Consider the following 56,783-nt stretch of genomic DNA (forward strand, 5'->3'; position numbering starts at 1 on the left):
GCGAATACAACGAATACCAAAGCGACACAAACACTTGCTGAACAAAAATGATTGAAGAAAGCTGATATTGCATGAGCAGCTTTGAATGACAAATAAGACCTCGCACTTGTGAGGTCTTATTCTATGTCGAAGAAGTGAAGTTATTTAAATAACCAACTTACTAAGCAATCAACTAACCATACACGCAAGTAACTGGCTCTCAAGATCATCGTCTATTTCTAGACCGATCATTTCTATTCTGATTTCGATACACTCATCGAGTTCTGATTCCGTCAAGCCATCCTCTGTTAAGTTGTAACCGAAAACCTCAAAAGAACATAGGCTTTTATAAGTGAATTCGAATTAAATTCTGAAATGATACAAATCTTATATTTAATAACGCTTATTTAGTAACCTCTGTTGAGTCCCATATCAAATCAAGTGGCTGATTTTATTGGGTATCGGAGAAAAGTCTCAAAAATTATTATTTAGTTCGCTAAAGTTTTAAATTCTATTAATGGTTGTTTGTATGGAATATAACGCCATTTCGTTACTGTTGAGTAGATGGTTTTTAGCTATATATGTGAAATTTGAAGCGAGTTATCTTTCTGATTTGAAAGAATAATTAAATAGTTAAGATAAAAAAGTTGGCGAAAATCAGAAGCTTGGCATACACTTTCCTTGTAAATGACCTTATCTCATTGATTGAATAGGGTAAATGCTTTGGCGCTACTGGCGATGGTAGCAATGTTTAACATAGCTTTGAGGAAAGTTTTATGGCACTCACGAAGGCCGATTTGGCTGAGAACCTGTTTGAGACACTCGGATACAGCAAGCGGGATGCCAAGGAAACGGTGGAAGTGTTTTTCGAAGAAGTTCGTAAAGCGCTCGAAAATGGCGAACAGGTAAAACTGTCTGGTTTTGGTAATTTTGATCTTCGCGAGAAAAACGAGCGACCTGGTCGTAACCCGAAAACTGGTGAAGACATTCCAATTTCTGCTCGACGTGTTGTTACTTTTAGACCGGGACAAAAACTAAAGGCCCGTGTCGAAAATATTAAAATCGAGAAGTAGCCAAGCAATAGACCACGCCTAGCGTGGTCTTTTTGTATCTGCATAGAGTTTAAGCTAAACGCATTTCTTTAATTTTTAGTAACCTTTCTCAAACTCCATCTATTTACTGTCCGGTAAGAACTTGCTTTAGATGCGAAAACAGAGGCTAGGCCTCTGACTTTGAATCTTCACTCTAAAGGGCTTGTTGAACCTTACTTGCGATGTCTTCAGACACCCAAGGCTTCCATACCTGTGGTGAGCTTTCTAGAAAGTAATACATGGCTTCTTCGGCGTCGGCTTGGTTGTCTTCCATCCAGGCCAGCAACTCACTCATTTGTTTATTGGTAAAACCACGCTTTTCAAAGTATTGGTAGGCAAGAGGTTCGTTATTAGCAAAGGCTTCTGTGGTGATTGTGTGAACCGGTGCTGGTGGATACATGGTCACTTTAGGAGATTCACAATCAGGTTGTGTCGTACAGTTACGGAATTCCTCAATGTCAGTACCACTTCCGAAATCAACCTTCACCATTTCATACTTACCTAGCACAGGCGTAGGCGACCAGTAATATCCAAACCATGCTTTTTTGCGTTCGTAAGCTTTCGCTATCGTACCTGCTAAAGCGGCGCCTGAGCCGGGATCAACCATTTCAAAATTGTGATCTTCTAACTTAAGCGCATCGAACAGGTGACCGGAGGTAATCTGACAAGTCCAACCCGCAGGGCAGCTATAAAACGCAAACTTCTCATCATCTTCTGGGTGTTCAAACAGCTTTGCGTTTTTAATCACACCTTCAATGGTTGTAAGCTCTGGGTACTGTTCAACAAGGTAGTTTGGTACCCAGAAACCTTCTTCACCGCCGTTGACCAAAGACTTGCCCGCGTAACGTAGACGCTTATCCGCAACACCCTTATCCAACGCTTCTTTGATGCCATTAGTCCAAAGCTCTGGCGCAACATCAGGTTGACCTTTTTCAATCATTGACGTGCCCGTAGGGACGCTATCACCGGGGATTAAGTCCGCTTCACAGCCGTAGCCGTTATTCAAAATGAATTGGTCGACATGAGCAATAAGGCTCGCCGAGTTCCAGTTCATGTCTGCAATGGTGATCTTTCCGCATTCGTCAGCACTAGCGTGTACAGAAAACGCAGCAAGTAGCGCGATGGAAAGCATGGATTTGTTATTCTGCATTGACGTAATTCCTTTTCTTGTCAGAAGCTTATTCGCTATAGAAACAGAAATGTTCGACGGAGAAAAGAGACTGAGATCTAAATTTAAACGATCTGATTATTTGGGATAGGAAGTGGAGAGGCTACTCAACAAGTACTAAAAAGGGCTGCGAGTGCAGCCCTTGTGATGTTTATTGGAATAGCCTATCTATGTGTTAAGCCGCTTTAATGTGCGTTGTAATGTACGGTTGCCATGCTTGTTGGTAAAGCTCTAAAGATTGGCGTCGTAGGCTATTGATTTGTGCCGCTTCGATATCGTTGATTGGGCGATGTTCTGCAATTGCGTGACGCTCAATACCTTGGATAATTTCGTACAGCTCGTGCTCAGGACCACTTTTCACATCAGCAATCGCTTTTAAGTGAAGTTGAACCTCTGCAATGATGTTGGTTTTAGGCAAACGAACCAACAAGTTAAGGTCACGGTAACCAGAGTCAGCCGGCGATTTAAACTTATTTTTCAGCTTAACAACGTCTGCTTCACGGCTTAGCGCTTCGTAAACTTCAACCAAGCTCTCTACATCGTTCGCGATGATAGTTGCACGGGCTAAGTCGGTAATTTTTGTCACATCACCATCAAGCTCAAGGGCGATTTTTTCTTCTGCGCGAGCTTGAGATTTAACGCCAGCAAATAGCGCTTCAGAATTGGTGAGTAGGGCAGTACTTTTACAGATAGTTTCTAGTTCAGCTTGGCCTTGATGCGCTTTGCTGTACAAAATATCGAAGTCGGTGTAAGGCTGAGTCGGGCGTGAGTCGAAGGCTTTGATGCCGTAAAGGCCGCTCAAACTATGACGGAATACGTTTGAAGATACTTGGTTTTGCGCAGGAGTGCGCGTTTGATCTGTTGAACTTGTTGAAACAGGTGCTGCTGCGAATGCAGGCGCTCGGCTCAATACCAAAAGCATTAGGGCCGTCGTACGGAGAAATACACTCATTCAAACTCCAAAATACAAGGTTACAAAAAACGGGTAGTCAAAAGGGGTAACCAGTAACGCACAAGAGTAAAAACAGCTTAACTAAACTCACTACATATTAAATGGGGCTAGCTAAGACAGAAACCAACTCTAACGTTTAATATTGCTTTAAAATGTGAAGATATAGACAAATAATCCAACCGTTAGTTCCGCAATTATCAGAACTTTGAACTTAGCCAGTTTCTGACTTTATCGAAACCAATTTGGTACTTTAAACCAAGCTAAGGTTGCTCTTACCTCTCTATACTGTACCCTTGCATTATGACTGTTTAACATGAACGAAAGATGAATAATCCTGAATTTTGGCACAATAAATGGGCAGCCAACCAAATTGGTTTCCACCTCGAAGATGTAAACCCACTTCTGATTAAATTTTGGGAAAAGACTGAGCCTAGCTACGAGAAGAGTGTGTTTGTACCACTTTGTGGCAAAAGCGAAGATCTGATTTGGTTAGCGTCTAAGCATGAAGAGGTTCAAGGGGTTGAGCTTAGCCAAATCGCGGTACGCGCATTTTTCTCAGAGCATTTTTACACGCCGACGGTGACTCAAATCAGTGGTCAGCATGAGCTTTACCAATTCGATGAATTGAGTGTTTACACGGGAGACTACTTCACAGCGCCTATTCAGCCTGTTGACATTATTTATGACCGAGCTTCTTTAGTGGCATTGCCTGAAGAGATGCGAGTGCAGTATGTCGAGCGTTTGAAACAGCTACTGAAACCGGGTGGTAAGATTCTTTTGGTAACACTGGATTACGACCAAAACGAAATGGCTGGGCCTCCGTTTAGCGTGCCTAAGCTAGAAATCGATCAGTTGTTCGCAGGTTATAAGATCACATTGTTGAATCAGGACATCGCAGACGATGAACATCCGAAGATTGCTAAGAAAGGTTTGTCTCGCTTCTGTGAAGAAGTGTATTTGATTGAGTCAGACGCTTAAGTTCAGTCTGCTTAGTTAAGCCAACAGATAACACCAACAAAAAGACGGGCTCGATAGCCCGTCTTTTTTATTGTTCAGATTTGAACTCGTGATTGTTCAGAATTGAATAGCAGGTTAGTAAATCACTTTTACTTTTGACGCGCTCTCAATTGCATCTTCAATCGCTGTCTCAGTGCTGTTGCGACGAGTAAGCGCCACACCTAAACGACGGCGACCATCGATATCAGGCTTACCAAACAGGCGAACTTGTGTTTGTGGTGCGTCTAGCGCCTCTGTAAGACCTTCAAAACGAATGTTAGTTGAAGTGCCTTGGCCTAGAATAACCGCTGATGCACAAGGGCCGTATTGCGTGATGGATTTGATCGGCATACCCGTAAAGGCTCGTACGTGCAGTGCGAATTCCGATGAGTCTTGAGACATCAATGTTACTAGGCCTGTATCGTGTGGGCGAGGGGATACTTCGTTGAAGATAACGTGATCGCCTTTAACAAACAGCTCGACACCAAAGATACCGTGGCCACCTAGTGCATTAACCACTTGTTCAGCCGTGTATTGCGCCGCTTTAAGTGCGTTGTCTGACATCACTTGTGGCTGCCATGATTCGCGGTAATCACCGTCTTCTTGGCGGTGACCGATAGGCGCACAGAAGTGAACACCATCGACTGCGCGAACGGTAAGTAGCGTAATTTCGTAATCGAAGTCGATGAAGCCTTCAACGATTACACGACCCGCGCCAGTACGACCGCCTTCTTGTGCGTAGTCCCAAGACTTCTGAATGTCTTCCTCTGTTTTGATAACGCTTTGGCCTTTACCTGAAGAGCTCATTACTGGCTTAACAACGCAAGGCATGCCCACGAATTCAACAGCGGCTGAGAAATCTTCAAAGGTGTCTGCGAAGCGGTAAGGAGAAGTGCTCAGTTTTAGTTCTTCTGCCGCTAGACGACGGATACCTTCGCGGTTCATCGTTAGCTTGGTCGCATTCGCAGTTGGAACGACATTTAAGCCTTGCGCTTCTAGCTCTACCAACTTGCTGGTGGCAATAGCTTCAATTTCAGGAACCACATAATCTGGCTTTTCTAGTTCAATGATCGCTTGAAGTGCATCGCCGTCTAACATGTCTAATACATGGCTACGATGCGCAACTTGCATCGCTGGTGCGTCTGCATAACGGTCACAAGCAATAACTTCCAAACCTAAACGTTGGCACTCGATAGCAACTTCTTTGCCGAGTTCACCTGAACCTAATAGAAGTACACGAGTAGCATTTTCACGAGTAGCAGTACCAAACATAGAAATTCCTTCCGATCTTTTGAACGATTGATTGAAAACGGGGTGATCATACTTATTTCAATGATAAAAGCAAACGTTTGCGCAAGTTGTTGCGTTAATTACAGGCATAAAAAAATCAGCCCTGTTAAATAGGGCTGATTATTTGAATTTATGTTAATCAGATGTACTTAGATTGCTAAGTAAGTCACTGGAATGTCGGGATTAATCGCTTCTAATGTAGATTGCGTATCCGCTAGGTGACTGATGCTACCTTCTGCGATTTCAACCAAAGCAGCACTTTCAATTTGTTCGAAATCGAAGCCAGCCAGTTTAAGTTGAATTAACGCGACTTGCAGAGGAGGTAGGCTCGGGTTGAACGCTGCATTTTCTGCGTAAGCACCCGTGAAAATCTCACCTGACGTCAGTTGTAATGAAACACCACTTAGGTTTTTGGTGTAAGGAGCATGGCTGCGGTTTAGTGCTGCTAGCGCCTCTACAACAATAGGTGTTGTTTCTTCGGTCGTGTACTTATGATCAAGCTTTGTCATTAGGCCAGTTGTTACCCCTAAATCAGCAGGGCCGAACGAGTCTGGTAGGTACTCTTGCAGAGACATTTCATCACGTTGTGGAAGCTGAACTTTAAGTTCTTTTGCTGTTGTCAGTTCGTTCATGAATTGACGACAGTGACCACAAGGACTGAAGTTGATGGTGATATCTGAGATACCTTGCTCGCCTTTCATCCAAGCGTGGCTGATTGCAGATTGCTCAGCGTGTACTGTTTGGCCAAGTTGAGCACCAGCAATTTCAAGGTTTGCACCAAAATACAGAGTACCAGACAAACCACGCACGATAGCACCAACATAAAAGTCAGATAACGGAGCGTAAGAATACGCTGCGGCAAAAGGAAGTAGCGCAATACGTAGCTCGTCATCCGCTAGACCACTTGCTTGCAGTAGGCTAGCAAATTGTTCTGGAGACAATGTCGCGTCAAAGTTGTCTGCTAATACGATGTCACTCAAAAGTGCTTTGATTGCTGTTGGAGCACTTTCCAGCGCCAGGGTAATACGACTGTTCATGTTGAATCCTTAATTGACCTTAGGCTTTAATTCTATGCAATGCTCAGGAATTTTCTGTGACCTTTATCACTACTGCGTTGTTGTTGTTACATTGGTTTGCATAATTAGAGTGAGGTCACACTTGAAATCGATTACAAGAGCCATTTATACAGCTGATATCGCACTTATTGCTCGTAAAAGACCGTGACTTGACTGCTATTGCTAAATAAATGCGAATAAAAAGCCCAAACAGACACTGTAATAAACAGCATTCTGGTTGGGCTGAATCGCGTAGTGATCGTTTAGGTTAAGAGTAGAACCAAACCACGAGCGAAAATATACTCGGTGCGATGATTGAGGTAATGACGCCACAAAGCACAAGAGCCAAAGAACTGAATGCTGCATCTTCCTGATTCTTTTCCGCACAAGTCGCGGTGCCTAAAGCGTGAGACACGGTACCCATGGTTAAACCACGGGCGATCGGGCTCTTAATACCAATGAGGTTGTAGATTGGGTAAGCAAAAATTGCCCCAAATAGACCCACAATCAATACCAGTATTGCCGCAATCGCTGCTTCACCACCTAAATGGCTCGATACTTCCATTGCAATTGGCGTGGTGACTGATTTGCCTAACAAGCTCGCAATCAAAGTTAAGTCCGCTTTAAATGCTACTGCGATCACTGCCGTTGTTGTCATCGACATCACACTGCCTAGCGTGCACGCAAAGGTAATGATGCGCCAGTTGGCTCTGATTTGAGGTAGCTGCTCATAAAGTGGGTAAGCAAGTGCAACAACCGCAGGCTGCAGCATGTAGGTAATCCAAGTGTTGTCAGCATAGTAAGTCTCAAACGGTACTCTAAAGAACGTGAGAATCGGAATGATGATACCAATGCTGATAAGCAGGGGGTTACACAGCGGCGAGTTTACTTTTTGACTTACCCAGCGAGCAAATAGGAATACCACGATGGTGAGTAGAATCCACATGATCAGTTACCTCTCGAAAGCAAGCGGTCTAAGAACCATGATAAGGATACTAACACCAATAATGTGCCACCAACGGCGCTCGCCATAATTGGCAATGCGTTCGCGATGAGCATGTCGAAGTGATCCATCAACCCAACACTGATCGGAACAAACAGTAAGATCATTAGGCGGATAATTAAGCTTGCGCCGGGTTGTACCCAGTGCGAAGGAACAATACCAATCACCATGGCGGCAAACAGAATCAACATGCCAAAAATACTGCCAGGGATTGAGGTATCCAAAAAGTGCTGTAACGCGTTACCTGCTGTAAGTGCACCTATGATTAAGGTGAAGGAGATTAAGCAGTAAACCAGTTGGATCAATCTTTCTTTCAAAGTGTTACGTCTCTTGATAATGGAATTAGCTAGCTAACTTTTCTACGTACTGATAAACCGCCTTCAAGATAGCCATTTTCTTCTCGTCGCTTTCATGTTCGTGCGCGAGGTTTTCAAGGTTGAGCATGTACTCTTCTAAACGGCACTCATAAAACTCACGACAATGGTTCGCCCATTTCAATTGCTCAGCTTCGTCGAGCGTCCATGGGAAGTTACGCGCACGGTAACGGAACAGTAACGGTTTAATTCGTTCGTCACTGAAGGTGATATCCAAAGCCGCCAAGTTGTTCGGGTCAGTTTCGCGAATGATGTTCATCGCTGTTTTATCAGCAGGTGAAAAGAAACCGTCGTAAAGGTGTGTATCAACATCATCACTCTTTTCGTACTCGCGCTCTTGTGAATACAGGCCGATCAGTTTTTCGCGGATCTCTGGGTGTTCGCGCAGCAGTGCCAAGTTTTTCAGGCATTGTTGGCGATCGATACCGATGGTTTCAGCATTTTCAGCCGTTAGCGTTTTGGCTGGAGCAAGAATAGGGCACTTGTTTAGCTGAACCAATTTGATGGGTACGGGTAGTTCGTCTTCACCCAGTTCACTGCGTTTGGTATAGAGCCTTTCTCTGAGTTCATCAGCGTCCAGTTCTAACAGTGGGCTTGGATCTTTGGCTAAATCAACCACGATAACCGCATTTTGATTGGTTGGGTGCCAAGCCATAGGCACAATCCAGCTGGTGTAGTTGCAGTCACGGCCAAACATGCCTGAAACGTGCATTAATGGTGTCATGTTTACGATATCAACCAGATCATTCAGCTTACGCTTATGACGCATGTTGTAAAGGTAATCGAACATCTTAGGTTGCGCAGCTTTCAGCTTCTTCGCTAACTCGATGGTCGCAATAACATCGGCCATCGCATCGTGCGCGTTCTCATGTTCAATGCCGTTTGCCACAGATAGGTGTTCCAGTTTGAAGCTTGGATAACCTTCTTCGTTCTCTGGCCAAACAATGCCTTCAGGGCGCAGTGCGTGAACAGCGCGCATTACATCTAATAAATCCCAACGCGAGTTGCCGTTCTGCCAGCTCCACGCATATGGGTCGATGAAGTTTCGGTAGCAGGTGTAACGCGTTACCTCGTCATCGAATCGAATACTGTTGTAGCCAAGGCTTGTGGTGTTTGGTTTGGCTAACTCAGCATGGATCTTAGCGATAAACTCTGGTTCAGGAAGACCTTGTGAAGCCGCTTTTTGTGGTGTGATACGGGTGATCAGTGCAGCTTCAGGCGCAGGGAGGTAATCAGCGGGAGGTTGGCAATAGATAACCAGAGGCTCTCCAATAACATTGAAATCTTGGTCGGTACGAACACCCGCAAACTGACTCGGACGGTCTTTTGCTGGGCTAACGCCCCATGTTTCGTAATCGAAAAAGAAGTAGGTTGGCTGATTATCTGAACTCATTGAATTTCCTGAACAGCAAGCGCGGAACGTTTACTGTGGCTGAAGGTTAGTTTTGTTCAGTATCTGATAGTATGCGGTACGCGTGCAACCCAGATCACAAATAAATTGCCGGAAAACGGTGCTTTACTATTCAATCGAGTCAGTGGGGAAGGTTTTGAAACCAATTGAGGCGGTTTCTTAGTTAATACAATCTGTCTATCGTCCGTTTAATCCGATGGAGGCGAGAGTATCAACTGGACTTTCTGCTTCATGGTTAACTCTCGGTTCTTCAAATCTTTGAATATGGCCTTCCATTCTTGAAAGGTGACCACTATCGGATTAAAACTGTTCACGGGTTTGGTGACGCCGTAACGCACGGTTTCAACTTCAGGTTCGAACGTACCAAACAACTTATCCCAAATGATCAAAACACCGGCGTAGTTCTTATCGATGTATTGCGGGTTTTTGCCGTGATGTACTCGATGATGCGAAGGGGTGTTAAAGATGTATTCAAGTGGTCCCAAGCTTCGTATCCATTGTGTATGGACAAAGAACTGCAAACCTAGATTCAGAAGCACCACAAAGATGACCCATTTAGGGTCAAAACCTATGATGACCAACGGTACCCAGAATAGCCACATCCCAGCAAGTGGGTACATTAAGCTTTGACGGAAAGCCGTACTGAAGTTCATCTGTTCTGAGCTGTGGTGCGCGACGTGTGCTGCCCACATCCAGCGAACACGATGGCTTGCTCTGTGGAACCAGTAATAGCAAAAGTCTTGCAACACCATCAATACAATGAAACTCAGCACGCCCATTTCAATGTCCATTAAGCGCCAGCCGAATAGCCAAAGATACAGCTGCACGACCAATAACCCGGTGAGCAAATCGGAGAGTTGATGCATTCCCGCCAGCGTGAAATTACACATCACTTCTGAAAGCTTATAGCTGGAGTTATCAGGCAGTCGACCTTGCTTCTGACCGATAAAATACTCAGCCAACATGCACACCACGAACAAGGGCGCTAATACCAGCAGTAGCCATTCTGGGTAATTGATTAATGCGTCGATATTCATGTTTTATCCTTGTTGAGACGCCATACGCGTTCTTAGTATCAAGTTTACTTAGACTTGCTCGCCTGAAATTCAGTTAGCAAAATTTCGCTACCAGCGAGCAAAGTGATCTTCTGTTAGGCCAAGAACACCATCGAGTTGATGTGTCACTCCATTGTTGTCTTCAATCGAGCCAGAAAAGTGACCAATGAACTGACGAAAGTTACTTTTTAACAGCCATAAATTGAGCTTTTCGCTGCGATTATTTAAGGGCGTAAAGGTCAGGTTTATACGTCCATCTTGTGATGTTATCTGCCAAGGTAAATTGGTGTCTTGGCGACTAAACGCAAACTGTACCGGGTTAAGTAAGTGCCGAGTTCCATTGATCCATAAAACGTTCTCGCAGCCTCCGGTTTCATTGACGCCTGCTGCGAGGTTCAAGCCAATATCTGTCCCATTGGATTGCGTGTTGATGCTTGCCCAGCGCCAACTGGTTTCACGTCTCATGTAACCCGCTGAAAAGTCATAACCGGCACGAGCTTGTTCAAGAACGAGTGATTCTCCCTTGATTTGGATTTCACCGCTGATGCGCAAAGCATTGTGCTTTTGGGTGTAAGTCCAACCTGAATAACCCGTTGGGCTGCACATCGCCAAGGGCAAGCTGTCGGCTTTAGGCTCTAAAGCGATATCGGCCTTGATGAGTTTGGTATTCAATCGAACTTGCCATTGCCCGCCTTCGATATCGAAAGCAATGCTTTGGCCTGCAATGCTTGTCTTGCCTTCAAATGGCGAAGCGGTAACTTGTTTATCAAACCCTAATGGCCTCAACCAAGATGACTCTTCTAGATGGTTGTTTTCAATATCGTACAGATAACAAAATGCCGAGCCCAAGTAGCGAATATCCGCGATAGCGACACCAATAATGTGCGTGTCGGTGACGATGCTGACAAATTGAAATTGTTTGTAGTGGAAGTGCTTCTGCCAAAGATTTGCTTTTGCATCCATCGAGTTTCGGTAGTCAAAGCTCTCGATGTTCAGGTGTTTGGGGATGCCATCGAAATGTCCAATGATCGGCTGACCATTAGAATCAATCAAACTGTGTGGGGCTGGGTTCGTTTTTATCATTGCGATGGTTCACATTAATTTAACAACTAAAGCCATTGTGCGATGAGTAGCGTAGAATTGGGAGGTCATATTCGGACAAGAGCGCGTTACCAATCACGATTTTGTTAGTAGTGTTGTTGAAGCTGAGTAGTCATGTTTATGGGAATGGGCTCGATATAAGGAGAGACGATTGGAGATTATTGCGGAGTATAAGCCGACCGGACATCGGCATCAGTTGGGTACATTAGATATCGCGCTGCTGTTGAATACGTTAGAGCAACGAGGTATCGATATTGAAAGGCTACTCAATGATGTGGGTTTGCCGAACATGGATTGGCGAGACCCGAATGGAAAGCTGACTTACGCTGATAAACTTGCGTTATTTAGCGCGGCGAATCAGAGCTTTCCTCACGATGGCTTAGGGCTTTGGCTGGGGGAACACGCTAGCTTGAGCCACTTTGGTGTGTTGGGTTATGCGCTATCGACCAGTCAAAATGTCGGGGAGGCCATCAAGTCGGGCTTTAAATATCTGCGCCTGAATGGTCCTATTTTCTCGGTTAAATTATTTCTAGATTCCGAGCAAGCAGTGATTCAGATTGAGAACACCTTGGAAGTGGGCGATCTGCTACCTTTCTGCAGTGAGTATTTCTTGAGTTCAATCGTCTCTTTGTTCAAAGAACTGACTGGTCATGAGTTGGATATTCATACTTTGGCTTTGCCTTATGCTCGCCCTAATTACACCAAGCTTTATGACGAGCGTTTCCAGTGCCCGGTGATTTTTGAACAAAACCATTGTGAACTGCGTTTTGATGCCTCGGTTTTATCACAAACCTTATTGACTCATGATGCCGCAACACTGAAGCGCTATCTTGCGTCTTGCCAGTCGATAGTGGAAACGCTGGACTCTGAGCATCTGCTGACTAACCAAATCAAAACGATCTTTTATCAAACCGCAGGCAGTTTCCCGAATATTGAACAACTCGCGGATGAGTTTGGTTGTAGCTCTCGTACACTCAGGCGAGAGCTAGTGACCCATGATTCCAGTTATCAAATATTGCTTACCGAAGTTCGAGTGGAACTGGCCAAAGAGCTGTTACTCGGCACAACCATGAGTATCGATGATATCGGTGAAAGGCTCGGTTATAGCGACCCCGCAAATTTCAGAAGGGCGTTTAAAGGTTGGCTTAATAAAACGCCCGCGCAGTTTCGTGACGGTTTAAGTTAAAGCGTTACTTGCTAAAAAACTGTTCTCTGAAATCGGTGACTTGCTGCTGATAGTAACTGTCCCAATCTTGTTGAGTCCAAGTGGCATAACTTGATGAACGCTGAGAGCCTAAGGTCGCTTTGAGCTGATCCAGTTGCACGTGATAACTCATCACGGTTTGTTGCTGTTGTGCGACTTGTTGTTCTCGCGCGGCAATGTTGCTGGCCTGCGCTTCATCTAAGTAGGCATCTTGAAGGTCGGCTTTGACTGATGCTACTTCAGCAGGGCTATAGCTGCTGGGTATCAAAGATACTGCCAGTTCATATTTTTGAAGCTGTGTTTCGGCGTTTAACGTGCCCGTATTGTTTTGCCATTCACTAAGCAAATCTTGATAGTTGGCCAAAAACTGGCTCGCTTCGTTCTCTTCAAGGGTGTTGGCGTCAAGCGTAAAATCCAGATGAGCAAACTGGTCAGCGAATAGCTGGTGGGCCAACTCTCCCCATACTTGCTGTGCAGATTGCTTGAATAAGGCAACACGATCTTCAAGAGTCTCTATGGATTCAAGTGGGATAGTGCTTTGTGTTAATTGCCAGTCAGCCGATAGCTGCGGATAGTCGCTCAGTAACTCAAACCATATGCCCGGCAATTCTGATTTCAATCGTGCGAGTTGCTTTGCGCAGTCATCGCGTTGTTGGCAAAGCTTCCAGAACCCATCGAGTTCATCGAACAAAGCCTTGCCTTCAAGCTCACTCAAGTTTTCAGCAAGAATTTTACCGTCCAGTGCTCCAGCTTGGGCTTGATTGCTGTGCGATGCGGAGTTTTCCGAACTAGCGGTTGCAGTAGGCGTGGAATTATCGTCATTAGTTGTCGTAGAAACACGCGGCTTAGGTTCTGTGTGTTGAGCAGAAGATAGCGCTGTTTCGTTCGTTTTTGATGACCAAGAATAGCCAATAATGCTCGCCGTTAAGACGAGCATTAGGGTTAATATAACTCGATGCATTATGCGTTCACCGAGTTACTTAATGACGGCGCTAACAGGGAAGTGGTCTGAAAGGTTGTAGTGCTTCCATAACTCACTGCTTGTTGATCTTGGGACATCCACACGATTGTCGTTATGAGCTTTGGCGGCATATTCCGAGCTCACTACCACATAATCGAGATACTCAACGTTTTCACCACCCGACATAGGTTCACCCGCAAAGTTGTTGATGCGTGGGTCAAAGGTAGAAGCGGTGTAACCTGAGTAGGTTGGTTCGTCAGCTTGCAGGTTAGCGAACATCTGTTGGTAGTCGTCTGGGAACTTGAGCTTGTTCACGTTGAAGTCACCGCTGTAAACCACAGTTTCTGATGCCGGGATATTCAGAGACTGCGCCAGTGCACGCATCTGCTTGAATTGACGTTGTCGGTAATCACGAGCGGTGTCCGTATCGAATGATGCCGTGTGGGTACCGAAAACATGGTAAGCCTGACCATTCTTGATAACTTCCGCGTAGTTAACACCTTTATCAGCAAAGCAATCTGTGCCCGTGCAATCAGGGAAAACATACTGCGCTTCATTAACGATAGGATAGCGGCTGACAATGATCACACCACCGTCGTATATGTTAATCCCATCTTTATCGAGCATTTTAGTTTGATAAGGATACTCTTTCGCAAGCTCACGCAAGAACTCATCTCTGCCGTTAGCAAACACCTCTTGAAGCGCCAACACGTCATAGCCCTTTACATATTGAGGGAGTAGGTCATAGCGGTCACCAATATGTGAAGCGATGGCAGGCAGCGCCCAGATGTTGTAAGTCATGACCTTGAGTGTATTGGCATCCGGCTCTGGTTGCTCATCCACTTTTGGTGGGGTGATGGTGTAATAAATATCATCATAGCGCGCTGTAGAATCGGCTTTGAGGGCTAGCTCTGCATTGACCCCGAACGCATCGGTTGTGCTGCGATGAATATTACGATCGTCATGCAATGTTAGGTTGACGTCTGCGGCACTCAAACCATGTTGCAGTGTCGAGTTATACCAATGTCCCTTCATGGTTTGGTTGAGCGTGACACTTTCGCCCACAGCGTTTGATACCACAGTGTCAAACTCATAGGTCTTCCCAGATTTCACACCAGTCCAGCGGTTGAAACTTATCAGCTTCTTCGTCTCCCAAGGACCAATCTGTTCAACATGCTGTTGCCACTCATCACCGAGTTGAAGTAGGTCGGTACCAGTGTGGTTGGCTTGAATGGTCATCACTTGATTGGTGTTATTGGTGAGATACACGTCGGTGTCTGCGATCGCAGAGGTCGAAGCGATTGATGTGGATGCCACAAGTGCAGCTAACCAAGTCCATTGAGTTTTCATCGTTTACGTTATCCTTATTGATTGATGTCTAGAATAACGTAGTCAAGAGTTATGACATTGGAGTTATAACTCTATGGCATTTATTCAAATATGAGATATATGCCAAGGTTTTATAAAATTGATTAACCATTGAAAATTAACATATTGTCTTATCGGAATGATAAGTGGTAAGCGCGCGAATAATAGGGTCAGTTAATGCTTTCGAGTCGGTGGAACAGCCAATATTGGCGTGCTTAAGTGAAAACTGTGTGTCGCGGTAAAGTGGAGGTTGTGAGCAACAAGAAGGGAATATGGACACAGCTTAGAGCTATCAGCATAAATTTTGCGATTGTTCTGTAATTTACTCTTGTTCAGTAAACAGAAACCTCAAAAACAGGTATGATAGTGCCGTTTTTAATCCTGAACTGGGAAAGTCATGGCAAAGTTAACACTCCAAGAGCAGATGCTTAAAGCTGGCTTGGTAAATGAGAAAAAATTAAAGAAGGCGAAGAAAGGCTCTAAAAAGTCTCGCGTTCAGTCTCGTGAAGCAAAAGCGGCAGCTGAAGAAACTAAACTGGCGCAGCAAGCGAAAGACAAAGAGCTAAACCAACAGTTGAAAGAACAACAGTTGAGCAAAGAAATTAAAGCTCAAGTGAAGCAACTGATTGAGATGAACAAGATCGAACAGAAGAACGGTGAGATCAAATACAACTTCACCGACGGTACGCTAGTTAAATACCTTTACGTAGAAGATCTGACTCAAAAGCAACTAAGTAAAGGCATTCTAAGTATCGCGCGTCAAGGCGAGAGCTATGTTGTTATTCCAACAGCAGTAGCGAACAAGATTGCTATGCGCGACGAAGAATCTATCGTTGATACGCAGGCAGGTAGCACAGACGAAGTAGACGAAGATGACCCGTACAAAGACTTCGTGATCCCAGATGATCTAATGTGGTAATCCGTTTTACCTAGCTCCATTCTAATGGCGAGCTAAGTTTACAGGATCTAAGAATGCAGCGAACAATCACTCGATTGGCGCTGCATTTTTTTTGGCGCGAAATGACTTCAACAAATCTTGAATAACGCTTAGTGTTCTGACATGCCGTAAACAAGGCTACCATTGGCACTTGCATGCTCGATAAAATCGGTATTAGCGCGCTGTTCGTGTTGATCATAGCCATCGAAGTAACAGTCGCCAATTTCATTGCGCGGGCAAACGTGAATGTGGTCTTTTATGACCAGTTCGGTAGAACAACATGGGCAATGTCTTATATGTCCAGTGAGTCCCGTAGATCGATTTGGTTTCATACATCCTCCTGATAGGCACTGTAATCTAATTGCCTATTTGCACCCTAAGTTACGCAAATTAGTGTGTCGTTATGATTTCATTTTTAAGTCAATAAAAAACGATTCCTAGAGTGAATGTTTAGGTATTAATGTAAATGTAAGAGCAAGAAAAAATAAAAGAACTAGGACGAGTAGGCTTGAAAGTAGATCGGCCATATAGTCGACTTTCACTGGTATCACATTCAGCCGAAGAGGTTGAAGTAGAGCTCGCTACGACGAATATGTTGGCCAGATGAAACCAACAAGCCCTAGTGAGCTGTGCATCATTTTATCGACTTAAGCTTTCAAAGTAATGCTGAACAAATTTAACGAACACTTGGTGTTTCTTTGCCGGATAAATAACTTGCGGATAGAACAGATAAATACTGTTGCCTTGTTGCAGACATTCATCAGGCAGCACTCGCTCTAATTCTCCCAGTTCGACCTCTTTCGCAACGTAGTAACTTGCAATACGGATGATGCCACTGCCTGCCATAGCTTGTTGCTTAAGCAGGTGGTTGTCATTACTTGAAAGCCAGCCGGACACATCAATATTTACCGATTTTAAAGGCCACTCGGTTTGGTGCAGAGTTGCTAAGCATTGATGATCACTTAAGTCACTCACATTGGTAGGGCGACCAAATTGGTTAAGATAACCGGGAGTCGCGACTAAATCATGTTGATAGCTAATCAAGTGTTTCGCCACCATGTTGTCAGGTGGCGTATTGGTGGCACGAAACGCGATATCGATATCATCTTGATTGAGATTAAAGTTGGTGTAGCTACTGTTTATCTCGAAACGAATCTCAGGGTATTGCTGCCTAAACTGTTGGCAGATATCGAATAGATATACCTCAGTAAACATCTTTGGCGCAGTGAGGCGTAATAGGCCTTTGACGATGTCGTGTTGCTCAGAAACACTGCGTTCAAGCTGTAAGACTTGCGAGCGAATCGTTAAGCCTTGTTGTAACGCGCGTTCGCCTTCTTGGGTTAAACGAACACTGCGAGTGGTTCTGACCAAAAGCGGGCACTGTAAATCGTTCTCTAAACGTTTGATCTGTTCAGAAAGGTAGCTCTTAGAGATACCGAGCTTTTCGGCTGCCTTGGTAAAGTTGAGTTGCTGAGCAAGTTCTACAAACAGGATCAGTCGTTCTATTCTTTTGTGTTCGTTCATTCGCGCGTTCCTACCAATCTATTGTTCGTCATATCAAACAATCATTTCGTAACTAGCATATTCTGTTTTTTAAAAAGAACAATATGATAGAGGCATATTTCTGGTCAGCAAATCTTCTAAGCGAGAATCGATATGACGAACAGCACTGAATCTACAAACAAAACGAATGACAAAAAACGTATCCCATTATCAAATTATCTACCGAATGTTGGGCAAATTGCCTATGGCTGCATGGGGTTAGGTGGTGGCTGGAATGATAATCCAGTGACGAGTGCGGATGTTGCTCAAACACGAAGCGTAATCGGCACCGCACTAGAATCGGGCATTAACTTATTCGACCATGCGGATATCTATACCTTCAGCAAAGCTGAGCAAGCCTTTGGTCAAGCATTACAACAAGCGCCTGATCTGCGTGAACAGATGTTCATTCAATCTAAGTGTGGGATTCGTTTTGAAGGCGAGGGCAATGTTGGTCGTTATGATTTCTCGGCTGATTGGGTAGGCCAATCGGTAGACGGTATTCTCAATCGATTGAATACTGAAAAGCTTGATGTGCTGTTATTGCACCGCCCTGATCCTTTGATGGAACTCGATGAGCTAGCAAGAACGTTAGAGAACTTAAAAGCGCAAGGTAAGGTCGATTATTTTGGTGTGTCGAACATGAACAGCCATCAAATTCAGTACCTGCAATCTGCGCTTGGGCAACCCATCGTCGCGAATCAAGTTGAGATGAGCTTAGCCAAATTGGATTGGTTGAATGATGGGGTGATGATTAACTCGCAAGGGCACCATCAATCAGACTTCGCCGCAGGCACTCTTGAACATTGCCAATTGAATAACATCCAACTGCAAGCTTGGGGCTGTTTGGCACAAGGCCGATTTGCTGAGCAAGGTTTGTATTCAGAACATGAAAACGTGAAAAAGACAGCGCACTACGTGGCTCAGTTAGCGAACCAATATGGCGTAGAAAGTGAAGCGATTGTGTTGGCATTTTTGCTTCGTCACCCTGCTCGTATCCAACCTGTAATTGGCACCACAAATCTAGAGCGAATCAAAGCTTCGGCAGTCGCGACTCAGATAAACCTGTCTCGTGAAGAGTGGTACAACCTATACGTGTACTCACGTGGTCAAGCACTGCCATAAGGAATGAATATGTTGAATCAAAAGATCGCGCAACAACTGGTGTCTAACGCTCTAGACATTGCTGAGCGTAATCAACAAGCAATCGCGGTGAGCGTGTGTGATACGCACGGTGAGTTACTGGCGTTTATTCGCATGGATAATGTGAGTGTTCAAGCCGGATTGTTAGCACAGAACAAAGCTTATACATCTGCAAGAGATAGACAGCCAAGCGGTAACTTAGGTGCTTGGGCGAGAGAAACTGGTAAAGACTTAAGTTACTGGACTGACCCAAAGATCACTGGCTTTAAAGGCGGTGTTCCCATTGAATTAAATGGGCAGGTGATTGGCGCTATTGGTGTCAGCGGATTAAGTGAAGACGACGATGAAGCACTTGCCGAAAAAGTCATTCAACTTGTGTTCTAAGCTGTTGCTCGTGAAGTAATGGAAGTTAGAAGTAACAGATAATAAAAAACCGATGCATGTGCATCGGTTTTTTTGTTTAACGAGACTCAAGTGCTTGAATCAATCGAACCCATTAAGCGTTCGCTTGTTCCAGATCTTGTTGCTTGTCTTTCTTGCCTAATAGGCGGCTTGTGATCGTACCGGCTGTCATAGCACCAGATACGTTAAGCGCCGTACGTGCCATATCGATAAGTGGCTCGATAGAGATAAGCAGTGCTGCAATCGTTACAGGAAGGCCCATAGCAGGAAGTACGATAAGCGCCGCGAACGTTGCACCGCCACCTACGCCAGCAATACCGAATGAGCTCACTGTGATAATAGCAATCAGAGACAGAATGAAGTTGATGTCCATTGGGTCGATGCCAACTGTAGGCGCAACCATGACTGCTAGCATTGCAGGGTAGATACCCGCACAACCGTTTTGACCAATCGTCGCACCGAAAGAGGCAGACAGGTTAGCAATCGCTGGTGGCACGTTTAGCTTAGTGATTTGAGCTTCAACGTTCAGTGGAATTGTTGCTGCAGAACTACGAGACGTGAAAGCGAACGTCAGTACAGGCCAGATCTTTTGGAAGTACTCTTTCGGGTTTACACCAACAAAAGAAACCAACACACCGTGTACGACGAACATCAGTAGAATCGCAACGTAAGATGCAACGATGAAACCCAGTAGGCTGAGGATGTCAGAAGCACTTGATGTTGCAACTACCTTCGCCATTAACGCTGCGATGCCGTATGGCGTTAGTGCCATGATCATCTTAACTAAGCGCATAACGATAGATTGTGACGCTTCAACGAAAGTACGGATTGGAGATTCTAGTTCTTCTTTCTCTGCCATCACTTTACGAGCAGCGATGCCCGTTAGCACACCAAAGATAACAACCGCGATGATAGACGTAGAGCGAGCCCCCGTTAGGTCTGCAAATGGGTTAGTCGGAATAAAGCTGATCAGCATTTGTGGAATTGTTAGGTCTGAAACGCTACCGATGCGGCTTTCAAGTGTTGCGATACGTGCTGTTTCGCGAGCGCCTTCTGTTAAACCTTCAGCAGACAGGCCGAATGCTTGCGTTACAACAATACCAACAATCGCAGAAATCGCGGTTGTTGCTAACAGTACAGAAATGGTGATACCAGAAATCTTGCCCAGTGAGCCGCCTTTTTCAAGCTTCACTACTGCTGCAATCATTGAAACCAATACTAATGGCATGATCACCATTTTCAGTAGGCCAACATAACCACGGCCAACAATATTTACCCAGTCTAGTGTTTCGTTGATGACCGGATTGCCTTCACCAAATAACAGCTGTAGACCAAGACCAAATGCGCTACCAAATACTAAACCGAGTAAAACGAGGCGAGAAAGTGTGTTTTCTTTTTTCTGCTGTCCGTAGAGAAAAAAGAGGATACCAGTGAATACCGCTAAGGCAGCGATAGCTGAAAATGACATTTGTTTTCCTTATGAATCTCTTTAAATCGATAGGGCGCTTAAATATATGGGCGCAAATACTGTTAGCTACAGTAGCGACCTGTAACAAAACGTAAAATAAGGAAAAGTAATTTATTAGAACGATTAGTAATATCCACTCAATAGGATGGGTGGATATTCAACATTGTGATGAATAGGTGAGCTTTTTAGCGATATTTTGCCAATAAATTGAGCATGTCACTTGACGAGTAAATTTCGATATTTTGGAAATTATTTTCGAATAACCGGAACAACATTGCTTTGGCTACGTCTTCCGACTGAATAGGGCGTAGGTTTTTGAACTTACCAAGCATAAATGGAGACAGCAGAGGAAAGACACTTTGCAGGAGTTTTTCATCAGCTCTAGGTTCATCACGCTCACCCACCAGAGGCCCAGGGCGTGCGATGAAAAGCTGCTTGAAGCCAATACGTTTTAAATTTTGTTCCATTTGTCCTTTACAGCGAAGGTAGTGCGAATAGGAATCTGGTGAAGCGCCATAGCTAGAAACGACCGCTACGCGTTGAACCCCAAGAAACTTCATCGACTGTGCGACTTGGCTAACCAGTTCCACATCGATTTTGCGAAGCGCTTCTTTTGATCCTGCCTTTTTCTTAGTCGTACCTAAGCAGATAACGCCAAGATTAGGCGTCGCATTCGTGTCATCCCAACTGGTAACTTGCAGGTCGCTGTGAATGAGTGTGTGGAGCTTGTTGGAATCAAACTGTGAATCTAACGCTCGGCGAGATAGGGCATAGATATGATCAACGGCGGGTTCATCGATGAGCAACTTCATCACATGATGACCAATTAACCCGGTTGCACCAGCCACCACGACCGATGTTTTGTCTCCAGAAATGCTCATTTTAATCCCTTCTTCACTCCACAAGTGCTTGTTTAATATAAACAGTGTTTGAATTTTAAGCGAATAAAAGTTTGTTAAACGAGTGGTCAGTAGTATGTGGGGAGTCGCCTGTTTATGGAAAAAGAGATGATTTAGTTTGGCTCGACGCATAAGTACGGTCTGAAGCATAAGTACGATATGAAACATAATGGCGGTGGGAAAGATAAATGCGGTTTGAAACTTAAGTTAGGCGTTAAACATAACAAAGCCCGCTGGGCGACGGGCTTTGTTACTTTTCTTGCTTCTTACTAGGTAAAGGACAGTGGGATTTTCCTTACCTTTTTGCTAGCTTTCTTACTTGATTTATTTGGTTTTCTTTTACTTGAATTTGGAATCATTACACCTCCTAAATCGTTGTTCTGTTTTGTCTTTCAATCGATTGTCTTTCTTCGTGTAGCGTCAGTGTTGTGGGCATTCACTGTATGGGTACTTATCAATGGAGAGATTAATAAGTAATTTAGATAAGGCATAAACGATGCCAAAATGTAAGTTATTGATAAATCTATTATCAGTATTATTTGTGTTTTAGGGTTCGTCAATTTGACTGTCAATCTGAGAAAAAACCAGTGTGATCTGTTTAAATTAAGAACACTCTCTGCGGTTTCTGCCACATAGCCATAGATACAGCCTTGCTTAACACGTAAACTGAGTCGTAATTCACATAGACCAAGGACGTGCTATGAACCTCAAGCTTGATACTCTTGCTCCCACTCAAATTTATCACCTGATGACACAAACCGTTGTTCCTCGCCCGATTGCGTGGGCATTGACGGAATCTTCTGACCAAGAGTACAACCTCGCGCCTTTCTCTTATTTCACGCCTGTTTCTAGTAATCCGCCGTTACTGATGTTATCGGTTGGGAAGAAGCCGTCCGGCGAAATCAAAGATACCACTCGTAATGCCCTAGAAACGGGTAAGCTAGTGATTCACATTGCTTCTTCAAGTTCTGCCGAAACCATGACGGCGACAGCAGCTACCCTTGAACATGGTGATTCGGAAGTCACCGCGAATAACATTGATCTGGTTGAATTTGAAGGCTTCTCTTTACCGAGATTGAAAGAGTGCGCGGTCGCTTTTGGATGCACCTTGTACGAAGTAAAAGAGGTTGGAGAAGTGCCACAAAGCCTTATCTTTGCTCAAGTCGAAACCGTGTACATTTCCGAAGACGTGATCGACAAAGACAGTGAGCGTCTTAAGATCGACGCGTTAGCACTTGATCCTTTATCTCGATTGGGTGGCGGTGAATACGCCACGCTTTCCAATGTGTTTTCTGTCGCACGCCCTAAGTAGCAATACCTAAGTAGCAGCCCTATATCAACGTACCCAGAATAAGCGTTTTTAAAAACTATGTTAGATACCCAATACTCGCAGTACATCCAACACCGAATTGACCAAAAAACCAAGCCACTTGGCGCACTTGGCTTACTAGAAAAAGTCGCACATCAACTGGCTTTGATTCAGAGCCAAGGCAAAGAAGCTGCGGTTGAACACATCGAATTGAATAAGCCAAGTATCATCATTTTTGCAGGTGATCATGGTATTGCAGATGAAGGTGTGAGTATTGCCCCGAGTGCTGTCACACAACAGATGGTATTGAACTTCTTAAGCGGCGGCGCGGCGATTAACTGTTTTTGTGCGGTGAACAACATCGATATTACGGTAGTCGACACGGGAATATTGTTACCAGTCGAATCTGATAGCCCAATGTTGATCTCCCAGCGTTTGGGTACACGAACCAATAACTTTGCCAACGAAGCTGCAATGAGTTTAGAAACAGTCGAACGTGGGATTGAACTAGGTTCAGAGCTTGTATCTAGAACTATTTCGAATGGCACCAATATCATCATGTTTGGTGAGATGGGCATCGGCAATACCAGTAGTGCGTCAGCGATTTTAAGTGCGGTAGCAAACCGAACTGCTGCAGAGTGTGTAGGCTTAGGCACTGGTATCAACAACGAACAGCTTGCACGTAAAGTGGCTGTGGTTGAGCAAGGTGTCGCGCGTTGCAAAGGTTTAGATGCGAATGAAGTTAAAGATATTAAAGAGGTACTCGCACAAGTCGGTGGCTATGAAATCGTTCAAATGGTCGGTGCTTTCCTTGGCGCTTACCAAAACAAAACCCCAGTATTAGTCGATGGCTTTATCGTGTCGGTTGCGGCGTATGTCGCGACTTTAATTGAACCGAGTTGCCGAGACTATATGATCTTCGCCCATCGCTCTGAAGAGTCAGGACACAAAATTCTGTTAGAGCTGCTCGACGCTGAGCCACTGCTCGATCTTGGATTGAGATTAGGCGAGGGCACAGGTGCTGCGCTAGCTATGCCAATCATTCGTGCGGCAGCCGAGTTCTATAACAACATGGCGAGCTTCGAAAGTGCTGGAGTCACGGTTTAATGAGTGATGCACCAGAAAGATCGTTGAAAGATCGAGTTACTTATCAGTGGGAGCTTTTTGCGCTGGCGATGGGTTTCTTTTCTCGCTTGCCAATGCCGAAAAACACGCCCTATTCTACAGAGCGAATGAACCGTTCTGGTCGCTACTTTTCAACGGTTGGTTTGTTGCTTGGTGTTCTGTGTGGCGGTGTGTTCTTGCTACTTGATGTGGTACTGCCGAGTGCAGTAGCGATCTTTTTGATGATGAGTTTTAGCCTGATGCTCACTGGCGCATTCCATGAAGATGGTTTGACTGATATGGCCGATGGCATTGGTGGCGGCATGACCCTAGAACGCCGTTTGACCATCATGAAAGACAGTCGAATCGGTACTTATGGTGCGTCTGCTCTGATTATGGCTCTGCTTGGCAAGTGGGTGCTGTTGAATGAACTCATAAGCATGACGGGACTGTTTATGGTAATCGTGACCAGTTATACCTTTAGCCGCGCGATTGCTGCATCGCTAATTTACGACATGCCTTATGTCAGTGATTTAGATACCAGTAAAAGTAAACCATTGGCCAACAAGCAAACCAAAGGCGAACTTGTCTTCTTGTTGCTGGTAGGCGTGCTGCCTAGCCTGTGGTTTGGTCTTGAATTCGCTTTGGTTTTATCTGTCGTCGCCTATCTGTTCAGAACAGGTTTTAAAACGTGGTTAACGGCTCGAATTGGCGGCTTTACTGGGGACTGCTTGGGTGCGGCTCAACAGTTAATGGAGTTGCTGACTTACCTTGTATTCATTACTGCATTTTACAATGGCTTTCTATAACGGCTTCCTATGACCAACACGAGTGAAACTATTCAAGCTAATCAAATTAATCAAGCAAGTCAGCGAAACAGCCATTTGGTATTGGGCGGGGCTCGTTCTGGTAAGTCTAGTTTTGCAGAGCAACAAGCATTATGTGCGCTTGAAGCATGTTCAAATGGACGCCTCAATTATATTGCGACAGCGACATATCTTGATGATGAAATGCGAGAACGAATCGCGCACCATCAACAACGTCGTGGCGAGCAGTGGATTGAGCATGAAGTACCCGTCGAATTAGCCGAAAAACTGCAGTCTTTTGAGAAAGAAGATGTGGTATTGATTGATTGCCTAACCTTGTGGTTGAACAACATCATCTTTGAACTGGGTGATGACGCAACTAATGAACAGGTTGAAGCCGTGGTTGAAGTATTGGTCAAAAGCGTCGAGCAAAGTCCGGCGCAAATTATCATGGTCTCTAACGAAGTCGGTTTAGGTGTGGTGCCGCTGGGTAAAGTGTCTCGCTTGTTTGTGGACAATGCAGGACGAATGAACCAAGCGCTAGCTCGCGTCGTTGAGCGCGTCACGCTGGTTGCTGCCGGATTGCCGCTGCACTTAAAACCATCTAATCACTTGCTTGATATTCAAGGCTAGGTCGCACACATGGTCAATGGAACAACCAAAAACATCTATTTGTTAAGACATGGCAAAGTCGAAGGAAAAGCTGCGCTCAATGGTTTATCTGATGTGCTGGTCAACTCTGATCTTCAAGAACAGATATGTGAGGCACTAACTACACAAGACATTACCTTTGATAGCGTGGTTAGCTCTCCACTAAGACGATGTGGTGATCTCGCGAGCTTGTTTGCAGAGCGTATGTCTGTGCCTTTATCAGTTGCATCGGGTTTTCAGGAAATGAACTTCGGTGAAGTAGATGGTGTCCCATTTGATGAACTTGAAGACAAGTGGGGAATGTTAGAAACCTTTTGGAAAGACCCTGCTAATCATCAATTAACTGGCGCAGAAAGTTTACAGAGCTTCCACGACAGAGTAACTCAAGCTTGGTCGCAACTTTTGAATGATTCAAGTGACAACATATTGTTGGTTACTCATGGTGGTGTGATTCGCATACTGCTAGCGCACTGCCTTAATATTGATTGGAAAAACCCGAGTTTGTACTCGAAGTTATCGATAGAAAACGCATCGATAACGCATATTCAAATCACTCAGTTTGCGCAGAGCTTTATCAGCGTTAAATCGATAGGGATACCTGTTCTCTGAGTGTTCAAAAAACACAGTTTAAGAATTAACAATCTTTTAGATCTGTAAATAGAAACAGAAATATAAATAGAAGTATAAAGCGGCGTTCACAGCCGCTATACCTGATTGGTATTACTACCTACGTGAAAGGAATTTAGTCATGACAACACCAAGTTGGGATCTAAGCATTGCTTATAGCGATCTTAATGATGCAAAAATCGAACAGGACATTGAACTCATTCAGCAGTGCATTGAGCTGTTGAACCTACACGTTGAAAAGCGTCATATCATTCTAGCGATGCAAAACGCGATTCAGACTTCAGAAGCGGCAGGCACGTTACTGAGTACAATCAACACCTTCGCTAATTGCCACGCATCGGTCGACGCGACACACACAGAAGCGAAAGCATTGCTTGGTCGTGTAGCGAAGCTGAACTCTGAAATGTCTCAAGCGTTCAGCCCTTACGAAGATACGCTAATTCACGCAGAACCAGAATTTATTGATGCAGTATTAGAGCATGATAGTGCGGACGTAGCAGGGCAGCGCTTTGCGATTGAAAGCTCTCGTAAGTTATCAAGCAGCCGACTCAGTGTTGCTGAAGAGCAGTTATTGGCAGCGATGAAGGTTGATGGTCGTGACGGATGGGGTCGTTTATACGATAACCTAACCGGATCTTTAAAACTGTCGCTAAAGCTGGACGGTGAAGAGGAAGCCCTAGGCTTTTCACAAGCCGCGAGCCTGTTGTACGGCAGCGAATTCGACAAACAAGAACCAGCATGGCGCGCGGTTCAAGGTGCGATGAAAACGCACCAAGAGTCTTTTGCTTCGATTCTAAATGCATTGGCGGGTTGGCGACTGACTGAAAACAAAAAGCGTTCGAAGATTAGCGATGTGCATTTCCTAGATCCAAGCCTACACGGCAGCCGCATTGTGCCAGAAACGCTAGACACCATGATGTCGGTAGCGAAAGCTAATCGAGCTGTTGGTCAGAAAGCAGGTTTGTTAATGGCAAGAGTTCACGGGCTAGATGAAATGAAGCCTTGGAATCACTTAGCTGCGATGCCGCCGCTGGGTGACGCTGAATCTAAGGTTTACCCATTTGATGAGGCGATCGACGTGATCAAAACTGCGTTCGCTGAAGTAAATCCAGAGATGGCTGATTTTGTCGCTTTGATGGTTGATAATGGTTGGATTGATGCCGCACCAGCAGCCAACAAACGTTTAGGCGCTTACTGCACCAAGTTTGCTGCTACACGCACTCCGCTTGTGTTCATGACATGGAGCGGTAGCCGCTCAGATTTAATGACATTGGCACACGAGTTAGGCCACGCGTTCCACAACTGGGTGATGAAAGACATGCCGTTGTGTCAAACACGCTACCCAATGACGCTAGCAGAAACCGCTTCGATCTTTGCTGAAAATATCGTTCGAGACCATTTGTTAAAACAAGCACAAACACGTAATGAGAAACTTGAAATGCTGTGGGAAGAGCTTTCTTCTTCTTTGGCATTAATGGTGAACATTCCCGTTCGTTTTGAGTTTGAAAAAGCCTTCTACGAGCAGCGTGAAAAAGGCGAGCTAACGGCTCAGCAGCTGTGTGACTTGATGGAAACGACTTGGAAAGAGTGGTATGGCGATGCAATGACAGAAGCTGACCCTTACTTCTGGGCGAGCAAACTGCATTTCAGCATCTCTCAAGTAAGCTTCTACAACTACCCATACTTGTTCGGTTACCTGTTCAGTAAAGGTGTTTACGCTCAGCGCGATGCGAAAGGTGAGCAATTCTACGGCGATTACGTTTCGTTGCTTCGTGATACGGGCAGCATGATGGCGGAAGAAGTCGTTCAAAAGCACTTAGGAATGGACCTGACTCAAGCTGATTTTTGGCAACAAAGCATCGACATGGTCAAAGTTCAAATCGATGAATTTGAAAGATTGCTCGATCAGGAAGATTAATTGATCTCAATCTGTTCATAGCAGGTAAGAGCTGTGTTAGCTTACGTGGCTCTTATCTTGCTGGCATAACCTGAGATAAGCCGAAACAACCAAAAGTCTCTTTAAATAGAGAAAGTTATTTGGAACAGATGTCGGTTAGTAAAGTCAGCAGGTAATATAAAAATATATGGGTAGTATTTGTGAGTGATAACGGAGTTTCTGTTGATAAGTGCGATCCTAGCAACACAATTTCTATGTACAATTTATTAACATAAGGCCGTGCAATTAAGGAGTAGCGCATGACGAAGACCCTCTTTCGCCAATCATTTCTTTTTGACAGCCTAGATCTTGAGCAAGAAGTGTTTGCAGGACAGACCGTACTGAGTAACGGTGTTCAAATTAAGCTTCATCAACGCGGTGTCTTGGAAGTGATTCCCGCGGATTTTAATTCTGAAACCAAGAACATCATTTTTTCAACCGGTGTTCATGGCGACGAAACTTCACCAATGGAGCTGATCGATAAGCTCATTGAGGATATTGAAACAGGTTTCCAAGTAGTAAACGCGAGATGCTTGTTTATCATAGCTCACCCAGAAGCCACTAACGCGCATACTCGTTTTCTTGATGTGAACATGAATCGTCTGTTTGATGAAAAGCAGTACGAGAGCAATCGAGAAGTGGATATCGCGAAGAACTTGAAGTTCTTGGTGACTGAGTTTTACAAAGAAACGGAACCTGCCACTCGTTGGCATCTAGATTTGCACTGTGCAATCCGTTTATCTAAGCATTACTCGTTTGCAGTGAGCCCTAAAGTTCGCCACGAAGTACGCAGTAAAGAGCTGTTTGATTTCATTAACAGTGCGCACGTGGAAGCAGTGTTGTTGTCAAATGCGCCAACCAGTACATTCAGTTGGTACAGTGCTGAAAACTTCGAAGCGCAAGCACTGACAATGGAACTAGGGCAGGTCGCGAGAATTGGTGAGAACCAACTTGATAAGCTAACGGCTTTTGACTTGGCGATGCGTAACTTGATTGCTGAAGTTGAGCCAGAGCATTTACCTAAGCGAACCATCACTTATCGCGTGAGCAGAACCATTGTTCGTTTACATGATGACTTCGATTTCATGTTCTCAGATTCTGTAGAGAACTTTACCGCGTTCAAGCACGGTGAAGTATTCGGTCATGATGGTGATAAACCGTTAATGGCTAAGAATGAAAACGAAGCGGTGGTGTTCCCTAATCGTAATGTTGCTATCGGTCAACGAGCAGCCTTAATGGTGTGTGAAGTTGAAACGCGATTCGACCATGGTCAGCTTGTGTACGATTAATATCGACTCGGGTTTAAACGACGAAAACAACCGCTCAACTGGTTGAAATATCAAGGTTCACATTACGGTGTGAGCCTTGAGTTTATTTGGGGATACAGGTAAGGTTACGCGAACATTTTCAAAGTAGCTTGATATGGATTTCCAACAACTTCTTCACCAAAAACAGCGCAAATGGACTAGAGCCATTTATCTGATGGCAGCACTGCTTGTCGCGCTGAGTGCAATTTACCTAATGGTTGGCGATCTCTTCATTTCCCCTCTGGACACCTTGTCCACGTTAGAACAAAAACTACTGATTGATTTACGCTTACCTCGACTATTGGCGGCTATTGCGATCGGGGCTGGGTTAGCTGTATCTGGCGCAAGCTTACAAGTCTTATTGGGTAACGTATTAGCAGAGCCAGGTGTGCTCGGCATTTCTGGTGGCGCAAGCTTGGCGATGGTGATCGTGCTGTTCTTCTTGCCGTTTGCTCCTACGCCTGAATTATTTATGATTGCCGCCGTTTTAGGCTCGCTTTGTTTCACCGTGATACTGGTGAGCATGGTAAAAACGATGCGACTCACTACCGCGAAACTTTTGCTGGTGGGCGTGGCGTTAGGTATTCTTTCTGGTGCGATGGTGACGTGGGCATTCTATTTTAGTGATGATCTTAGCTTACGCTTATTGATGTATTGGCTAATGGGTAGCTTGGGTGGTGTAACTTGGTACCAACACTCGCTCACGTTAGTCATGATCCCCGTTATTATCTGGCTGTGCCTGCAAGGTAGCAAGCTAGACAAACTCATGATTGGCGAGACCCATGCTGCGCAGTTAGGCGTGAACGTTCCGAGATTACGTTGGCGTTTAATCTTCGCTGTGTCTATTTTAGTCGGCTGCGCAGTAGCGTTAGGTGGCGTGATCAGCTTTGTGGGTTTGGTTGTGCCACACTTACTCCGTTTAGCGATTGGTACCGACAACCGATACCTTCTTCCTTTGTCTGCCGTTGCCGGTGCCGCGTTACTGGTGTTTGCTGATATTTGCGCACGTACATTACTCGATTCTGCGGAATTACCCTTGGGTGTGATGACAACCAGTATCGGTGCACCAATCTTCATTTGGATGTTAATTAAAAATCATGATTCAAATTAAGAGCCTGAGCGTCGGCGCTCGTTTATTACCACTATCATTTGAGCTCAAGCAAGGGCAGGTGACTCATGTCATCGGTCCTAATGGCAGTGGGAAAAGTACCTTATTAGAAGCGATATCTGGCGTTGGTGATGGCTACAAAGGTGATATAAAGTTCGACGGACAAGACTTGTCAGTATTATCACTACAAGATTTATCATTGCATCGCGCTTATCTTTGTCAAAGTGCAAGGCCCGCCTTCAACTTGGAAGTCTTCCAATACCTTGCGTTATCACTGCCAAGTTCATCACATGGCCTTGATACTGAAATCAACACGGCTTTGGAAGAGATAAGCCAGATGTTGGACATCACAGACAAACTTCATCGTTCAATTCAGACACTGTCTGGTGGTGAATGGCAACGCGTTCGTTTGGCGGGAATGTGCCTGCAAATTTGGCCGACGCTCAATCCTTACGCAAAGCTCCTGATCCTAGACGAACCTGCAGCGCCGTTGGATATTGCTCAAGAAGCGTTGCTGTATAAGCTCATTGAACGAGTGGCTGAGAAGGGCATTGCGGTTATTATGGCTAACCACGACCTGAACCGAACCTTGAGGCATGCCGACCAAGTACTGCTGCTCGAAAAGGGCGTACTACAAGCATCTGGCAGTGCAGAGCAAGTGCTTGTGCCTGAACAGCTAGAATCCGTATTTAACACGCAAGTAAAAAGCATCTCGGTCGACAATCAAACTTATCTGCTGTTTGGTTAACTTAAGCTCATCAATACAAGGCAATCTATATGTTTAGATATATTCAACGACGACGAATCAAGAAAGTAATCAAATCACTTTCTGCAAAGTTGGTGAAAGCGTACGGAAGCAGTGACTTTTTCTCTATTGGGCAAGTAGAAACGAGTTCATGTGAATTAAGTAAGCGCCAACAACTGGTTGCCTTAGCATTGTTTGCTGATCCACAAGACCTTGCTGCTGAAATTGCTCCAGCCATTCAATTGCTGCGTAATAATGTGTCTAATGACTTCTTCGGTGGTGAGGAATATAACGCGCGTGATGTACTTAATTTGTTGGGCGGTGGCGGTTGGAAGGGCGGTCGTATGGACGATGATATGTCGAATCGATTTGGCATGAATAGCCGCTATTAGTTTAGCTCGTTCAAATTAACGTTTAATGATTTATCCATTTATAAACGTATACGCTCAATAGCTTAGCGACTTTACAGCAGTCTCAACAACGTAATAATAATGATGATAAAAAGCACTCAATATCATTATTTATGCGAGCGTTCCACTCCAATTAATTCAATGAAAAAATACCTTCCTAGCGATCTATTTTCTTAGGGAATGCGTAATTTTTGTCGGTAAAAATTGATAATTCGAACCAATATCATCTATCTCTAACGCATTTCTTTGAGTTGTGTGATTCTGATTCCTTTCAAAATAAATCCCACTTTTATTGATAGTTATGACGTATATATTTTCCGTGTTCTTTAAGTCAGAAACTATAAACCCTCGAACTGCAATATTGATTAGTAAATGTCCAATCAATATTTCATATGGGGGTAAAATAATAGAGAGTGGGAAAGTGAAAACAGCAAATAATAATATTCTAAAAATAGCAGTGGGGATGGCTATGCTATCCAGCGTACCATCAGTAGCAAACGCTCATGGCTGGTCTGAATTTCCAAGTGCACGTCAGAATACGTGCTATGAACAAGGCGGGGTTTGGTCGGGTACACCACCAAATGCAGCATGTGCTCAAGCAAAAGAGATTTCAGGGTCATATCCGTTCGTTCAACGCAACGAGTATGCGAAAAACATTCAAGACTTCAACAACATCAATGCAGTGAAAGCGGCGATTCCAGACGGCACGTTATGTTACGCCAATGATTCGCAAAAACGTGGCATGGGTGCACCTCATACAGGTTGGACTCGCACCGAGTTAAGCACTGGTACATTTGAATATGTATTCAATGCGACTGCACCACACAACCCGTCATTCTGGGAGTTCTACCTAACCAAACCAAACGCCGACCTGAGCCAAGGCCTAGCGTGGGGAGACTTAGATCTTATCCAAGAAGAGGGTAACGTTCCGGTTAATGGCGGCAAGTACCGCATTAATGTCACTATTCCTTCAGACCGTTCTGGCGATGCGATTCTATTCGTTCGTTGGCAACGTGATGATGCTGCGGGCGAAGGCTTCTACAACTGTTCAGACATCACTATCGCGGGTGGCACAACCCCTCCACCAGAGCCTACACCTCAACCTGATCTAGTCCGTGGCGACCTGTTTGTTTCTGACCAGTTTGGTACGCCAGAAATTGGTGATACGGTTAAGTACGACATCATCAACAAGTACGGTGAAGTCGCGCGTAGCTTCGACATCGTTATCGACGCTTCAAACGTTAACGATTGGGCTCGCTTGTTGGCTTCAGAGATTAACGGCTGGCACGAAGAGTTTAAAGATGGCGCGATCTTCATTGGTGATTGGCACGCTGAAATGCAGCACTACATGTACTTCCAAAACGATCCTTCACGTAACTTCTTTAACTCAAAAGATAGCCGTGCTTCTGGTCAGTTAACGCTGATTGATGGTGGCGACGGTGGTGTTGAACCATTAAAAGGCGACATCTACGAGCTAGTGAAGAGTGACAACGTAGTGAATGCTGGCGACAAAGTTGTAATTGCAACAAGCGAAGCGGCGACATTGACTCAAACTCAAGGTACTTCTGTAAGCATTCAAAATAACGGCACGGCTTCTATCGTAGTTGATACCACTGGCATCACTGCAAACGAAACTTTATCGTTTATGGCTAGCTCGATTGAAAGCGACAGTGTTGAAACCTTCACTTTTGAAGTAATTGCTGATGACGGTGGCGTAACACCAGACCCAGATCCAACGCCGGATCCTGATCCGACTCCTGACCCAGACCCTACGCCAGATCCAGGTACGTGGGACTCATCAGCGACTTACCTTGGTGGCGAAGTCGTGACTTACTCGAACCAGTCATGGAAAGCACAATGGTGGGTTCAAGGTGGTACTAACCCTAAAGCGACTTACGAAAATGACAAATGGGGCGTTTGGCGTCCAGCCAACTAATCTTAACTATTGTTAGTTAATTAGCCTTGCAATAATAACCAAGACACCACACTTTTTGACGAGTGTGGTGTCTTTTTTAGCGTCTGCATTTGCGGTTTTGAATGTCATCAGCCTAGAAAAAGTGATTCAGGAACGGAGTCTTAATCACTCAGCACGGCTCTATAAGAAGATGAGAGTTATATAGAAAACAAGAGCTATATAACGTTTTGTAATGTGTTGAAGAATTATTCCAGAGTAAGGTTTTGCTTAATCTCATCGTTAAGATACCCCTGATCAAAATCTGGTGTCATGAATTCGACGAAGGAGGAGTCTAGATAGCTGGTTTCTAGATAACTCGGCTCTAGATAATGGGAGTCTAAGTGATCAGCACTTACGTAGGTGGGAATCGCAGAAAACAAAACGATACTGATCGCTGCAGCGATATCAATGGCTTTGTTACGTTGAGAAGTAATTTTCATAGTAGTGCCCTCGAAAGGTGGGCAAATCCATCTGCCTATGAGAATTGAATCTGAGATATTTAGAAGTCGTAAGACAAACCAAGTGTGATGATGCTGTCGTTGTCGATCGGGCCCATCGATTGGCCGTTCAAGTAAAGGTCACCTTCGTTGGTGTTGAAATAGGTGTATTTCACGTAGGGTGTCCAGTCGTCGATGCTTTTAGAGAGAACGACTTCGTGCTCATTGGTACGGTAGTCGCCTTGATGAAAGATTACGTTGTCATCGTTGTGGGTAAACCCGCCATTGGATCCATCACTGTTTTCGTGAGTGTATTGATAAGCTAAATCCCAGCCTGCGAGTGAGTACCCCGCACCGGCGATGAACTTATTGGTGTTGATCGTGGTGTCGCTTACATTCTCGAGTACTTGCCCTGACTGGTTATATCCCAATCCACCGAATACATTGAAGTTATCATTGACTTGGTAATCAATAATACCTTCGATTAATAACTCTTCACCGTTGTCCCATTTACCGAGTTCACCGTATAGGTTGAACGTGAAGGACTCGCTGATGTGAAAGTCGTGGCCGTAACCCGCTGCTAACCAACCTTGGTCATCAAAACCTATATAGACTTGTCCATTTTCTGAGGTATCGATTAATGCGCCAGCTTCTGTGGTGTAGACACCGTTATCAGCAGCATTAGAGGCAACGTTTTGTTCGATGTAAACTTGAGTCGAAGTCGCAAACGCTGCGCTGCTGAGTAACGTAAGTGGTAGAGCAATAAGGTTAAGTTTTTTCATGGATTCTCCAGTGTCGTTCTATTGAATTAACTTGCTGGAGAGTATGTGATTAAACTGAATTTATATTAATAGGGTTAACTTTAGTTAAAACCTCAGTTTCATTTATGTTTCCTTAATGCTGATTTGATTGCTTCACGGGTTTTGATGTGCTGTTCGTCTTTAGCGTAGCGGCGGTGATAGAGCATTCGAAACGTGATCGGTCTTAATTTGATGGGGATAGGGTGAACGCGTAAGCCAAGCGCTGGTGCAAGCATTTCTGCAAAAGAGCGAGTAGAAGCGGCGATATAATCTGTCGTGCTTGCCAAAATCAGCATGCTTGAAATTGAGCTGGTTTCAATTCTGACTTTTCTCGGCTCGATATCGCTCTCTGATAAAAACTCGACCGTGTTCATGTTGGCGCGTTTGATCTTGAGCGCAATATGTTCCTCTTGGAAATACTCTTCTTTACTTAGTGTCTCACCAATTCGAGGGTGGTTGATTCGAGTCAGACACACGGGCTCCTCATCGACGATGGTTTCTTCAATCAATGAGTGTTTCTTACTCGAAAGTACATCAATGACGATATCTACTTTTTGTGCAGTAAGCGCATCAAACAGTTCTTCCTCTTCGAGTGGCGCTTCCGTAAAGCTTACGCCTTCAACCTGGCTAACGAAATGAAGCAAGCTCTCTGTGCAATAGACTTTAAGGTCATTCTTTTGCTGCTCAACCGTTCCAATGATGTTCAATGGGTCTTCTATCTTATTAGCGAGTGATACCGCTGCTCCAGTGGGCGCGATACCTCGTCCTTCTCTCACAAATAAAGCCTTGCCCACGACCCCTTCGAGTCTCTTAATAGCCGCGCTTACCGCGGGTTGAGAAATATCGAGCTGCTCTGATGCCACGGTGATAGAGCTGTGTTTGTAAACGGCCAAAAATGTCGTCAGTAGATTAAGGTCCAAATTCAGTTCCCTCTATTCTTATTGCACTCATCCAAATCATGGTGGAGTCGTTATTGACTCATAAATGAAATGGAGGTTTTAAGTAAAGTTTACACTATATATCAAGGTTCTGTTTATTAATAAACTTGTTTGCATCGGAGTGAGGAAGGAACTTCATTCATTTACTAAATACTCAGACCGATAGGTGAAACTATGAGAACTTTCGCAAAATTATCAATCATCTCTACAGCAATGATCATCACGACAACCGCTTTTGCTGCTGACCCAATGATGCAATACAACACCAAGCAGACTAACTCTGATATTCAAAAACTCGAGAAATTTGAATATCACGAGGGTGAAACCCTTGAAGAGTATCTGAGCACTCAACCTAAGGGGAACTTGTACTCTTCAGAAGAAGAAGTGCTTTCTGTGTTAATGGGCGGTGTAAACAATGGTGACTATCGCAAAGAAACCAATTCAGGTTGGAAAGAAGGCCTGATGTTTGAGGGCATTGCACCTTATGGGGATCACATGGTGTCTGGCGCCAACTGGTTCCCACGCACTGAAGAAGTCCAACCGGATGAAATGCGTGTCACGTTCATGGGGACATCACCAATGATTCGCCCGGGGCAGGCAAACACCTCGATATACGTCGAATTGGGTAACGGCTCTAACTTTGTCTTTGATTTAGGTGAAGGATCAATTGCGAACTACGTAGCGGCGGGTGTCGCGATGAATGAACTCGACCATATCTTCATTACTCACTTACACGTAGATCACTACGGATCATTACCTTACCTGTATCAATTTGGTGGTTGGAATGGTCGCTGGGAAAAGCCGCTTAACATTTATGGCCCGAGTGGTGCGACTCCAGAATATGGCACTCGTCATATGATTGAAGGCATGCAGCAAATGTTGAACTGGCACACCGATGCATTTGATGTGTTCCCATCAGGCAACGACATAGTGGTACACGAGTTTGATTTCCGCGACGACGGTGGCGTTATCTATGACCAAGACAATGTGGAAGTGATTCACTGGCGACGCAGTCACGCAAAAGATGGCGCGTCTGGTTACCGCTTGAATTGGACTCAAGATGACGGCCGAGTGCTTTCATTTGTTTGGACAGGAGACGGTCGCCCAACAGAGTTGGATTTGAAATACGCAAAAGGCGCAGACTTGTTCATTACTGAACTGCAAACCGAAACGTTTGGTGTGTCTTCGATTATTCAAGGTGTGCCGCCATTCTTAGCACGTTACACCGTTGATACTCACCATACACCAGCGTACGCGGCGGGTTATGTGGCGAATGAAGTACAACCGCGTTTGTTCATGACAACGCACATGACATTCGACCCATATCTTAATGAGGAAACCGTTGCAGAGGTTCGCCACCATTGGCAAGGGCCTTACCACTTCGGTGCGCCAGATGGCATTGTCGTTAACATGACTAAAGATAATGCGTGGGTTCGTGAAGGTATTTTACCTGATTTCCCGAATGCGCGAGCGCCACAATTTGATATGGCCGATGGGTCTGACTTTAGAATCCCGCTGCCGAAAAACAGCCGTGAAGACATACAAGAACAAGAGATTCGTGATTTAGAGTTGGATCCAAAACTGTACTACCCAGAAGGCTACCACCCAGAGCTGTTAACTGAGTGGCCAGTCGACCGTGACATCGTGATCCCAGCTGAACAAGTACCAGAAGCAATGAAGCAAGGTATGAACACCAAGCAAGAATACATGGATAGAGTGCGTGCTCACCACAATCTTGAGCGCAAGTCGGTAAGTCGTCCAACTGAGCCTGGTGAAGGAGCAGGAACCGACAACAAATAGGGTATTTGTAGTGAGGGCTGATATTGCCCTCACATCCTAAAAAGTTAGGTAAATAAACCCATTCTCTTACTCAATCATAAAAACTATTGCTTACAACATCTTTGCTTAGAATATCTGGAGTTCATTATGAAAAAATCAATTTTAGCGGTCGTCATTCTATCTTTAGTGTCAGCGTCTGTTTTCGCTAACGGACAATCAAATGCTCACAACTATCAACCTGGTGCGACGAATAACTCAGAACGTTTAGCGGATATTGATCCTAACTACGAACTGACCTTACCTTCAGAAAAAGAAGGCTACACCATGTATGACAACCAATCCATGTCAGATGGTGGGACCTACACAACGTATGTCAAACCGAATCCTTCCGATGCAATGCATGTAGCCGATGAAGGCTCGCTAAAAATAACGCATGGAGAAGGTGGTGTCATTATGACGGAATACACCACAAAGAATGGCCAACACACGTTTTCAGTGATGTGCGGCTACACCTCGGGTCCATCGTACTGGGCTGACGGAAAACCAGCGAAGGTATGTGAAGAGGCGCAAGCACTAGCGGTTGCATTGGAAGCAAAAGGTGAATGGGAGGTGAAGCCAATGACTTACACCATCGCACCAGCAAGAATCGTAGTTGATAAGTGATTTTTGTCTACAGAACGCTCGTTATATCGAGCCTCGTTATCCAATCATATTGATTATTTGTAGTGAGACAGAGGGTACTCAGGCTGAAATGCTCTTAAAGTTCCCCTCAGCTTAGCTCAAATAACAAGAAGCTAAGTCAACCAACTAATCAAATTTGTATTCGAAAATACAGAAGGTCTATCCTATGAAAAATACCATTAAGCTACTGGCTATCGCATGTGTTTTACTTACTCCAATGCTTGTCGCCGCTGCCGAACATAATCACAGTCACAATCATTTTAACCCTGAATTAGAGCAACTTGGCGACGACATTATTGGCCTAACCGTGTGTTACAAAAATGGTCATCTATCAGATGAGAATCAAGAGCCTGCGTTTATGAACCTTATCAACCACGCCAATGTAGAAGGTGAGGAGCTGGGGATGTTCTACATGGACAAATTGGGCCCTAAAGCCGAGCAAATCATGAGTGATGATGAGGCTCGACGTTTATGGACCGAAGAATATTGTGCTGATTTAACTGATACCTATTTGGACTCACACAAGTTAGCTCAAAGAGCAAATGAACACAAAGGTTATTCCCACGGACACGATCATGGTCATCACCATAATCATGACCACCATGGACATGGCGATTTAACGCCGGAGGTACTTGAGCAAGATATTGAGAGAGGGCGTTTACTCAGTATCAATTAAGCCCAATAAGATAAGTTCATCTAACCTATTGTTAAATATTCACTATTTGATAGTGTGTCTAGGTGCACATTAAGGATGTGTTTCATATTTAGCGATGAAAATAGTAGGAGTTGCGATGAGTATTATAGTGAGACGGTCTGAACCGTCAGATGCAAAGGGAATAAAAGAAGTTTACGAATGCACTAATGCTTATACCGGTACGCTGCAACTCCCAAATCCATCTCTGGAAAGCTGGCAAAAACGAATCTCTAATATGCCTGACAACGTGTACTCGTATGTCGCGATGATCGACGATGAGATTGTTGGCAACTTGGGAATGGAAGTGTGTGTGAATCCAAGAAGACGACATGTGGCTTCATTTGGTATGGGTGTTAAAGACGATGTGTTAGGCAAAGGTGTCGGTAGCCAACTGCTCGCAACAGCAATCGACTTGTGTGATAACTGGATTAACATCAAGCGAATGGAGTTAACGGTGTATACCGATAACGAAAGAGCGATCAGTCTGTATAAGAAGTTTGGTTTCGTGATTGAAGGAGAGTCCGCAGGGTTCGCTTTCAGAAATGGCGAATATGTGGCGGCTTATCATATGGCACGACTGGTATAGCGCTTAGCTACACAGTTAGAATTAACTGACAGATAATAAAACGCCACGTTATTTAAACGTGGCGTTTGCTATTTTAGTGAGCTGCTCGTTTTAACAGCTTCATACTCAGTGCAACTTAAGCCGTTAGTGGCTCAAGGTTCGCAGGACGGTAGTGTACAGATTTTAGTACTTTACCTTGGCGAACTGTCTTGCCTTCCGATACGAAATCTTCCGCACACTTAGCGATGATGTATTCGCCTTTTTGAACCGCCATCAGCTTGATGTTCTGCTCAGCATAGAAAGCTTCTGTTTCAGCATATTCAGTTTCGTTGCGACATACTTTGCTCATGTTGCTTGAGTGTACTTCGTCCCAGCAAGGTAAGAAGTCAATTGAGCGGTTTTTAGAAACATTCAACAGTAGGTCGATCAGGTAGCTGATTGCTAGGTTGTCTTCAACCTTAGCTTGGCCAAGGTGAACCAGACGTCCCATCAAAACATAAACGCTGTCTACGATAGCGTCCGCTTGTTCGATTTTAGAGTCAGCTTCTGCAAGTTCTGTTAGTTCTTCGATCGCTAGAGAGGTATGTAGCGTATCGCCTTTTTCGTCCATTGTTTCAGGAGCAGCAACAGGCAGATCAAAAGTACTGCGGAACTCTTCAATGTCGCGGTAAAGGTGATCGTAGATTTCTTGGCTTAGTTGAGAAAGGTTCATTTTCCTATCCATTCTGTTTCGTTAATGGATTATTTTACCAAAGCTAGGAATAGGGTGCTAACGCAAAGTCGAAGAAGTCGACTTTTATTCATTGGACCAATGAGGTATTTTGCATACAAACCAATTGATTATTATGTTTTTTTACACTTTACTCTTCTTAATATACCAAATATTAATGTTGCCATTAACTTCGGCTGCAGTGGGATCCCAGTTATGAACCAAGCCAGTGAAAGCGAAATTGTTATACGTCGCTTGTATCAAATCACCAATGATTACCGGAAGGGCTTCGATATTCAGATCGCTCAGCTGCTTATCATGGGGCTTGAACGCTTCAACCTTGATATCGGTATTTTATCTAAAGTCGAGGGTAATTCTTATTTAGTCGAGCACTGTGTTACGCCAGAAGGGGTTGAACTCAATAGCGGTGACACCTTCGATTATCGTTCAACCTATTGCGAAATTACATGTAAATCGATTGGTCCTATCTGCATTGAGCATTGTGGCAAACACGATAAGTATGCGACGCATCCCGCTTACCAGTCTTTTGGTTTAGAGTCTTATATTGGCATCCCGATTTTCGTTAATGATGAGCTTTATGGCACTTTAAACTTTTCAAGCCCAGCCCCCTATCATCGCGAGTTCAAAGAGTTCGATGTCGACGTGATGAGACTAATGGCATCATGGATTGAAGTGGAGCTGGTTAGAAGACAGCAAGAACGAAAACTCAAAGAGCTGAATGAGAAGTTAGAGTACCAAGCTCTTTATGACCCTCTTACACACTTACCGAATAGACGTTGCTTGTTCAAAACGTTGAACGCAGAAGTGGAGCAGTTAAAAGGATCTTTAGGGAAGGGAACCTTAGCGGTTGTCGACATCGATTTCTTTAAGGTCGTTAATGATACTTACGGTCATCAAATGGGTGATGTTGTCTTAAAGAAAGTGGCGAACGTGCTGAGCAATAACACTCAAGAAGGTGAGTTTGTGGCGCGCTTTGGTGGCGAGGAGTTCATTCTTTGGTACCCAAATAAAACACCAAGTTGTGTTGAAGATAAGTTCATGACTCTTTTGCAAGAGATGAAGAAAATCACACTGGATAGAAAGCCTGTCACTATATCAATCGGTGCGTGTCATTTTGAGTTGAGTACCGGGGATACCAAAGGGGAAAGGATGTCGGCGTTAGATAAGCTGATCAAAGTTGCCGATGAATGTCTGTACATTGCGAAACAAAATGGACGAGATCAGTTCATTTCTCGTCCATATCATCAAGAGCGCTCAGGAATTTGAACCATCTTGTTAGCGATTAACTGAACTATTAGCTAAACAAGTAAGGGAACAGTTTACGGCGTTCTTCTGGTGTTAAAGACTCAACTCTCGCGATGTTGGTATCAGGAATCGCTTCAGGGTTAGGGTAGTGCTTTAACACCTTTTCCATACTTGCTTCACGAATCAAATGGTAAACCGGGTACGGAGAACGGTTCGTTAGGTTTTCATCGTCTTCTGGATCTGCACCACCAAAGCAATAGTCTGGATGGAAGGTTGCCACTTGGTAAACGCCTTCCCAATCTTCTTGCTTGATCAACGCTTCAATCCAATCAATGAACATGTTGTAGTCGAAGAAATCTTGCAGCATGTTGGGTACAACCACCAAAGTCGTCTCCAACTCTGCGACAGGCGTGTTATCTAACTCTACGAAATGCGTCATGATGTCTTCCAATAACGCTTCTTCCGTATTCGCTTCACTCACAAAGATCTTAATCTGTTTATTACGTTGTGGCTTGGCTGCGAATGGACACAGGTTTAGGCCAATAACGACATCATCTAACCATTGTTTAACTTGGTCGTGGATGGTTTGAAGATCTGTGCTTTGAGTGTTCGACATAACAGGTTCCGAAATGAAATTTTGCGTAGGATATCAGAACGGACGTTAATCAAAAGCAATAATTGAGTTACAAACTCAGTCGTAGTTATGCTTGTGCGAGTTTAGAGGCCGATACTTGAAGTTGTTTTAATTGGTAGACCCAAGCAAATATCGCAACATAGAAGATTGAACCGCCCGCAATCACGCCATTCCAACCGAATAGTTGCCAGCAATACAAGAGTAAGAAACCACCTAAGCTCCCGCCTATGTAATAGTGTACTAAGTAAAGAGCGGTTGCCGTTGCCTTAGCGCTCGGTGCTTTTTGACTTACCCAAGAGTAGGCAAGGGTATGGGCGAAGAACGCGCCGCCACTAATCAATAACAAGCCTGCTAGCATGAACGGAACTTTGTCGACTGCAGAAATTAGCATTCCGATTAAGCTAATACACACGCCCATCAATATTCCGCTTAACGGGTCAAAGCGAAGTGTCCATTTGTTGGAGAGCTTAGAGCTTACCGTACCGGCCAAGTAACATAGGAATATCAATGAAGCTAAACCAACGGGTACCGAGTGAGGTTCGGATACTAGCCTAAAGCCCATTACAGAGTACAGGTTAACAAACAGCGCGAAGTTAGCACCACCAATCAACATGGCAAGCCACAGTGTGCGGTTTCTTAAGTGCATTACAACGGAGCGGTTGTGATGAAAGAACAGCCCTTTTTGAGGTTTGAAGTTCTGTTGGTCAGGTAGGCGATAGGCAATAAAGAGTGCACCAAGCAATGAACCGACAACGAAAAACAGTACAGTTGCATGCCAATCGAAATAGTCTGTAATTAAGCCGCCTAATACACGTCCGAAGATTCCACCCAATGAGTTGGCCGCAATATAACCTCCAATCGCGACAGCAAAGGCTTTGGGTGTTAACTCCTCAACCATATAGGCAACCGCCACACCAGCAAACGCCGCCACAGCGATGCCCATAAATGCGCGGGCAATAACGAGTTGCAACAAGGTAGTCGTGAACACCATGCTTAACCCTATTAATGGGATAGCGAACAGACTGAACAGAATAATGGGTTTACGACCAAAGGTTTCAGAGGCAATTGCCCAAGGTACCAAGCTAATCGAAAGGCCGAGTGTTGTAGCAGCAAACAACCAGTTGATCTGAGTTTCAGATACTTGGAAGTGCTCCGCCATGTGCGGCAAGATTGGCTGAAAGAGGTAAAGGTTACAGAAAATGATAAACGAGCCAATCGCCAATGATTGGGTGATGCGTTTGTATTGAAGACTGCCTTTATCAAACATTTACGTTGTGCCTGCACGAGTTAGTAAGCTATTTGTGAACAAGTTATCAGCACAAGTGTGATTAAAAAAATATATTAAAAATATCACCTCTATATATTAAATATATCGCCATGCTTGAATCAAAACCTCTTCGACATTTTCTGGCTGTTGCGCAGTTTGGTAACTTCACTCAGGCCGCCAAAGCGCTGCATATCGCGCAGCCCGCATTGAGCATTTCTATTAAAAAACTAGAACAGACGCTTGAGTTGATTCTATTCCGTCGAGGAGATAAAACCGTCACCTTAACGGAAGAGGGAAAGGTACTGTTTGAGCATGCGAAGCGAATCGCCCAGCAGTTTGATGACGCTCAACTCGCGATGAATGAGCTAAAGGGGTTAGAGAAAGGCGAGGTTCGATTAGGCGCTCCAAGTATGATGGGCAGTTATTTTTTTCCCCAAGTCGTGATGGCCTTTAAAAGCCAATACCCAAACCTAAAGTTGACCTTGATTGATGCAGGCACCGCATCTATTCGTGAAATGCTGTTAAACGGCGAACTCGATATTGGCGTAATCAACCATGAAAACGTGCCTGATGATCTTGAAACTGACCACCTGTTAAGCTCAGAAATGTTAGCTGTAGTTGGCAAAGATCACCCACTGGCAACGCAACCATCCATCACCTTTGAAGAATTTTTTGCTCAAGAGCTGATCATGTTCAAATCGGGCTACTTCCACCGCGATTTTATCGATGCGACTTGTAAGAAGTACAATCTCGATATGACCATTGCGTTCGAAACCAATTTATTGCCAATGATTCTTTCTATCGTGAAGCGAGAGTTTGCCATCACCGCGTTGCTTAGCTTGGTGACAGAATACGAGGAAGATGTCGTAGGCGTGCCATTTAAAGACCCTGTGAAACTGAACCTATCTTTGGCGTGGAGAAAGGAAGGGTATCTGTCAAAAGCAGACCGAACCTTTATTGATTTCGTTAAGCGGTATGTGTGATTTAGTAAGATTTAAATAAACAAAGCCCGAACATCCTAGATTGGATATTCGGGCTTTGTTGTATAGAAGTATGACTGGCTCAGAGCACGTTAGGTGTTCTTTGAGTTATACATCTTATCGAAGTTTTTCTGATTCCAGCCGACCATCACTTGATCGCCGATTTTAAGCACGGGGATAGAACGAGCACCCATTGCTTGCAATTCTTTACGGCCACGCTGCATCTTTGCATTCGTCAGGCGGTAAACAATTTTCTTAGAGTCTAAATACCTTTGGGCATCTTTACAGTGCGGGCATTTGTCTGCGACGTACAATACAACACGTTTCATTTTTTCATTCTCTTGGTGAATCTCGCTAAAGTGTAACGAATCCTAGGTGATTAGAAAAGTGTGATCAGTTACACTATGCGGCTCAATTTTCAAGACCACAACGTATTGTCGTGGTGTAACTTGTACGGTCTTTCAGCATGCATCCTTCTTTACGCTATATTCAAGGCTATCCTAAGCACATTCTTGATCCTGTTACTCAACTTGTAGAGTCGGGTAAATTGGTGCCTTGGTTTGAAGCTCGCTACCCAAAGAATCATGAAATAAAAAGCGAGAAAGCCCTGTTTGACTATGCGATTGAGATAAAAAATCGCTACATGAAAAAAACACCACCGATCAGCAAAGTGATTTACGACGGCAAGATACACCTAATCAATAATGCGTTAGGTCTGCATTCTTACGTTGCTAAGAATCACGGTGGAAAGATCAAATCAAAGAATGAAATTCGTATCGCCAGTGTTTTTAAAAATGCACCAGAACCTTTGCTAAGAATGCTGGTGGTACACGAACTGGCGCATATCAAAGAGAAAGAGCACGACAAAGCCTTTTACCAACTATGCTGTCACATGGAACCGGAATATCATCAACTTGAGTTGGATGCCCGTTTATTCATGATGTATTTAGATTTAAAGAAGTAGCCCAATGAGCCAATCACAAAATAGAACGACGCTAAGCCTGTCGAAAAACAGCACTTCATCAGCAAAAACAAAAGGCAACCAAGCTGATGTTAAGCCAAGTACAGCTAAGCCAAGCAGCGACAAGCGTATTTCTACAAAGAACACATCTGATAAAAGCCGCAAGAATAGCGCACCTAAAGGCGCGGGCAATAACAAAGCAAAGCGACCTTTTGCAAAAGACAGTAAAGGGAAGCAGGGTGCAAATAAAGGATCATCGAATAAGGGTTCTTTCAATAAAACGGCTTTTAACAAGAACGCAGCTCAGAAAAGACGCTCGGCTGAAAAACCTCAAGGTGGATTACACCCAAGAAACCAGCACACTGGCCGCTATAACTTCGAGTTACTAGTTGCAGCCTTGCCTGAGCTAAAAGAGCATCTAATCAAGAATCCGGTTGGCGAAGACACCATTAATTTCTCTGATCCATTGGCCGTTAAGCTACTCAACAAAGCTTTGTTGGCGCATCACTATGGCGTTAAACATTGGGATATTCCTGCTGGTTACTTGTGCCCGCCAATTCCTGGTCGTGCAGACTACATTCACAGAGTGGCCGACATCCTTAATAGCGATGGCCAAGGTGAACCCTATAACCACGCGTCTGTGAAAGCATTAGATATTGGTGTCGGTGCAAACTGTATCTACCCAATCATTGGTGCGACAGAGTATAAGTGGCGTTGTACAGGGACAGATGTTGATTCAGTCTCCATCAAAACAGCGAACTTCATAGCGGAAAGCAACCCTAATCTAAAAGGTAAGATCCGCGCTCGCCTACAAGCTGACTCTGAATCTATCTTTAAGGGCGTGATTAAGGATAATGAACGTTACGATGTCACTATTTGTAATCCTCCATTCCACAGCTCTCTTGAAGAGGCTGAAAAGGGGTCACAACGTAAACTGGATAATCTAGCGGCGAACCGTGCTAAGAAAGCCGGTCAGTCATTCAAGCCTGAAACGAACAAGAAGCCAGTTAAGTTAGATAAATCAACTAAGCAAGCTAAACCAACCTTAAACTTTGGTGGTCAAAAAGCCGAGCTTTGGTGCCCAGGTGGGGAAGCCGCTTTCATTATGAAGATGGCAAGAGAGAGTCAACTTTTTGCTACTCAAGTTTTGTGGTTTACGACATTGATTTCTAAGAAAGACAACGTCGATATGGTTCGTTCAGAACTGGGCAAGCTTAGAGCTAAACAAGTGAAAGTCGTCGAGATGTCACAAGGCCAGAAGGTAAGTCGCTTTATCGCATGGACCTTTATGGACGATGAGCAAAGACAAGAGTGGATCGCGCTAAAATAGCGGCTGCACTTAGTTAAGATATTAAGCTGAAATACGGACGGGCTTGTTGTTAACGCAACAAGCCCGTTTTTTTTGTGTTTTGCATATAACCTAAGCAGAAAGCAACTCATCTAACTTACTCTGATATTTCTGCTCTAGAGCTTTGTTACCTGCTTTGTTTTCGAGATCGACCAAGATTTTAAGCGATGGAATTTGATAGCCATAACGCTGGTGGAATTTGAATAAACGGATTCGAGCGTCATTGTAATCGGCGTCACTCACTTCAATTTTTGATAACTGTAGTATCGATTTTACGCGGTTTGGATCGTGGTCAATCGCTCTGCTGAAGTAGTACTTCGCTTGGTCGGTATTGCCAGCCTTAAATGCGCAAAACGCGGCGTTTTCATAACTTGCAGACACCAAGTAGTAGTAGGGTTGATCGATAGCGCGATTAAAGTACTTATCAGCTTGCTCGTATTCGCCCTGTTTACACAAGAAGGTACCGTAGTTGTTCAATACATTGCCGTTTCTTGAATCAAGACTGAGTGCTTTACGGTAAGTGGTTCTCGCTTCATCTACTTCACCCACTTGTTCGTAGTAATGCGCCATTGAAAGCCGAGCACGGTAGTAGCTAGGTGCGTGTTTAATCGCGAGCTCAAGGTTTTCACGCGCTCTCACCATATTGCCTTGTCCCATATAGCCCAAACCTAATTCGATTCGAGATTCAGACATCGCGATAGGGTCACTTTCAATCTTTGGTGGTCCTTCTGTGACAGAGACACAACCGGCCAACGAAAGCGAGGCGAGTAGTACCAGATTTGATAACGAAAGGGGGTGGGATAACGAAATCGGATTTGAGAATGACGGCTTGGCAGGCATGTGAAGCTCCTTATGAACACCAAGCCATCATATGAAATCAAACCCGTTGAAGTGGTAAATCTATTATGGAATGCGACCCACACACCATAAAAAAACCGCGTCCAATTCGTCGTTTTATCAACAACATACTGAACACGGCTTTATGTGTTTTTGAATCGGAAGAAAGAACTTAATCGTCTTTGGTAAAGTTGTCTTCGCTGAAGTGATCCAGATCGTAAGGCGTTTGTTGGTAAACGCAGTAGTTTAGCCAATTTGAGAACAACAAGTGTCCGTGGCTACGCCAACTTGCAACCGGTTTGTTGTCTGGATTGTTGTTCGGGTAGTAGTTGATTGGAATCACAGGCTCCATGCCTTCACCCAAATCACGAATGTATTCATTGTGAAGTGTATGAGAGTCGTACTCGGGGTGACCGGTTACAAACACGTTTCGTTTATCTTTGGTCGCCGCTAGATATACACCCGCAACATCAGAAGTCGCAAGAACATCAAGGTCGGTATGCTCTGCTAAGTACTCTTGAGAGAAGTCCGCATAGCGAGAGTGCGGAGCTAAGAATGTATCGTCGAAGCCACGTAAAATAGGGTGGTATGGGTTATGTATCTCGTGATTATAAACACCAGACAACTTCTCTTTACGCGTGCGTTTTGGCAAATCATACAGTAATTTCAAACCAGCCTGAGCCGCCCAACACACGTATAGAGTTGAAGTAACGTGCTTGTTTGCCCATTCCATGATGGTTTTCAGATGGTCCCAGTAGATAACATCTTCAAATTGAACCAAGCCAAGCGGCGCACCAGTGATGATCAATCCATCAAAGTTTCTTCCTTTGACCATTTCAAATTGGCGATAGAAGTTATCAAGGTGTTCAGTCGGTGTGTTTTTACTTGGTCGATCATCAATGCGCAGCAGCTCTACATCAACTTGCAATGGGCTGTTCGATAGTAGGCGTAAAAATTGAGTTTCAGTTTCAATCTTCTTCGGCATTAGGTTGAGGATCAAGACTCGAAGTGGACGAATTTCCTGTGTCGATGCTCTTGATAACGGCATAACGAAGATGTTTTCTTCACGAAGAACATCGGATGCTGGCAATTGGTCTGGAATGCGAATAGGCACAGCTTTCTCCCTAAGCTAGATATGTAGACGTCTATACATCTAAATCTATAGTAGTTTGGTACGCTTGTCGATATGCAAAATGGCTAGATGTAAATTATTTGTGTTTTCTATCAGAAGCAATCCCCGCACTTCGAGGGGAGTCTCATTGTATTCAGTGATTATCTGAGTCGTGTTTAAGTAGTTGGTTTTCGGATGCTGAGCAGAGGCAGTTATCAGAGCAACTCTTTACTATTTACGATAAACTCATGTTTTCGAATTAGCCTGTAAAGTGACAGATGAAGTTAATACTCATTCGAGGGTTGCCCGGTTCTGGCAAATCAACAAAAGCAAAAACCTACGATGCATTGCATGTCGAAGCGGATATGTATTACGTGAATGAGCAAGGTGAGTACCATTTTGACCCTAGGCAGCTGCAACAAGCTCATGGGTGGTGTAAGAACACGGCAGAAAATGGCTTGAAGCAAGGGTTGGATGTGGTTGTTTCGAATACCTTTATTAAGCATTGGGAAATGAAGGCTTACCGTCAACTTGCAAGAAAATACAAAGCTGACTTGATCATCGAAGTATGCCGAGAGCAATATGGCAGCATTCACGACATCGAACCGTCTGTGATTAAGCGCATGGCAAAAGATTGGCAAGAATAGCCTCGTGCTTATCCAGCTTGGCTGAATGGCAAATAGAATTAAATTAATAGAATAACTCCAAGGTAAAGATTGAAATGGCAAAGCGCTCAGTTGTGGTCGACATGACTTCTTATGGTATCTATTCCACGTGGGATTCCAAATCTAAAGACCTTCCAAAAATCCAAGAGTTCACCACCACCGTTGATGCTGAAATCGACGTGGAATTTGGCTATATCTTGAATATCAAAAAAGCCAAAGGCGAAAAGATCCGCTACTGCATCTATCACCCGAATATCACCACAGACAAGGGCGAAGTGCTCGAACCGTTCGATGGTGAAGAGTATGTCGGCAACAATGACTGGGATTTCTACTTAGGTGACACTATCTGGGCACCTGTCTCGAACAAGTTAGGTAAATGGCGCATGACGGTTGAGCTAAAAGGCAACATTATTGCTGATAAGACATTCGACCTCGTAGCAAAAGACGAAGGCCAATTCTGGAAGCGTAGAGGGTTTTAGATTCGACCTTCTATGTTCACCTAAATAGCAAAAAGCCGAGCATCGTGTTGATGTCTCGGCTTTTTTCATTGTGCTAGATAGAAGTGACTACCCAACTAATGGATTCGATTATTGCGTTACGTAAGCCACAACAAACTCAGTGATTGCGACCATGTCTTTCACTGCAATGTACTCTTCAGTGGTGTGAACTTTCGCCATACCAGTAGAAAGGTTAACTGTTGTCAGGCCTTTTGCGTTGAAGTTGTTTGCATCGCTACCGCCGCCAGTGCGTTTAGTGTTCGCTGTGACGCCAAGCTTCTCAAACGCCGATTTGATAGAAAGAATGTGCGGATGATCGTCTGCAATAACGAATGCATCGTAAGCACGAGTTGATTCGATTTCTACTTCAGCGCCGAACTGCTTAGCACTTTCTTGGAATGTAGAGATCATATGTTCAACTTGAGCCGTTAGCTTTTCTCCGTTTAGAGAACGTGCTTCAGCCACGACTTTAAGCTCTGGCATTACGATGTTAGTTGCTTGACCACCTTCAACAATACCAACGTTTGCTGTCGTTTCTTCATCGATACGAAGTAGGTTCATCTTAGTGATAGCGTCTGCAGCAACTTGAATTGCGCTGATGCCTTCTTCTGGTGCTAAACCAGCGTGAGCAGGGCGACCTTTGATTTTAGCAACAATCTTCTGCTGGCCAGGCGCTGCGTTTACGATAGTGCCAATTGGACCGCCTGTATCAAGTACGATTGCGTGCTCAGATTGAATGTAAGACATGTCGAAGTTCAAAGAACCGAACAGACCGCCTTCTTCGAATACAGTAAACGCAATCTCGATAGTTTTGTGCTCTTGGCCTTCTGCTTTGATGCAACGAACCGCTTCCATGATAGCTGCGATACCAGACTTGTCGTCACCACCTAGAATTGTGTTGCCTTTTGAACGGATGATACCGTCTTCGATGATTGGCTCAATGCCGATGCCTGGCGTTACTGTGTCCATGTGGCAGCTGAACACTGTGCTACCTGGAAGAGTGCCATCTAGACGAGCGTAGATGTTGAAACCATTAGACACTTCTTCAGGAACCGCCAGTTTGTGAACTTCAAAACCTAGTTCACCGAGTTGCTCAGCCAAAGCTTCAGCAATCGCTTTTTCGTTACGAGATTCACTATCAATTTTCACTAGATCGCAGAAATGTTCTACAAGACGTTGTTCATTAATTTGGGTCATTGTTAATTCTCATTATGCTTCCGCTTGTTCAAAAAGAAGCCGCGGAGGTAGGAACAGGAAAATCACTATAACGCCAATGAGGTAGATGATTGTCTGAGTTAAATCAAGAAAGTTGCCTGATTATTCTAATTAATGAGAAAAACCCAATTCAGATCCACCAGTGCGCAGGATTTTAATCTGTATATCTGTCGGGTATAATGTTTGACCGCTCTTAAAAAACGTCAATAAAATTGGAATTCAATCAATAATGGCCCTGATAAATGAATAGAAACAATGTGTTAGGTTCATTCCTTTTCGTGGTGCTGATGAGTATTGTGCTGGGGCTGTATTTGCTCTATCCAACTTATGACGACGATTTAAAGCATATTCGCCCTGAAAACCCGAGTGTTTATAGTCCAGAGAAAGAGTTATCACTCTCTCAATATGGATCTGCGTTGATCGATATTCTCGATGTATCTCGTGGTGACCCTAATTTAGCTTCCCTACAACTTGAGGCTCTCCAAGCCAAGTTCCCAGACCAAGATAAAGCCATCTATCGTGCTTACGAATTGATGATTTTGTCGAACCTCGCGCAACATAAGTTGGATACCAAAGCGGTTTCCGAATACGTCAGGCAGATTAAAGCACTCGCACAACACGAACATATGGGTTGGTTAAAGGCCCAATCTCTCGTTGAATTAGCGATCGAATACATCAGTACGGGTGAGCTAGCGGAATCTGAAATCCAAATCAGAGCAGCGATAGATATCGCAGAATCGCTTCACTATGAAGAGTTGTTGATTAAGGCCTATAACACGGCTGGTGTCATCAATAACATCCGCAATGACTTTCCTGAAGCTCAATACTTTTTCCATAAAGGTTTAGACCTTGGTAAGAAGTACCCTCATCACATCTACAACAGCAAGTTAGTGTCAAATATGGCACTGCTTTATATCTATTTGGAAGACTGGCCTAAAGCGCTCAAGCTGATTAAAAGAGCCAAAAAGCTCTATTACAAGAGTGGACTACTCGAAGCGTCTACCATCGGCGTGCTGCATGTGAATGAGTCTTTTGCTTATCTGCGCAGTGGTGATTTAGTCAAAGGCCGAGAAGCATATCAAAGTGCGGCTAAGCTAAATGGCGATAACGTGAGTGAACGATACAAAATCATCCTATTAAAAGCAGAGAGTGATGTGTTGTTGGCGGAAAAGAACTTTGAGTCAGCACGACAAGTCGCAAACTTGTGTCTTAGATACCCAGGCGTGGACAAATACACACTTCAATTGGGGCAGTGTTACCTAAATAGAGCTTTAGCGAACATTGGTTTGAACCGAGATAATTTTGTTTTTGCTGATCTAAAGCGATCGTCTGCAATGTTCGATGTTGTGGGGACTCGCAGCTGGAAGGTCCTCGGCTTAAGAACACTTGCTGAATACTATGATTCAAGAGGCGACAGCGAGAACGCACTTCGCTACTTCAAGCTCTATTACAAGGGTAATAAAGCGCTGCTATTTGATAAGCGCCAGAGTGATATCTTTTTACTCGAGCAAGATTTCGCTACGGCATCATTAGCTCAAGAAAACGAACTGCTTAACGCAGAAAAAGAGTTGGGTGAGCTGACATTAGATAAGCAGCAATTACGGAATCGAATCGTCGTCGCTTTGGGTATCATGGTGATGATAAGCGCCACGTTACTATTGATAAGGTTACGCTCGATCCAGAAGACCAACAAAGAACTACTTAAGCAATCAACAAGATGCGAACTGACAGGCTTATACAATAGGCGTTACTTAGAGCAACGGTTAACTCAGCCGATGCCACATCATTTGTCGTCGTTTGGGTATACGCTCGCTATTCTAGATTTAGACCGCTTCAAACAAGTTAATGATACTTATGGGCATGATATTGGTGACCAAGTGCTGGTGGAAGTCGCTAAGCGTTTAGAGAAAATCTTATCAACAAACGATGTAGTGGCAAGATGGGGTGGGGAAGAGTTTGTTTTGTTGCTGGCTGGGAATCAAGATCCTAATAAAGAGCTTAAGCTTATAAGGCAAGCGATCGCTGACCGAGCGATTGAAACGCATTCTGGCCCATTAGAATTAACCACATCGATTGGTGCGACGACTCATCTAACGGAGCAACAGTTGAATAGCCGTACCTATAAGAAACACTTGAAATCGGCAGACGATGCTTTGTATCAAGCTAAGCAGTCAGGGCGCAATAAAGTCGTTATCATTTGAGTTCCTAAACTTAGTTAATCCCCTGCAATCAAGAAACCTGAACTTCAATAACTAAGCGAATAAGAGTGCTTATCTGAACTAATACGGCTATTTACTCTTATTCGCTTAATTCATACTGTGATTTGGCTTGGTGGGTTACTTAGCGACACCTTGAAGCATTTCAACCAATTCGCCTTCTGTCGCTGGTTCGCTAGCGAGTTCAATCACAGCCGAAGCTCCTCCCTTTAACATGTAGGCTTGGGTTCCGCAGTGGTCATAGTGGAACCATTTACCATCTACACATACGTCGGTATAACATCTTGGGTCTTGTTTAAGTTCCATATCAATTTCCTTATTAACATTTACCTAACGTTTTTCAGACTAGTTGATCACAAATCTAGGTAAATTGATCTAAATCAATCTAGAGTGTAATTGATGATTTAATTATCAAAATAAGAGAGGTGTGTCTAGCGAAGGAGCGACCTCTCGTTGGGCACTGCGCTCAAAGGTCGTGATTCTGGTTGGCAACTCTCGCTCTTTTGCTTGCCAGGTGATGCTTTTCTACATACGCTAGCTACTCTCTTAATCCCTATACAGACTTGATTGTGTTGGAAAATGACTAATATCTTTATCGTTGTAATTGCTCTGGTTGTGTTCTTTTACTTTATTCAAAAGTATGTGGTGAAACACGATGACACCAAAGACCACGCTTATCAGAAGAAAGGCGCGTTGATGTCGGCGCAACAGGCGACATTCTATAATGCGCTAAAATCAGCTGTGGGCAACCATGGGGAAGTGCTTGCTAAAGTCAGCATGTCGAACGTACTTGTTCCTGCTAAGACGAACAATAAGAAGAATTGGTTTATCGCCAACAACAAGATCTCACGTGGTTACTTCGACTTTGTTGTTTGCGACCCGCGAACGCTAGAGCCCCGCGTTATTATCGAACTTGATAACGGCAAAGAGCTCAATAAAGGGAAAGTCGATCGCGAAAAGCTACTAATTCACGTGTGTAAATCGGCAGGTTTACCTCTGATTGGTGCATCTATTAAACACAGCTACCAAGTGAGCCGTTTGAAGAGGTTACTGGCAGCACACATCGATTTAATCGAGCCATCAAAAGAAGTGCGATTTTGTAAGAAGTGTGGTAGCCCAATGATCATCAAACTGGCAAGCCAAGGCGATTACAAAGGCCGACGCTTCTTCACTTGTAGCCGCCAGCCAAACTGCACCTATACCGAAAACTACAACGTTGTATTCGATGTTGAAGAATAGTTGGTATCGATAGTAATGCATCCGGTTGGACTCCATTCAATCGCTTAGATACGAATAAGTTATACAAACTAAAAAGCCGAGCATTGATTATGCTCGGCTTTACTAATATTAAGTGGATTGGTTTAGACTAAAACGCGTAACGCATACCGAGCTGTAGCTCATCTTCGTCGTTATCGCCTTCCCCACCTTCGCCCTCGTCTAACATGTTAAACTTATAACTACCAAAGAAGGCCACATCGCCAATATAACGTGCGTATTCTAGACCGATAAAGTTAATGTCGTAATCTGCAATATCGTCAGCTTCAAAGTAGCTGTAGGTCAGGTTGACGGTGTTGACACCAAACGAGTATCCCAAGTAAGCATCGGCAGAATCGTAGTCTGAATCTTTTATGCCTAGACCTGAAATACTACCAAATTGATAGAGTGCGGCGAACCAAACCCCCTGATCGTTGGTGTACTTAACCGCACCAATATAGGCATCAGAAGTTTCTGTATCTGTCCCAACGCCATAGGTTTCATCACTTGACGCATAACCGACGCCAATATCTAACCCAATCGAAGTGCTGCCGGCGACAACTGCACCGAAGCCGTCACTTTGTGCTGATTCACTATCTGAATTGAAATTGCCATCAATTTGAAAGGTGATGTTGTCGCTTGTCAGTTCATAACGTAAAACATTTTTTGCTCGATCAGCAGTCGACACCGTGTATTCATTGATATAGCCACTGAAGGTTTCAGCCATATCCGTCCAATCGGTTAAGTAGGTAACGGCATTATTTTGGTGGCCATAATAGACGTTACCGTGATTGGTTTGAACACCCGTATATAAGAATCGAGTGTTAATGCCGATATCATCTGATGCGCCATCTTCAGACTCTGTTAGTTCGAATTCATATTTCCCAAAAAAGGAAATATCGTCCGACGCTTTTTGTGTGCCATCGACACTTAAGCGGACACGTGATCTATCACTATAGGTGCTACTATTACCAGCACTTTTATTCGCATCAGAGAAATTCCCTCGAACTTCTGCGCGGCCGCCGATATTGAATACTGTTTCATCTGTCTCATAAATGGTCGCCGCCGATACGGCAGATGTCGATACTATGCTCACCACTGCAATGGCGATATGTGATTTTTTCATAATTTATTCCCTATTTTTCACACTTGTATTTATCGCAAACCATAAATTCACGTATAGCATTGAATTTAGATTATTGATTCCTACAGGTTATGAATATAGGCGCGCTTTACCATTATGCAAATTTCATTATGTATTACTGTGCTGTATGTATTCAAAATAGCTATGATGTGTGGGGTTGGGTTTTGAATTGCTTATAGATTGTTGCTCTTGAGGGAGATTAATTGTAGCTGATGTTTTTCGACTATAGAGTGCTATCGTATTTATGTATGTTGGTAATAACCCGGCCACTTTATATGAAAAATCCGAATTTAGTCATTGCGGCCTAGTAATTCGATGACGACGATTACAAAATCGTGGTGATTTTTATGAATGATGTATTTCAGTGAGTTACAAAGCCTCTGTGTGCCTTTCACTTATAATGATCAAAATACTACGGTAACCCAATGGGCAAGCAAAATTTTTGACACTAAATATAGGCATTGATCTATACCTGTATGGTTACTGTAAAGGCCAAGAAAAACGGTATAGATAACAAAAATCCCAAATTGAACACATTAGGTTAGTTAATTGGTTGTCATCAAGGATTAGAATTTTTCTAACTAAACTTTGTTTTTCAGCGGTTTGACGATAATCTGGGTGTAAAATCGACATGTTGTTATGTCTTTGATTGCAAAGTGAGCAAACGAATCGCAAGATGCCAGTTAATACTTGCACCATCTGTTTATCATGGATATCATCGTTGGCGTTCTAAGGGAATGCGTCCGTAGCTCAGTTGGTTAGAGTACCGCCTTGACATGGCGGGGGTCGGTGATTCGAGTTCACTCGGACGCACCATTCCTTATTTGTTTTTATTGCATAACTATTGAGTTTGTCACAATGGTAGTAATAAGAAATTAGAACATCGCCCGCTTAGCTCAGTTGGTTAGAGTACTTGCATGACATGCAAGGTGTCACTGGTTCGAGTCCAGTAGCGGGCACCAAATTCGTTCTTTCTGAACAAGCAAAAAGCCCACCTAGCGTGGGCTTTTTTGTGTCTGCGTTTCTGGAAAGTACCTTAAATAGCATCATTCTTGTCTGCCTCCCCGTTGAATAATTATTGGATGGGCTAAGTGACTCATATCTCTCAAACTCGATTTGTGACCGCGTGGTGACCATGCTGTGACAACCTTCTAAGCATCTACAGTTGGGAGTAACAGAACATTTAAGAAATAGTCATCAGCACATTTTTAAAAAGAATGCTCTCGTTAATCTGAGTCTGGTGCGGTTTGAAGGGTCCAGCACTACGGTTAATGCAAAACTACTATAGAACTTAGGCTCAAGTTATCAACGTTAACTTTGTGCGGCCAGTGAAGTGGGTGTGCAACAAATTATAGTGTTCTTGTTAACGGGTGATGGCTGATGAGTTATTTCAAGGTGAACTAGGCGCCAGTTGTAGGTGAGGGTAGAT

56 protein-coding genes, 2 tRNA genes and 2 pseudogenes (1 of these 60 running past the window's edge) are annotated in these 56,783 nt (G+C 44.1%); 32 read left to right on the plus strand and 28 right to left on the minus strand.

Features of this window, described 5'->3' with window-relative positions; translation table 11 throughout:
* A pseudogene (locus tag BCU07_RS05070) lies at positions 1-51 on the plus strand (DMT family transporter) (its annotated part extends 672 nt beyond the left edge of the window); the annotation flags it as partial.
* A gap of 117 nt (positions 52-168) precedes the next feature.
* On the opposite strand, the pseudogene BCU07_RS05075 reads toward BCU07_RS05070, so the two are convergent.
* A pseudogene (locus BCU07_RS05075) lies at positions 169-306 on the minus strand (GTP-binding protein); the annotation flags it as partial.
* A 449-nt stretch (positions 307-755) separates the two neighbouring features.
* Between BCU07_RS05075 and ihfA the strand changes: the two are divergent.
* Positions 756-1,052, plus strand: a complete 297-nt coding sequence (gene ihfA / locus BCU07_RS05080) for an integration host factor subunit alpha (protein ID WP_004734853.1) — start codon at positions 756-758, stop codon at positions 1,050-1,052.
* Positions 1,053-1,224: 172 nt separating this feature from the next.
* On the opposite strand, the gene BCU07_RS05085 is transcribed toward ihfA, so the two are convergent.
* Together BCU07_RS05085 and BCU07_RS05090 are read right to left on the minus strand one after the other, a co-directional pair.
* The gene (locus BCU07_RS05085) at positions 1,225-2,220 is read right to left on the minus strand and encodes an ABC transporter substrate-binding protein (RefSeq protein WP_102427801.1); all 996 of its coding nucleotides are present in this window, start codon (positions 2,218-2,220) and stop codon (positions 1,225-1,227) included.
* A gap of 193 nt (positions 2,221-2,413) precedes the next feature.
* Complete coding sequence (locus BCU07_RS05090; protein WP_017059130.1) at positions 2,414-3,190, minus strand: RelA/SpoT domain-containing protein; 777 nt, start codon at positions 3,188-3,190, stop codon at positions 2,414-2,416.
* A 324-nt stretch (positions 3,191-3,514) separates the two neighbouring features.
* On the opposite strand from BCU07_RS05090, the gene BCU07_RS05095 reads away from it, so the two are divergent.
* Entirely contained in the window at positions 3,515-4,168 is a 654-nt protein-coding gene (locus BCU07_RS05095) for a thiopurine S-methyltransferase (RefSeq protein ID WP_102427802.1), read from the plus strand.
* Positions 4,169-4,282: 114 nt separating this feature from the next.
* Here BCU07_RS05095 and purT read toward each other — a convergent pair whose 3' ends face one another.
* The 7 genes from purT to BCU07_RS05130 all read right to left on the minus strand — a co-directional run bounded on the left by purT (position 4,283) and on the right by BCU07_RS05130 (position 11,457).
* On the minus strand, positions 4,283-5,458 hold the full coding sequence (gene purT, locus BCU07_RS05100; protein ID WP_017059132.1) for a formate-dependent phosphoribosylglycinamide formyltransferase: 1,176 nt from the start codon (positions 5,456-5,458) through the stop codon (positions 4,283-4,285).
* Between the two features lie 167 nt (positions 5,459-5,625).
* Positions 5,626-6,513 carry a cytidine deaminase gene (gene cdd, locus BCU07_RS05105; RefSeq protein ID WP_065676922.1) on the minus strand — a complete coding sequence of 296 codons (888 nt, stop codon included), beginning with the start codon at positions 6,511-6,513 and terminating at the stop codon, positions 5,626-5,628.
* A 286-nt stretch (positions 6,514-6,799) separates the two neighbouring features.
* Positions 6,800-7,477 (minus strand): LrgB family protein, encoded by a 678-nt coding sequence (locus tag BCU07_RS05110; protein WP_017059134.1) that lies wholly within the window; start codon positions 7,475-7,477, stop codon positions 6,800-6,802.
* A 2-nt stretch (positions 7,478-7,479) separates the two neighbouring features.
* On the minus strand, positions 7,480-7,851 hold the full coding sequence (locus tag BCU07_RS05115; protein ID WP_004734867.1) for a CidA/LrgA family protein: 372 nt from the start codon (positions 7,849-7,851) through the stop codon (positions 7,480-7,482).
* Between the two features lie 25 nt (positions 7,852-7,876).
* Positions 7,877-9,301 carry an exodeoxyribonuclease I gene (gene sbcB / locus BCU07_RS05120; protein ID WP_017070926.1) on the minus strand — a complete coding sequence of 475 codons (1,425 nt, stop codon included), beginning with the start codon at positions 9,299-9,301 and terminating at the stop codon, positions 7,877-7,879.
* Positions 9,302-9,507: 206 nt separating this feature from the next.
* Complete coding sequence (locus tag BCU07_RS05125) at positions 9,508-10,356, minus strand: sterol desaturase family protein (RefSeq protein ID WP_102427803.1); 849 nt, start codon at positions 10,354-10,356, stop codon at positions 9,508-9,510.
* 87 nt (positions 10,357-10,443) lie between these two features.
* Positions 10,444-11,457, minus strand: coding sequence for a DUF2804 domain-containing protein (locus BCU07_RS05130; RefSeq protein ID WP_102427804.1), 1,014 nt, complete (start codon positions 11,455-11,457; stop codon positions 10,444-10,446).
* Positions 11,458-11,626: 169 nt separating this feature from the next.
* Between BCU07_RS05130 and BCU07_RS05135 the strand changes: the two genes are divergently transcribed.
* Complete coding sequence (locus tag BCU07_RS05135) at positions 11,627-12,661, plus strand: AraC family transcriptional regulator (RefSeq protein ID WP_102427805.1); 1,035 nt, start codon at positions 11,627-11,629, stop codon at positions 12,659-12,661.
* A gap of 4 nt (positions 12,662-12,665) precedes the next feature.
* On the opposite strand, the gene BCU07_RS05140 is transcribed toward BCU07_RS05135, so the two are convergent.
* Together BCU07_RS05140 and BCU07_RS05145 are read right to left on the minus strand one after the other, a co-directional pair.
* The gene (locus BCU07_RS05140) at positions 12,666-13,616 is read right to left on the minus strand and encodes a chromosome partitioning protein ParA (RefSeq protein WP_102427806.1); all 951 of its coding nucleotides are present in this window, start codon (positions 13,614-13,616) and stop codon (positions 12,666-12,668) included.
* Between the two features lie 39 nt (positions 13,617-13,655).
* A complete protein-coding gene (locus BCU07_RS05145) occupies positions 13,656-14,990 on the minus strand; it encodes a sphingomyelin phosphodiesterase (protein ID WP_102427807.1) in 1,335 nt (444 codons plus the stop codon).
* Between the two features lie 415 nt (positions 14,991-15,405).
* Here BCU07_RS05145 and BCU07_RS05150 point away from each other — a divergent pair, with 415 nt between their 5' ends.
* Entirely contained in the window at positions 15,406-15,927 is a 522-nt protein-coding gene (locus BCU07_RS05150) for a DUF2058 domain-containing protein (protein WP_016786196.1), read from the plus strand.
* 128 nt (positions 15,928-16,055) lie between these two features.
* On the opposite strand, the gene BCU07_RS05155 is transcribed toward BCU07_RS05150, so the two are convergent.
* On the minus strand, positions 16,056-16,277 hold the full coding sequence (locus tag BCU07_RS05155) for a hypothetical protein (protein ID WP_102427808.1): 222 nt from the start codon (positions 16,275-16,277) through the stop codon (positions 16,056-16,058).
* 307 nt (positions 16,278-16,584) lie between these two features.
* A complete protein-coding gene (locus tag BCU07_RS05160; protein WP_017068270.1) occupies positions 16,585-17,469 on the minus strand; it encodes a LysR family transcriptional regulator in 885 nt (294 codons plus the stop codon).
* Positions 17,470-17,601: 132 nt separating this feature from the next.
* On the opposite strand from BCU07_RS05160, the gene BCU07_RS05165 reads away from it, so the two are divergent.
* The gene (locus BCU07_RS05165; RefSeq protein ID WP_017059146.1) at positions 17,602-18,612 is read left to right on the plus strand and encodes an aldo/keto reductase; all 1,011 of its coding nucleotides are present in this window, start codon (positions 17,602-17,604) and stop codon (positions 18,610-18,612) included.
* Between the two features lie 9 nt (positions 18,613-18,621).
* Positions 18,622-19,014 (plus strand): GlcG/HbpS family heme-binding protein, encoded by a 393-nt coding sequence (locus tag BCU07_RS05170; RefSeq protein WP_017066157.1) that lies wholly within the window; start codon positions 18,622-18,624, stop codon positions 19,012-19,014.
* A 112-nt stretch (positions 19,015-19,126) separates the two neighbouring features.
* Here the strand turns inward: BCU07_RS05170 and BCU07_RS05175 are convergent, their stop codons facing one another.
* Both BCU07_RS05175 and BCU07_RS05180 read right to left on the minus strand, forming a co-directional pair.
* Positions 19,127-20,500, minus strand: coding sequence for an L-cystine transporter (locus BCU07_RS05175; protein WP_017059148.1), 1,374 nt, complete (start codon positions 20,498-20,500; stop codon positions 19,127-19,129).
* 185 nt (positions 20,501-20,685) lie between these two features.
* Positions 20,686-21,381: an NAD-dependent epimerase/dehydratase family protein gene (locus BCU07_RS05180; RefSeq protein ID WP_017059149.1), complete on the minus strand. Its 696-nt coding sequence runs from the start codon at positions 21,379-21,381 to the stop codon at positions 20,686-20,688.
* A 718-nt stretch (positions 21,382-22,099) separates the two neighbouring features.
* Between BCU07_RS05180 and BCU07_RS05185 the strand changes: the two genes are divergently transcribed.
* The 11 genes from BCU07_RS05185 (at position 22,100) to BCU07_RS05235 (ending at position 33,338) form a co-directional block, all read left to right on the plus strand.
* Positions 22,100-22,711, plus strand: coding sequence for a flavin reductase family protein (locus tag BCU07_RS05185; protein ID WP_017065519.1), 612 nt, complete (start codon positions 22,100-22,102; stop codon positions 22,709-22,711).
* Positions 22,712-22,768: 57 nt separating this feature from the next.
* Positions 22,769-23,815, plus strand: a complete 1,047-nt coding sequence (gene cobT, locus BCU07_RS05190; RefSeq protein WP_102427809.1) for a nicotinate-nucleotide--dimethylbenzimidazole phosphoribosyltransferase — start codon at positions 22,769-22,771, stop codon at positions 23,813-23,815.
* Positions 23,815-24,621 carry an adenosylcobinamide-GDP ribazoletransferase gene (locus BCU07_RS05195; RefSeq protein ID WP_017066160.1) on the plus strand — a complete coding sequence of 269 codons (807 nt, stop codon included), beginning with the start codon at positions 23,815-23,817 and terminating at the stop codon, positions 24,619-24,621. Before cobT ends, BCU07_RS05195 begins: the two co-directional genes overlap by 1 nt.
* A gap of 9 nt (positions 24,622-24,630) precedes the next feature.
* Positions 24,631-25,251: a bifunctional adenosylcobinamide kinase/adenosylcobinamide-phosphate guanylyltransferase gene (gene cobU, locus BCU07_RS05200; protein ID WP_102427810.1), complete on the plus strand. Its 621-nt coding sequence runs from the start codon at positions 24,631-24,633 to the stop codon at positions 25,249-25,251.
* 9 nt (positions 25,252-25,260) lie between these two features.
* Positions 25,261-25,878 carry an alpha-ribazole phosphatase family protein gene (cobC, locus tag BCU07_RS05205; RefSeq protein ID WP_017059155.1) on the plus strand — a complete coding sequence of 206 codons (618 nt, stop codon included), beginning with the start codon at positions 25,261-25,263 and terminating at the stop codon, positions 25,876-25,878.
* A gap of 139 nt (positions 25,879-26,017) precedes the next feature.
* Entirely contained in the window at positions 26,018-27,814 is a 1,797-nt protein-coding gene (locus BCU07_RS05210; protein WP_017066161.1) for a M3 family oligoendopeptidase, read from the plus strand.
* A gap of 278 nt (positions 27,815-28,092) precedes the next feature.
* A complete protein-coding gene (locus BCU07_RS05215; RefSeq protein ID WP_017059157.1) occupies positions 28,093-29,121 on the plus strand; it encodes a succinylglutamate desuccinylase in 1,029 nt (342 codons plus the stop codon).
* 133 nt (positions 29,122-29,254) lie between these two features.
* Positions 29,255-30,250 carry a vitamin B12 ABC transporter permease BtuC gene (btuC, locus tag BCU07_RS05220; RefSeq protein WP_102427811.1) on the plus strand — a complete coding sequence of 332 codons (996 nt, stop codon included), beginning with the start codon at positions 29,255-29,257 and terminating at the stop codon, positions 30,248-30,250.
* Complete coding sequence (gene btuD, locus BCU07_RS05225) at positions 30,237-30,995, plus strand: vitamin B12 ABC transporter ATP-binding protein BtuD (protein ID WP_102427812.1); 759 nt, start codon at positions 30,237-30,239, stop codon at positions 30,993-30,995. The genes btuC and btuD overlap by 14 nt, the downstream gene beginning before the upstream one ends.
* A gap of 29 nt (positions 30,996-31,024) precedes the next feature.
* Entirely contained in the window at positions 31,025-31,384 is a 360-nt protein-coding gene (locus BCU07_RS05230; RefSeq protein ID WP_102320089.1) for a DUF6559 family protein, read from the plus strand.
* A gap of 487 nt (positions 31,385-31,871) precedes the next feature.
* Entirely contained in the window at positions 31,872-33,338 is a 1,467-nt protein-coding gene (locus BCU07_RS05235) for a lytic polysaccharide monooxygenase (RefSeq protein WP_102427832.1), read from the plus strand.
* A gap of 224 nt (positions 33,339-33,562) precedes the next feature.
* Here the strand turns inward: BCU07_RS05235 and BCU07_RS05240 are convergent, their stop codons facing one another.
* The 3 genes from BCU07_RS05240 to BCU07_RS05250 form a co-directional block, all read right to left on the minus strand.
* Positions 33,563-33,796, minus strand: coding sequence for a hypothetical protein (locus BCU07_RS05240; RefSeq protein ID WP_102427813.1), 234 nt, complete (start codon positions 33,794-33,796; stop codon positions 33,563-33,565).
* A gap of 59 nt (positions 33,797-33,855) precedes the next feature.
* A complete protein-coding gene (locus BCU07_RS05245) occupies positions 33,856-34,575 on the minus strand; it encodes a hypothetical protein (protein ID WP_017068279.1) in 720 nt (239 codons plus the stop codon).
* Positions 34,576-34,673: 98 nt separating this feature from the next.
* Positions 34,674-35,513 (minus strand): LysR family transcriptional regulator, encoded by an 840-nt coding sequence (locus tag BCU07_RS05250; protein ID WP_017068280.1) that lies wholly within the window; start codon positions 35,511-35,513, stop codon positions 34,674-34,676.
* A gap of 192 nt (positions 35,514-35,705) precedes the next feature.
* Between BCU07_RS05250 and gntH the strand changes: the two genes are divergently transcribed.
* From gntH to BCU07_RS05270, 4 genes are all read left to right on the plus strand, one after another.
* Positions 35,706-37,331 (plus strand): guanitoxin biosynthesis MBL fold metallo-hydrolase GntH, encoded by a 1,626-nt coding sequence (gene gntH / locus BCU07_RS05255; protein ID WP_017068281.1) that lies wholly within the window; start codon positions 35,706-35,708, stop codon positions 37,329-37,331.
* A 126-nt stretch (positions 37,332-37,457) separates the two neighbouring features.
* Entirely contained in the window at positions 37,458-37,973 is a 516-nt protein-coding gene (locus BCU07_RS05260; protein ID WP_017068282.1) for a hypothetical protein, read from the plus strand.
* 184 nt (positions 37,974-38,157) lie between these two features.
* A complete protein-coding gene (locus BCU07_RS05265) occupies positions 38,158-38,667 on the plus strand; it encodes a hypothetical protein (RefSeq protein WP_017059165.1) in 510 nt (169 codons plus the stop codon).
* 115 nt (positions 38,668-38,782) lie between these two features.
* Positions 38,783-39,271, plus strand: a complete 489-nt coding sequence (locus tag BCU07_RS05270; RefSeq protein WP_017068284.1) for a GNAT family N-acetyltransferase — start codon at positions 38,783-38,785, stop codon at positions 39,269-39,271.
* Between the two features lie 115 nt (positions 39,272-39,386).
* Here BCU07_RS05270 and BCU07_RS05275 read toward each other — a convergent pair whose 3' ends face one another.
* Positions 39,387-39,962, minus strand: coding sequence for a nucleoside triphosphate pyrophosphohydrolase family protein (locus BCU07_RS05275; protein ID WP_017059167.1), 576 nt, complete (start codon positions 39,960-39,962; stop codon positions 39,387-39,389).
* A gap of 213 nt (positions 39,963-40,175) precedes the next feature.
* Here BCU07_RS05275 and BCU07_RS05280 point away from each other — a divergent pair, with 213 nt between their 5' ends.
* On the plus strand, positions 40,176-41,246 hold the full coding sequence (locus BCU07_RS05280) for a diguanylate cyclase domain-containing protein (protein WP_102333263.1): 1,071 nt from the start codon (positions 40,176-40,178) through the stop codon (positions 41,244-41,246).
* Between the two features lie 28 nt (positions 41,247-41,274).
* On the opposite strand, the gene BCU07_RS05285 is transcribed toward BCU07_RS05280, so the two are convergent.
* Together BCU07_RS05285 and BCU07_RS05290 are read right to left on the minus strand one after the other, a co-directional pair.
* Positions 41,275-41,841 carry a DUF1415 domain-containing protein gene (locus tag BCU07_RS05285; RefSeq protein WP_017096948.1) on the minus strand — a complete coding sequence of 189 codons (567 nt, stop codon included), beginning with the start codon at positions 41,839-41,841 and terminating at the stop codon, positions 41,275-41,277.
* 85 nt (positions 41,842-41,926) lie between these two features.
* Positions 41,927-43,126 carry an MFS transporter gene (locus BCU07_RS05290; protein WP_017070902.1) on the minus strand — a complete coding sequence of 400 codons (1,200 nt, stop codon included), beginning with the start codon at positions 43,124-43,126 and terminating at the stop codon, positions 41,927-41,929.
* Between the two features lie 110 nt (positions 43,127-43,236).
* On the opposite strand from BCU07_RS05290, the gene BCU07_RS05295 reads away from it, so the two are divergent.
* Entirely contained in the window at positions 43,237-44,109 is an 873-nt protein-coding gene (locus BCU07_RS05295) for a LysR family transcriptional regulator (protein WP_102427814.1), read from the plus strand.
* An 89-nt stretch (positions 44,110-44,198) separates the two neighbouring features.
* On the opposite strand, the gene BCU07_RS05300 is transcribed toward BCU07_RS05295, so the two are convergent.
* A complete protein-coding gene (locus BCU07_RS05300) occupies positions 44,199-44,435 on the minus strand; it encodes a glutaredoxin family protein (protein ID WP_016786183.1) in 237 nt (78 codons plus the stop codon).
* A 137-nt stretch (positions 44,436-44,572) separates the two neighbouring features.
* On the opposite strand from BCU07_RS05300, the gene BCU07_RS05305 reads away from it, so the two are divergent.
* Both BCU07_RS05305 and rlmF read left to right on the plus strand, forming a co-directional pair.
* Complete coding sequence (locus BCU07_RS05305) at positions 44,573-45,070, plus strand: YgjP-like metallopeptidase domain-containing protein (protein WP_004734935.1); 498 nt, start codon at positions 44,573-44,575, stop codon at positions 45,068-45,070.
* A gap of 4 nt (positions 45,071-45,074) precedes the next feature.
* Positions 45,075-46,397: a 23S rRNA (adenine(1618)-N(6))-methyltransferase RlmF gene (rlmF, locus tag BCU07_RS05310; protein ID WP_102427815.1), complete on the plus strand. Its 1,323-nt coding sequence runs from the start codon at positions 45,075-45,077 to the stop codon at positions 46,395-46,397.
* Positions 46,398-46,487: 90 nt separating this feature from the next.
* Here the strand turns inward: rlmF and pilW are convergent, their stop codons facing one another.
* Both pilW and metA read right to left on the minus strand, forming a co-directional pair.
* Positions 46,488-47,255: a type IV pilus biogenesis/stability protein PilW gene (pilW, locus tag BCU07_RS05315; RefSeq protein WP_102427816.1), complete on the minus strand. Its 768-nt coding sequence runs from the start codon at positions 47,253-47,255 to the stop codon at positions 46,488-46,490.
* A gap of 169 nt (positions 47,256-47,424) precedes the next feature.
* A complete protein-coding gene (gene metA, locus BCU07_RS05320) occupies positions 47,425-48,366 on the minus strand; it encodes a homoserine O-acetyltransferase MetA (RefSeq protein ID WP_017059174.1) in 942 nt (313 codons plus the stop codon).
* A gap of 275 nt (positions 48,367-48,641) precedes the next feature.
* Here metA and BCU07_RS05325 point away from each other — a divergent pair, with 275 nt between their 5' ends.
* Positions 48,642-49,010: an ATP-binding protein gene (locus BCU07_RS05325; protein WP_102320100.1), complete on the plus strand. Its 369-nt coding sequence runs from the start codon at positions 48,642-48,644 to the stop codon at positions 49,008-49,010.
* Between the two features lie 74 nt (positions 49,011-49,084).
* Positions 49,085-49,507: a DUF3859 domain-containing protein gene (locus BCU07_RS05330; protein ID WP_019824122.1), complete on the plus strand. Its 423-nt coding sequence runs from the start codon at positions 49,085-49,087 to the stop codon at positions 49,505-49,507.
* Between the two features lie 108 nt (positions 49,508-49,615).
* On the opposite strand, the gene BCU07_RS05335 is transcribed toward BCU07_RS05330, so the two are convergent.
* On the minus strand, positions 49,616-50,722 hold the full coding sequence (locus BCU07_RS05335) for a M20/M25/M40 family metallo-hydrolase (RefSeq protein ID WP_017059177.1): 1,107 nt from the start codon (positions 50,720-50,722) through the stop codon (positions 49,616-49,618).
* A 260-nt stretch (positions 50,723-50,982) separates the two neighbouring features.
* On the opposite strand from BCU07_RS05335, the gene BCU07_RS05340 reads away from it, so the two are divergent.
* Positions 50,983-52,941 carry a GGDEF domain-containing protein gene (locus BCU07_RS05340; RefSeq protein WP_102427817.1) on the plus strand — a complete coding sequence of 653 codons (1,959 nt, stop codon included), beginning with the start codon at positions 50,983-50,985 and terminating at the stop codon, positions 52,939-52,941.
* A gap of 135 nt (positions 52,942-53,076) precedes the next feature.
* On the opposite strand, the gene BCU07_RS05345 is transcribed toward BCU07_RS05340, so the two are convergent.
* Positions 53,077-53,262 carry a hypothetical protein gene (locus tag BCU07_RS05345; protein ID WP_017059179.1) on the minus strand — a complete coding sequence of 62 codons (186 nt, stop codon included), beginning with the start codon at positions 53,260-53,262 and terminating at the stop codon, positions 53,077-53,079.
* A gap of 273 nt (positions 53,263-53,535) precedes the next feature.
* On the opposite strand from BCU07_RS05345, the gene BCU07_RS05350 reads away from it, so the two are divergent.
* Positions 53,536-54,195, plus strand: coding sequence for a DUF2726 domain-containing protein (locus BCU07_RS05350; RefSeq protein ID WP_102427818.1), 660 nt, complete (start codon positions 53,536-53,538; stop codon positions 54,193-54,195).
* 127 nt (positions 54,196-54,322) lie between these two features.
* Here the strand turns inward: BCU07_RS05350 and BCU07_RS05355 are convergent, their stop codons facing one another.
* Entirely contained in the window at positions 54,323-55,336 is a 1,014-nt protein-coding gene (locus BCU07_RS05355; protein WP_102427819.1) for a porin, read from the minus strand.
* Positions 55,337-56,093: 757 nt separating this feature from the next.
* Here BCU07_RS05355 and BCU07_RS05360 point away from each other — a divergent pair.
* Positions 56,094-56,170: transfer RNA gene (locus tag BCU07_RS05360), tRNA-Val, on the plus strand.
* A 69-nt stretch (positions 56,171-56,239) separates the two neighbouring features.
* Positions 56,240-56,316: transfer RNA gene (locus BCU07_RS05365), tRNA-Val, on the plus strand.
* The last annotated feature ends 467 nt before the right edge of the window (positions 56,317-56,783 follow it).

It is taken from the genome of Vibrio sp. 10N.261.54.E10 (assembly GCF_002877735.2).
Classification (GTDB): Bacteria; Pseudomonadota; Gammaproteobacteria; order Enterobacterales; family Vibrionaceae; genus Vibrio; species Vibrio crassostreae_C.

Coding starts and splice junctions, on each gene's coding strand:
- ihfA (WP_004734853.1), top strand. CDS start 756: ATGGCACTCACGAAGGCCGATTTGGCTGAGAACCTGTTTGAGACACTC.
- BCU07_RS05085 (WP_102427801.1), bottom strand. CDS start 2,220: ATGCAGAATAACAAATCCATGCTTTCCATCGCGCTACTTGCTGCGTTT.
- BCU07_RS05090 (WP_017059130.1), bottom strand. CDS start 3,190: ATGAGTGTATTTCTCCGTACGACGGCCCTAATGCTTTTGGTATTGAGC.
- BCU07_RS05095 (WP_102427802.1), top strand. CDS start 3,515: ATGAATAATCCTGAATTTTGGCACAATAAATGGGCAGCCAACCAAATT.
- purT (WP_017059132.1), bottom strand. CDS start 5,458: ATGTTTGGTACTGCTACTCGTGAAAATGCTACTCGTGTACTTCTATTA.
- cdd (WP_065676922.1), bottom strand. CDS start 6,513: ATGAACAGTCGTATTACCCTGGCGCTGGAAAGTGCTCCAACAGCAATC.
- BCU07_RS05110 (WP_017059134.1), bottom strand. CDS start 7,477: ATGTGGATTCTACTCACCATCGTGGTATTCCTATTTGCTCGCTGGGTA.
- sbcB (WP_017070926.1), bottom strand. CDS start 9,301: ATGAGTTCAGATAATCAGCCAACCTACTTCTTTTTCGATTACGAAACA.
- BCU07_RS05125 (WP_102427803.1), bottom strand. CDS start 10,356: ATGAATATCGACGCATTAATCAATTACCCAGAATGGCTACTGCTGGTA.
- BCU07_RS05130 (WP_102427804.1), bottom strand. CDS start 11,457: ATGATAAAAACGAACCCAGCCCCACACAGTTTGATTGATTCTAATGGT.
- BCU07_RS05140 (WP_102427806.1), bottom strand. CDS start 13,616: ATGCTCGTCTTAACGGCGAGCATTATTGGCTATTCTTGGTCATCAAAA.
- BCU07_RS05145 (WP_102427807.1), bottom strand. CDS start 14,990: ATGAAAACTCAATGGACTTGGTTAGCTGCACTTGTGGCATCCACATCA.
- BCU07_RS05150 (WP_016786196.1), top strand. CDS start 15,406: ATGGCAAAGTTAACACTCCAAGAGCAGATGCTTAAAGCTGGCTTGGTA.
- BCU07_RS05155 (WP_102427808.1), bottom strand. CDS start 16,277: ATGAAACCAAATCGATCTACGGGACTCACTGGACATATAAGACATTGC.
- BCU07_RS05160 (WP_017068270.1), bottom strand. CDS start 17,469: ATGAACGAACACAAAAGAATAGAACGACTGATCCTGTTTGTAGAACTT.
- BCU07_RS05165 (WP_017059146.1), top strand. CDS start 17,602: ATGACGAACAGCACTGAATCTACAAACAAAACGAATGACAAAAAACGT.
- BCU07_RS05170 (WP_017066157.1), top strand. CDS start 18,622: ATGTTGAATCAAAAGATCGCGCAACAACTGGTGTCTAACGCTCTAGAC.
- BCU07_RS05175 (WP_017059148.1), bottom strand. CDS start 20,500: ATGTCATTTTCAGCTATCGCTGCCTTAGCGGTATTCACTGGTATCCTC.
- BCU07_RS05180 (WP_017059149.1), bottom strand. CDS start 21,381: ATGAGCATTTCTGGAGACAAAACATCGGTCGTGGTGGCTGGTGCAACC.
- BCU07_RS05185 (WP_017065519.1), top strand. CDS start 22,100: ATGAACCTCAAGCTTGATACTCTTGCTCCCACTCAAATTTATCACCTG.
- cobT (WP_102427809.1), top strand. CDS start 22,769: ATGTTAGATACCCAATACTCGCAGTACATCCAACACCGAATTGACCAA.
- BCU07_RS05195 (WP_017066160.1), top strand. CDS start 23,815: ATGAGTGATGCACCAGAAAGATCGTTGAAAGATCGAGTTACTTATCAG.
- cobU (WP_102427810.1), top strand. CDS start 24,631: ATGACCAACACGAGTGAAACTATTCAAGCTAATCAAATTAATCAAGCA.
- cobC (WP_017059155.1), top strand. CDS start 25,261: ATGGTCAATGGAACAACCAAAAACATCTATTTGTTAAGACATGGCAAA.
- BCU07_RS05210 (WP_017066161.1), top strand. CDS start 26,018: ATGACAACACCAAGTTGGGATCTAAGCATTGCTTATAGCGATCTTAAT.
- BCU07_RS05215 (WP_017059157.1), top strand. CDS start 28,093: ATGACGAAGACCCTCTTTCGCCAATCATTTCTTTTTGACAGCCTAGAT.
- btuC (WP_102427811.1), top strand. CDS start 29,255: ATGGATTTCCAACAACTTCTTCACCAAAAACAGCGCAAATGGACTAGA.
- btuD (WP_102427812.1), top strand. CDS start 30,237: ATGATTCAAATTAAGAGCCTGAGCGTCGGCGCTCGTTTATTACCACTA.
- BCU07_RS05230 (WP_102320089.1), top strand. CDS start 31,025: ATGTTTAGATATATTCAACGACGACGAATCAAGAAAGTAATCAAATCA.
- BCU07_RS05235 (WP_102427832.1), top strand. CDS start 31,872: ATGCTATCCAGCGTACCATCAGTAGCAAACGCTCATGGCTGGTCTGAA.
- BCU07_RS05240 (WP_102427813.1), bottom strand. CDS start 33,796: ATGAAAATTACTTCTCAACGTAACAAAGCCATTGATATCGCTGCAGCG.
- BCU07_RS05245 (WP_017068279.1), bottom strand. CDS start 34,575: ATGAAAAAACTTAACCTTATTGCTCTACCACTTACGTTACTCAGCAGC.
- gntH (WP_017068281.1), top strand. CDS start 35,706: ATGAGAACTTTCGCAAAATTATCAATCATCTCTACAGCAATGATCATC.
- BCU07_RS05260 (WP_017068282.1), top strand. CDS start 37,458: ATGAAAAAATCAATTTTAGCGGTCGTCATTCTATCTTTAGTGTCAGCG.
- BCU07_RS05265 (WP_017059165.1), top strand. CDS start 38,158: ATGAAAAATACCATTAAGCTACTGGCTATCGCATGTGTTTTACTTACT.
- BCU07_RS05270 (WP_017068284.1), top strand. CDS start 38,783: ATGAGTATTATAGTGAGACGGTCTGAACCGTCAGATGCAAAGGGAATA.
- BCU07_RS05275 (WP_017059167.1), bottom strand. CDS start 39,962: ATGAACCTTTCTCAACTAAGCCAAGAAATCTACGATCACCTTTACCGC.
- BCU07_RS05280 (WP_102333263.1), top strand. CDS start 40,176: ATGAACCAAGCCAGTGAAAGCGAAATTGTTATACGTCGCTTGTATCAA.
- BCU07_RS05285 (WP_017096948.1), bottom strand. CDS start 41,841: ATGTCGAACACTCAAAGCACAGATCTTCAAACCATCCACGACCAAGTT.
- BCU07_RS05290 (WP_017070902.1), bottom strand. CDS start 43,126: ATGTTTGATAAAGGCAGTCTTCAATACAAACGCATCACCCAATCATTG.
- BCU07_RS05295 (WP_102427814.1), top strand. CDS start 43,237: ATGCTTGAATCAAAACCTCTTCGACATTTTCTGGCTGTTGCGCAGTTT.
- BCU07_RS05300 (WP_016786183.1), bottom strand. CDS start 44,435: ATGAAACGTGTTGTATTGTACGTCGCAGACAAATGCCCGCACTGTAAA.
- BCU07_RS05305 (WP_004734935.1), top strand. CDS start 44,573: ATGCATCCTTCTTTACGCTATATTCAAGGCTATCCTAAGCACATTCTT.
- rlmF (WP_102427815.1), top strand. CDS start 45,075: ATGAGCCAATCACAAAATAGAACGACGCTAAGCCTGTCGAAAAACAGC.
- pilW (WP_102427816.1), bottom strand. CDS start 47,255: ATGCCTGCCAAGCCGTCATTCTCAAATCCGATTTCGTTATCCCACCCC.
- BCU07_RS05325 (WP_102320100.1), top strand. CDS start 48,642: ATGAAGTTAATACTCATTCGAGGGTTGCCCGGTTCTGGCAAATCAACA.
- BCU07_RS05330 (WP_019824122.1), top strand. CDS start 49,085: ATGGCAAAGCGCTCAGTTGTGGTCGACATGACTTCTTATGGTATCTAT.
- BCU07_RS05335 (WP_017059177.1), bottom strand. CDS start 50,722: ATGACCCAAATTAATGAACAACGTCTTGTAGAACATTTCTGCGATCTA.
- BCU07_RS05340 (WP_102427817.1), top strand. CDS start 50,983: ATGAATAGAAACAATGTGTTAGGTTCATTCCTTTTCGTGGTGCTGATG.
- BCU07_RS05345 (WP_017059179.1), bottom strand. CDS start 53,262: ATGGAACTTAAACAAGACCCAAGATGTTATACCGACGTATGTGTAGAT.
- BCU07_RS05350 (WP_102427818.1), top strand. CDS start 53,536: ATGACTAATATCTTTATCGTTGTAATTGCTCTGGTTGTGTTCTTTTAC.
- BCU07_RS05355 (WP_102427819.1), bottom strand. CDS start 55,336: ATGAAAAAATCACATATCGCCATTGCAGTGGTGAGCATAGTATCGACA.